We start from the raw sequence: 57,487 nt of genomic DNA on the forward strand, positions 1-57,487 counted from the left end.
CAACTCATGAAATTAACGATATTGAGCATTTAATTGATAAAGCGGTCTTGCTACAGCACGGGAAGGTAGAACGTGAATTCTACTGTGAAGAAGTTCGCGAGCAAGAAGGTAAGTCCATTACGGACGTAATGAGAGAGGTGTACATAAAATGAGAGCTTTTGTAAAGCTATTGAATTTTGAAATGAACCGATTTGCCAAAATATATATTGGACTCATGTTGCTGACAGTCGCCTTGCAACTTGTAGCAGTCACCCTCGGTGCTATTCATTGGCTGGATTCTGCGAATGAGGCAATGAGAGTGAATCAATGGACCCTTGAGCAATATCACAATGTGACTGGAAATATTCAGCTAAACAGTATGATGTATGCTCGCTATAATGGACTTCTATATTTCGGACCCATATTTTTGAGCATCACAGTGTTGCTGATATATAGCTGCTTCATTTGGTACCGCGACTGGAGAGGTAAAAATACGGTAGTATATCGCCTGCTCACGTTGCCCTCCAATCGGGCGAATTTGTATTTTGCCAAGCTGGTTACGATCTTGCTATTCGCATTTGGACTTGTCGCCCTGCAAATTATCCTTGTTCCACTGGAGCGTTTGATAGCACAGTCGATTCTCCCTGCTGAATTATATCGGAACATCTCGGTATTTGATTTTTTGAAGTATCCTACTGTGCTTAAAGTTTTGGTTCCGCCCTACTTTTCTGAGTTTGTACTATACTATGGACTGGGCATTATTGGCTTGATCGTCTTGTTCACAGTGATTCTAATCGAGCGGAGCTACAGACTGAAAGGGATTGGCTTTATCGTACTATATTTAGCGGTTCTGGCTGGACTAGCCTCAATACCATTTCTTATGGGTTATAGCAGTTACGATAGCTATTTCTATCCAGGTGAAATCATAGGCGCTTGTCTCGGATTAATAGTGATCATTGTTGGAGGTTCGCTTTGGTACAGCTTGTATCTATTGCGTAAGAAAATATCGGTATAATTGAAGGGGTATGGAGGTTAAGGAATGAGAAAATATATGGTTACCGCCGTTCTTTTAGTGTTTGCGGTTGTTACAATTGGGACGTATTATGTACAAGCTTCACAAGAGACACCACCTAATTATAAGCTGACGACGGTTAAAGGGGATGCTTCCCTCGTTGAAGGTATAGCGGTATACGGAAACTACGTGATTAAGGATAGTACTTTTGGCATCAAACGAGCTTATATCACGACAAATGGTACAGATTATCCAGATGAAAAGTCGGCGATTAGCCAAAGCTTAAATCGAAGACCGATGAAAACGCAATTGGATCAGTGGATAGAAGAGCATCGTCAGTTCATGCGCGGTAAGACAAACACATCTGGTTTCTATGAGAATGAGGAAATGCTTGCTTATGTTAAAGCGACAGTAGATACGAAGCGATCAAATGATTCATCAGCGAAGAAATATGCAAAGCTTAGTATTTCTGTACTCAACAAGCAGAAGAACAATACGCTTGAAATCACATCCGATATCAATGTAGATCAAGATATTTCAGATATGTATGTACAAAATGTACAGCTTATTGATCAGCAGCTTGTTGCTATGGTGTTTATGAATCACAGTGCCAAAGGTTATGTTTCTGAACCGCAGATCCTCCGTGTCAATCTAGCCACAAAAGAGATTAAGAATGAGCCGCTCGCGTTACCAGGCGGTAAATCTGTAGCAGTAGACGGGGATACTCAATATGCATGGCTAGCCAATCAAAATCTGGAGCACACTGAGCAATGGATTTTAAGGATTAGTAGAGATAATCATAGAAAGGCATATCAAGTGGATGTTAAGACAGGTCAAATCTCTCCACTCACATTCCAAGGGCATGAAATGTTATTGAATAATATTATGTATGCCTATGGACAGAAAATTTATTTCCTGCAAAAGGCTGTATCGAGTAAGGAAAATATAGGATTCACTGTTATTTCTTACGATCTCGTGAGTAAAGAATATGAGACTATTCTGAAGAATACAACTATAGATTTAAGTGAAAACATTACCTATGCTTTTAAACAAGACCATCTCTATATTATGGGTTATAAGAATTTCAAAGGTAATCGTCTATATGTATTCAATTTGACAAGCGGTAACCTTGAGTACGAAGGAAAAGTAATATCAACAGAGGCCGCAAATCAGGCTGAAGATGAAGCTAACATGGATTTGAATTTTATCGATCTCGGTCAGTTCTAGCATTGTTTTTAGAATAAAAAATTAAATATAAAGAGACATAAAGAGATATGAAAAGGTGACAAAGGCCGGGCTAATGACTTTTAATAGTCAATCAGCTCGGCCTTTTAGTCGTGAAATTTATAACAGTCATTAAACACTATTTTTCGATTAAAATATATTGTAAAACGATAAACTATATGTTAGATTCAATTTTGAAAATAACTTTGTGAGGTGTGTTTTATGAAACTTGGATCAACGCTTTTTTTAAAGATAGCAGTTGTTCTTATTGGACTTCCAGTTCTTGCGTTGTGTATAATTTTCGTGCCTGCGATTTCGAATTATGCAGCAGAATTATACCCTGATCAAACCTATATTAAATATCTCTTGTACATTGATTTATATGCATCGGCGATACCTTTTTACTTTGCATTGTATCAAGCGATCAAACTGTTAGGGTATATTGACAACAACAACGCTTTCTCAGAATTATCTGTAAAGGTATTAAAAAATATCAGGAACTGTGCAATTGCAATCAGTGGAATTTATGTTGTGGGATTGCCACTTTTCTATCTCGTCGCGGAGAGAGATGATGCCCCGGGGTTCATTGTCATTGGGGTGGTTGTGATTTTTGCTTCCATGGTGATTGCAGTGTTTGCTGCGGTGCTCCAAAAGCTTTTGAAGGAAGCTATTGATATAAAATCAGAAAATGACTTAACAGTCTGAGGAGAAAACAATGGCGATTATTATTAATATTGACGTGATGCTGGCTAAAAGAAAAATGAGCGTGACCGAGCTTTCGGAGCGGGTTGGAATAACAATGGCTAACCTGTCTATATTGAAAAATGGAAAGGCGAAAGCGGTTCGATTATCAACATTAGAGGCGATCTGCAAAGCTTTAGATTGTCAGCCTGGCGATATTTTAGAATATAAAAGTGACGAGGAGACTTAAGAAATAAATGAATAGTAGAGGCGTGGCTCTTTTCTCAATCTTTATGAGAAGGGGGCCTTTTTGATGTGCAATAATTAGAGGTGAAAAATAATAGGGGATGTATTAATGATAAATAATAATTGTTATACAATCAAAAAATATTGAATTACGATAAATTATATGATAAATTGAATCCAGATTATTAACTTTGTGAGGTGCAGCTTATGAAACGAGAAACACTCTTTTTAAAGATGGTTGTAATTCTTATTGGACTTCCGGTTCTTGCTTTGTGTATTTTTTGGTTACCTACGATACCTAACAAAGCAGCTGGAGATTATCCGGTGTATTTGGTTTATCCCGTTCTTATAGGGGTGTATGTAACGGTGATAGCCTATTTTGTAGCTTTATATCAGGCGTTAAGACTTCTAAGCTTCATAGACAAGAACAAAGCGTTCTCAGAATTATCCATTAAGGCTTTAAAAAATATAATTTACTGTGCAATCATCATCAGTATCTTATATGCGGCGGGTATGCCACTTATTTACGAAATGGCACAGGAAGCTGATGCACCAGGCTTAATAGTACTCGGACTTGTCATGACTTGTGCTCCAATTGTAATTGCGGTCTTTGCTGCTGTTCTTCAAAAGCTTTTGAAAAATGCCATAGAAATAAAATCAGAAAATGACCTAACCGTCTGAGGAGAAAACAATGGCGATTATAGTGAATATTGATGTGATGTTAGCTAAAAGGAAAATGAGCGTTACAGAGCTTACTGAAAGGGTTGGCATTACAATGGCTAATCTTTCTATATTGAAAAATGGAAAAGCAAAAGCGATCCGATTATCGACGTTTGATGCGATTTGTAAAGCTTTAGAATGTCAGCCTGGAGATATTTTAGAATACCGAAAAGAGTAGCATGACTGGAAAGGAGAGAGCATCATTGAAATCAATAACGCAGCTTCTGCATTTTGGCTACCATCAGGCGATGAGTTGCATATTTCCTATTGCGATCTTTGGGACTTTAGCGCTCTCTAACGTAATAGATCTGCCTTACATTTACCGATATGATGCCATTCTTATTATATTGCTTACCGTTCAATATCTTATGTACCGTACTGGATTAGAGACGCTAGATGAAATTAAAGTCATTTGTGTATTTCACATTATTGGTTTATTGCTGGAAATTTATAAGATAAGAATGGGGTCATGGTCATATCCTGAACCCGGGCTAACCAAGGTGTTTGGAGTGCCACTGTATAGCGGGTTTATGTACGCGAGCGTAGCGAGCTATATGTGTCAAATTTGGCGTAGACTGAAGATGGATATGACCGGTTGGCCGGGACTTGCTGCTGCTGGGTCGCTCGGAGCAGCTATCTATCTGAACTTTTTCACGCATCACTTCATTCCTGATTTTCGCTGGTGGCTAAAGGGGCTTGTACTCATTGTTTTTTGGAAAACTTGGATCATTTATCGGGTACGAACCACTACTTATCGGATGCCCTTGACACTGGCATTTTTCTTAGTAGGTTTTTTCATCTGGTTAGCTGAGAACATCGCTACATTCTTTAATGCTTGGAAATATCCTGATCAGAATCAGGTATGGCATGTGGTTAGTGTCAGTAAGATCAGTTCATGGTTCCTTCTGGTTATTATTAGTGTCATTATAGTTGCTCAACTCAAGCATGTAAAAGCTAACCGTAAAGTGAAAGAGTAGCGTATCAGCTTCAAAAGAAATCGTAGAACATGGCATGAGAATAAATTAGTGATGAGGAGGCGATGAGATGAATTATACAGATTTAAAAGAATTGCAGGATGTGTTTTTCTTTGGTCTAATAGAGCCAGAGGTAAATCAACTAAGGCTATCTTTTTGTAAAAGCAAAGCTAGTGATATCACTGAGCCACTTATGGTTAACGAAAAGAGCTCTCCAATAATACAAGTGGATTTTCACTCCTATATTGCATATTCGGTTAGAAATGAATTCTTTACTTCTAGGGATGATTATGAGGAATTTGACGGAAAAACATTTAGGATTTATAAGAAATCAAGGTATCTTGATTTTATTTCTTATGGAATATTCGCATCAAAGGATTTTGTAAGACCGTATAAGCATTATGGGATCTGTTGTATTGACCATGTCGTTGATATTATTTCAACATCGGAGCCTATTGTAAGGGAAACTAAATAGAGTCGTATGAACTTGAGAGATGGAGGGGAAAAGATGAAAGAAGTAATAAGCATTACTAGGCTTACCACAATCGAAGAAGCTGAAATCCTAGATTTTAAATTTGCTGAACACTTTGGATGGTATCAACGCGGAGATTACTATCGTCAATGTCTAAAAGAGAATCAAACGAATAAAAGGGTAACCTTAATTGCGCATTACAATGATTCCGTAGCAGGATGTTGCCATTTACTCTATGAATCAAAATATCCTTTTTTTCGTGAGGATCACATCCCGGAAATTAACGATCTGAATATCTTTCCCGAGTATAGAAGAAAGCAGATTGCGAGCAAATTGTTTGATGAATTAGAACGTATTGCGGCTAAGGACTTTAGATTTATTGGGTTAGGGGTAGGCCTCTATAAGGATTACGGTAATGCGCAAAGAATGTATACTGCTCGCGGTTACATTTTAGACGGTAGAGGAATGATGTATAATAATGTTCCTGTCATACCAGGACAACCCGTCATGGTCGATGATGATCTATTACTTTATTTAACTAAAGATTTACAGAGCAAATTGTAAGTTATACTAATACAGTTTGGGTAACTGATAGCACACATTGTATATGCTTGTCTTTTTTAATGATTAGAGTTATTATGGATTTTCAAAGTCGTTAATGGAGGTGCTTAATGAAATATTCCCAAGCGACAGACTATGCGCTTCATGCAATGCTGTATCTGGTGACGGCAGCGTCCGATAAGCCCGTAGGTGTTCAATTGCTTGCTGAGAAGCTGGGTGTTTCACAAACCTATCTGTCCAAAATGATGACCAAGCTAGTGAAGGCTGGATTGATTCAATCTGCACCCGGCGCAAACGGTGGCTATCGTCTCAGAAGGAAGTCCGAAGAGATCTCTTTTCTGGATATTATCCATGCGATCGAAGGGACTGCATCTTTATTCGAATGTAGCCTGGATCACGGTAGCGAGTGCCTGATTCAACAGGTTGTGATTGACGCTGAAAGACAGATGGAGCAGTACTTGGAGAACAAGAAAATTGCAGATTTGGCGAAAACAATGAAGACGGAGTAATGATCCGTTCTTTTTTGGAAACAATTAAAGATAATATAAGTCCGTAATAACTTTAATATAAAGGAGAATGAAATATGACGGAATTCTGGGAATCAAGCTTTATCGAAAAACAAACGATGTGGGGATTTGAACCTGCAGACTCCGCAATCGCCACTAAAGACTTTTACCTTGAAAAGAACATTAAGGACATATTGGTACCGGGTATTGGATATGGTAGAAATGCAAAGGTTTTTGTTGAGAGTGGAATAAAAGTTACAGGTATTGAGATTTCACAAACCGCGATTGATTTGGCGAGAGAAAATGGGCTTGATATTAGCATTTATCATGGTTCAGTGACTGACATGCCTTTTGATAACAAACGTTATGAGGGTATATTTTGCCATGGTCTTATTCATTTGTTGAATAAAAGTGAAAGAGAAAAGTTCATTAAGGATTGCTACAACCAGCTAAAGCCAGGTGGTTATATGATTTTTACAACGGTTTCGAAAAAAGCTCCTATGTTTGGAAAAGGTACTCTATTGGATAAAAATTATTACGAGACAGATTATGGCGTAAAAATATTTTTTTATGATGCTGAATCCATTACACAAGAGTTTGAAACCTATGGACTAGTTGAGTTCTCTGAAATTGACGAGCCGCACAAGGACATGATCAATAAACCTTCAATCAATTTTTTAATGGTAAAATGTAAGAAAGATCTATAGTATAAATTTGGTATATCGGAGATAATAGTTTTCAAAAGAAGGCAGGTGTTATATTGATGAGCAATATTATTGATTATTACTCTAGCTTTGATGAGTGGGGCAGGCTGGATAGAGAACCCTTAGAGTTCATTATTAATCTCCATTATATCAAGAAATATATGCCGTCAGCTGGAAAGGTGCTGGATAATGGCGCAGGACCCGGTAAATATGCGATGGAACTGGCTAAGCTCGGATATACAGTAACCCTTTCAGATATCACACCTAAATTAGTTGAAGTAGCAATGGAAAAGGCAGCTGAACTAGAATTAACTGAGCAATTTGACGGGTTTCATAACTTAAATGCTATTGATTTAGAAGGAATACCTAATGAGAATTATGATGTTTCATTGATGCTTGGTCCTTTGTATCATTTGCAGAAGGAAGAGGAACGAATTTCAGCTGTAAAAGAGTTGCATCGCGTGACCAAACAGGACGGTCTAGTATTTGTGGCTTTTCAAAGTCGAATGAGAATGACCATTAATTCCTTACAATCCCCGCAGCAGTGGAAACCGAACGACAATATGAACACCATTAATGAATTCTTTGAGAATGGAATCTTTAATCATAGTGACAAGGGCCGGTTTACAGGTGCTTATTATTTTAATATTGATGAGATTCAGCCTTTCATGGAAACGAATGGATTTGAATCTATAGAATTAATTGGATCATCAAGCATTGCAGCCATGTTAACTGCTGAACAGCAGCAGTATTGGACTCACCAAGAGGGGGAAGAGAGCTTGATTAACTTTCTCATATCTAAAGCAAATGATCCCTCAATCTTAGGTATATCATCACATTTGTTATACATCGGTAAAAGAAAATAAAAAAAGAGCGTCAGTTTCTTAACTGACGCTCTTAATTTTATAAATGACTGATTACTTTACAAATGTAGTGTGTAGCGGTTCGCTTTACTCAACCCGCGGATCGTTTCGATTTCCTCTGAAGTTAGAGGGGGAGACTTAACAGCCGTTACATTATTCTTCAATTGCTCCATGTTACTCGCTCCTGGGATAATAACTGCCACAGATGGATGATCTAATGGATAATGCAGTGCCGTTTGTGCTAGGGTTCGAGAGTCACTCTTTTGTTGCGAAAGCTGATCATGCAATTGTAGAAGCTCATCACTACTGTAATCTAAGTACTTTTTCTCTGCTTTGCTGCGGCCATTTTCGGAAAGAATGCCACCCGCCAAAGGACCTCGGGCAATTAGACTGATTCCATGCCCGGCCAGCAGAGGGAGAATTTCTTCCTCAGGCCGTCGATCTAAGATGCTGTATTGGCTCATTACACTGACTATGTTTGATCTTTTTACATATTCTCTAATGACATTAGGACGAATAGAAGAGATTCCATAATATCGAATTAGACCCTCTTGTTTAAGTTCTTCAAAGGCTTCAATGGTCTCATCCATCGGATCATCAATCGTTCCGCCATGCAGCTGATACAGATCGATATAATCTGTTTGGAGGCGTCTTAAACTGTCTTTGACTGCAGATTTGATATAGGATTTCGATGCATCCCAGCTCCAGCCTTCTTGACCTGGAATTCTGCGGTTGCCCACTTTTGTACTTAATATTACCTCTTCGCGGCGGTGACGAATCGCCTTACCAATGATCTCTTCATTACGACCCTCATCATACAGATCGGCTGTATCTAAAAAGTTAATGCCTTGATCGAGCGCTTCATGGACGATGGAAATGGCCTTTGCCTCGTCCGTACCTAAGGACATGCACCCGAGTCCTACTTCACTTACATACAAATCGGACTGACCCAAGCGATTTTTATTCATAGGTTATTCCTTTCTAATTCCGTTGATGATCATATTATAACGTTTTAATGCATTGAATTCGAATATTAATGGTTATTTCCTTTGACTTTATAACCTATAAGGATTATCGTCATAGCATATGTTATTTACTAGATGATGATGGATAGGGAGAGACTTGAACATATGGAACAAGCAATGTTTGCAGGTGGTTGTTTTTGGTGCATGGTTACACCGTTTGAGGAGTTACCAGGTATCCAAGGGATTGTATCGGGATATGCTGGAGGATTAACCGAGAACCCAACTTACGAAGAAGTCAAAACAGGAACAACAGGACATTACGAGGTGGTACAAATTACGTTTGATCCGGCGCTTTTTTCATACGAGAGGCTGCTTGAATTATATTGGCCTCAGATTGATCCCACGGATGATGGTGGACAATTTCAGGATAGAGGAACACAATACCGGACAGCCATTTTTTACTATAACGAAGAACAACGTTTAGCAGCCCTTGCCTCGAAGGAGCAGGTGGCTGTCAGTGGCAGATTCTCAGGACCCGTCGTGACGGAAATCCTTCCTGCGCCAACCTTTTATCGAGCGGAAGAGTATCATCAGGACTATCATCACAAGAACCCCAAGCATTATAAAGAGGATCGTGAGCAATCCGGACGGGATACCTTTATCGCTAAACACTGGTAATCACTTAAATAGTGTTTCTAAAGTAAAAAGAGCATCTTAAGTCGTTTGTGACTTACGGATGCTCTTTTTGCATCAATATACAAATTTTATATATTTTAAATTCTACATACTTTCTACACATTTATAGACTAAACTACTCTAAATCAAGCGAGAAAATCAAAATGGAGGGTTTAGAATGAAAAAAATCATACCCATAGTTGCTGTTACAATGCTACTAAGTGCAGTGTTAGCTGGCTGTCAATCGAGCGATAAAGCCAATTCTGGTTCAGATAAGCAAGCTGTTACTTCAACCCTGGATCAACCCTGGATAGCAACAAAAAACACTACACGTATTAACACTTCTGACCCTATAGAGGCAGCCGTTATAGTCTCTCAAACGTTATGGACGGCACAGACCAAGAACAATAGTCCTTCAAGTGTAGTATTAACGGATATGAGCAATTGGCAGATTGCCGCGGTCAGCGCGGATTTGATTCATCATCCGAACAATGGTCCTATTCTTTTTACAACGAAAGAGGGTGTCCCCGAGGCAACGTTAGCAGAGCTTAAGCGATTGAATCCTTTAGGCGCTGAAGGTAATAATGGTGTACAAGTAGTGCTCGTCGGACCCATGGCTTCCAATGTGGAACAACAATTAAAGACACTGGATCTGAAAGTAGACCGAATTGAAGGGGACGAGCCGGCAGCTGTAGCGCAAACCATTGATACTTATTATGCAAAAGCTTCCGGTGAGCTTCCAAAGTCAGTCATTGTAGGTTCTATGGATAGTCCTGAGTACACACTGCCTGCAGTGAACTGGATCGCCCATATGCCGGAGCCGCTTCTCTATGTAACAAAAGATGAAATTCCCGCCCCTACAGTTGATGCTTTGAAAGAGCGTGGTGGTTCGGCTACGATTTATATCTTAGGACCTGAAAAAGTTGTATCTACAGCAGTAGAAAAGCAATTACAGGAATTCGGCACAGTAACCCGTATAGCTGGAAAAGACATTTATGAGAATGCCATTGCTTTTGCTACTTTTAAGGATGCCAGCAACGGTTTCGGTTGGGGCATAACGACACCTGGACATAACTTGTCTTTGTTGACTACCGATTCAACGATGTTGGCGATCGCCGCTGCACCTTTTTCACATTTAGGGAAACACGCACCGCTTATTTTTACGGAAAAAGACGGGCTGCCAGATGCAGTGATGGAATATATGATGACCCTTCAACCCAAATTTCAAGATTCACCAGCAGAAGGACCCTATAACCATGCATGGATAACTGGAGACAGCAATGTAATAAAAGAAAATGCCCAAAGCGAAATCGATGATATGCTGGAAATTTCACCGGCTGCAGGAGGCAATCCGCATTCCGGTCACTAAGAGTACGACAGGCTGGCATCAATAGCGACGATGTCGGCTTGTTCTGTGTTATTTTGTATAATAAGAAGAACTAGGCCACGAAGAGGGTGAACGACTTGAATAAGCTTCAGGTATTGATCGTTGATGATGAATGGAACATGCGGAATTTAATACGGATTTATTTAACGAAAGAAGGAATGACGACTAAAGAAGCGTCAACGGGGCATGAGTCACTCGCTTTGTTGAAACAACAAAACTTTGATTTAATCCTTTTGGATGTGATGATGCCAGATATGGACGGATGGCAGGTTTGTAAAGCCGTCAGAGAGGTAAGTTCTGTCCCTATTCTAATGCTTACAGCCCGCTCGGAAACCAAGGACAAGGTACACGGCCTCGGCATAGGCGCGGATGACTATCTCACCAAACCATTTGAGCCAGAGGAATTAGTGGCAAGAATTTATTCTTTAGTAAGGCGTTCAATGCTAACATCGACCCAACAACCTTTAAAAAAGGTTCTGACCTATCCGGGGCTAGCGATTTACCCGGACGCTCGTGAGGTACATATTCTGGATACAGCTGTTGAATTCACACTCAAGGAATTTGATCTGCTAACAGCCTTGGCGCAAAATGCTCATCGTGTCTTTACGAGAGAAGAACTAGTGGAGCGTTTATGGGGCAATGATTATGAGGGGGAGAATCGTGTCATCGACACACATATTAAGAATATTCGCGAGAAACTACATAAGGCCGGACTGTCCTATAATCCTGTTCAAACGGTATGGGGCTTAGGCTATAAATTTGAGATCCCAGGTAATCACATATGAAGAACAATATTATCGGACTGAAGCTCGGGTCGGTCATCATGTCTGTTTTTTTAGTTGTTTTGCTTATTCTTGGGATCACAATAGACCGAATGTTTACCAGCTTTTATTACAACGAGATGCAAAAAGAAACGGAGGAGCTGACCTCACACTTTATCGGGATGGCTGAATCGCCGGATAGTTCAAACGAGCAGATGATGAGTACTTTTGCAGAGTTTTCGGACGTGAGTATATTTAATATTTCAAAAGACGGTAGTGTTATTCTACATTCGGGTGTTCATGACCGCGCAGATCGTTCATTCATCCATGCTTCGGATCTTAATCGGATTTTTGCCGGAAAAAGTGTGAGTTTTGAGTATAAAGATCCTACAGGCCATAGATATTTCATCACTGGAAAACCTATTTCAGAGGATCACACCATTCAGTCCGCACTTTATGTCATGTCCTCTACAGAGAACATGAAGCAATCATTGGCTTCAATTCGTAACCTACTGCTGCTCGCAGGAATCGGGGCTTTTATATTGGCATTAGGGATCACAGGAATAATTAGCTTGCTATTATCAAGGCCGCTGATCAAGATGCAGAAAGCGACTCGAAAAATCGCTGCCGGTGAATTGGAAACGAGACTTTCCATACGGAGCAACGATGAAATTGGATTTTTGGCAGGAGCGATTAACGACCTTGCTGTAGATCTGCAAAGATACCGGGATACGCGTCAGGAATTTCTAGCCAATATTTCTCATGAGCTTCGAACACCCATCACATATTTGAAAGGGTATACCAAGGTCATAAAGGGTGGACTTTATGAGACTGAAGGGGAAAGAGATCTGTATTTGGATATTATTCACGAGGAAGCGAATCGGCTTGAACATCTGGTAGAAGATTTATTTGAACTGGCAAAGATGGAGGAAGGTAAAGTCACGCTTACGTTGGAGTGGCTAGATCTTAAGTATATGGCAGAACAAGCGGTACGCAGAGTCGAGCTGAAAGCCAAAGAGAAGGGAATTCAGCTGAAGATTGCTTATCATGGAGATTCGTATAGGGTTCGTGGAGATGAAAAGCGGATGGAACAGATTATGATGAATCTTCTGGAGAATGCGATCCGTTATTCGGATGAAGGTGAGATTAAGGTCCATGTGAACGAGAAGGCTGACGAGGATGCTGTTGAATTTATTGTAGAAGATACCGGAATCGGGATTCCTGAGGAAGAACTCCCCTTTGTCTTTGAGCGATTCTACAGAGTTGAGAAATCACGCTCAAGGCAATATGGGGGTACAGGACTTGGACTATCCATTGTTAAAAAGCTTGTAGAATTACACGGCGGTAAGATTCGAATTACAAGTCAGCCTGGAGTTGGAACCCGTTGCGAGGTACAGTTGCCTAGATTAGCAGAAACCGAAAAGTAAGAACCAAAAGAGACTTTGCGTATTTACGCGAAGTCTCTTTTTACATGCAATCAACTAAGCGATTCTGTTGGCTCAAGCTCTTTAAGCGCCCATTCGCAAAACTGTATAGAGCTCTCCATATCCAGCACACGCTTCTGAATGAGTAAATAACGTCCAAAAGTCGTTGCTTTTAATTCGCGAGTCTCACCTCGTTCATCACGTAAAACTTCGTTGGCTTTCAGCAAGACCTTGTAGCGCTCTAGTTCGCTTTTACAAAACTCTGCACGTTTTTGCAGAAGGTCCTTTGCCTCCTCAGGTTTGGAGAGCCATAAGCTATACAGCTTGAAATGCAGCTCGTCCCGAAGAACTGGAGGCTCCGCTGGGGTTTCCACCCATTTCCGCAATTGCTCAAGTCCTGCTTCCGTAATGGAGTATTCCTTTTTATCCGGCTTATCCGATTGCTGAATGAGCTGATATGAAATGAAACCTTGCTGCTCCATGCTCATTAGAAGCGGATAGATTTGACTATGTCCGGCTCGCCATAACGGTTTGATATTTTGTGTTAGTTCATATCCAGACAACGAGTTAGCACTAAGTAAAGTCAGAAGACCATAAGACAGTGTATTCATTACTCTGAAGCCCTCCAGTTATTATTATTCCGTTAATATTGTGATTTTTGGGCATATGTCATGATTGACATATCGTCTATACGATTATAACATTGTTTAAGTTAAATTATATATGTAAAAGTAGACATATAAAAAAGATAAGGAGGGGTAGCATGGATGTTAAACAAGAAAGTAAAATTCATTTTTGGCCTATAATGATTGCCATATTCTTTGGAAATTTCGTCTCTGTCTTAAGTACAACGACCATCAACATAGCTGTTCCTCTTTTAATGAATCATTTTCATTCGAACCTGAACACTATGCAATGGATGGTTACAGGTTTTATGCTAGCAACAGGAGTGACTGCACCACTTGCCGGATATCTGGGTGGCAGATTCAGCTATAAGCGACTGTATCTGTTCGCTTTGATGGGATTCACCATGTTCTCCTTACTCTGTGCAATAGCTTGGAATCCAACCTCTCTGATTGTATTTCGAATGCTTCAAGGCTCTTGCAGCGGATTGATTATGGCTTGTACCATGACGATTATTTTCCAAGTGATTCCGTCTGAACGCAGACCTTTCGCTGTTAGCCTGTGGTCACTGTCCGCGATGGTTGCCCCAGCCATTGGTCCGACATTTAGCGGATGGTTACTTCAGTATGCAAGCTGGCACTGGTTATTCTTAATTAACATTCCCATTGGGATCATTGCTATTATTCTGACTGTAGCGTTAATTCCATACTATCGAATGAATGTTCCGAAGTCCTTTGATATTCCTGGATTTCTTACCGTAGTACTGGGGAGTTTATCATTGCTAACTGCATTTAGCCAAGGCAACAGCTGGGGGTGGAGTTCATGGAAGACCTTATCCTTAATACTTGTGGGTATCGTTCTTCTAGTTTACTTTGTCTTGCACGAGCTGAAGGCGGAAGTACCACTGCTGAATCTGCGCGTCTTCCGAAATCGCCGCTTTACTGCCATGCTTAGTATCTATAGCCTGGTGACGATAGCGATGTATGCTGGAACTTACTTAACACCATTGTTCTTGCAAACAGTAGAAGGAGCAACAACGCTTAAAACGGGGCTTATCTTATTGCCATCTTCGATTCTTCTGGCTTTACTTAGTCCAATCGTGGGTAAGATGTATCCAAAGTTTGGGCCTGTGAAGTTAATTTCTGCTGGTATTTTATTTATTTTCATCGGTTTATTCATGATGAGTCGGCTGCATACGAACGTTTCTTACAGCTTCATTATGTGGGCGATGGTCGTTCGGAATCTAGGCATTGGATTAGCCAACGTCCCAAGCAGCACAGCCTCTATGGAGGAAATTCCAGTCGAATGGTCAGGTCACGCCACATCAATCAACAACTGGGTTCGGAATGTCTTAAGCTCTCTCGGTATTGCGGTTTTCACCTCTATTTTGTCAACAAGATCCTTGCTTCACTCTAAGGAGTTAATTAACTCAGGTGCAGGTAATACTGATTCGATAAGATTACTATCGTTCACGATGGGTGTGAATGATGTATTCGTAGTCGGCTCAATCATCGTGTTGTTTGGATTACCGCTTATGTTATTATTGCGCAAGAAACGAAGTGTGATCTCCGTTCAAAGCACAGGATAACCTTCGTGTCCTATTAGATTAGAAAAGCAGACCAAGGGTTTAGCCTTGATCTGCTTTTTTATATGTTAAGTTAGTGCATCATGTCGCCCATTCCACCCATGCTGCCCACAATTTCCGGATTGATCATCCCAAAGATCATCGCGATATGCGCTACAACCAAGAACCCGCTGATGAGTATGAAATGAAGCTTCATTTTCTCTTCTTCAGTCCGTTTACGAGCGATCAGACCAAGATCTAACAAAGCTAACGGTAATAAGAAGAGCACTCCACTCAAATAGAAACCTACGGCTACCACATCCACCCACGTATGCCACTCGCCATTTACTGACAAAGGGATGAATGCAGTAGGGAACAAGTAGAGAAATACCCCTGTGAAGTACAATCCGGCTAGAATGCTGCAGATTTTGTTGAAGGTTCGTAACGAGCCTTTTAGATTCTTGGTGAATAAGATAATAAACTCTGTAACGGTGATCGTCTCAGCAAAAATCACGGGGATCGCCATGAATAAAATCAAGTTCCATGGCTGATTGTCCGCTAGCAAAGACATATAATGCGTCATGTTCATAAAATACTCCTCCGTTATATAAAAATAACTTTCGTACTGATCGTATTCGAGAAGTATGTGGAAAGTATGTAGAAACGAATGTATTATAAATACATCCATTAATTACAATCGAGGGGAGCAAGACGAGCGTGGGAAGAGGACTACGAAGTATTTTATTTGATTTGGATGGGACATTAACGGACCCAAAAGTAGGCATTACAAAAAGCGTAGAATACGCATTGAACAAATTTGATATTCAGATCGAGCATTTGGATATGCTTCTTCCTTACATAGGTCCACCTCTTTACGATTCATTTATTGAACTGCATCAGTTCTCAGAGGAACAAGCGCGTCAAGCGGTTATTTTCTACCGTGAGCGTTACAGCACCGTTGGGCTATTTGAGAATATGGTGATTGATGGTATACCGCAATTGCTGGAAGGTCTTAAGATTAATGGATTTTCATTGTATGTAGCCACCTCCAAGCCTACTGTTTTTGCAGAACAAATTCTTGAACGTTACAAACTAGATCATTATTTTGAGCATATCGGTGGTAGTAATCTAGACGGAACCCGATCTAAAAAGAAAGAAGTGATACAGTACGTCCTCGATCAGAATGCTATTCATCCAGAGGAAGCTGTGATGATTGGAGACCGCGAGCATGATATCATCGGAGCTAAAGGCTGTGGAGTGGAATCGATCGGTGTGACGTTTGGTTATGGGCCTAAAGAAGAACTGGAGCATGCCGGGGCAGATCATATCGCTTATCAAGTAGAAGAAATTGCGGATATCATCCAACATATATCATTAAGAGAGCGGTGTGCAAAATGAACCAACCTCGTCATTCAATCTTGGAGGGCACAACAATCAAGCTAGTTCCTATGGATGAAAGTCATGTAGAAGGGCTAGCGAGAGTATTAAGAAATCCGAATATCTGGGAATTTACTTGGCGAAAAATAACGTCGGACGAGCAGGTGCGGGATTTAATTACAACCGCATTCGCGAATCAAACCAATGGATCGCAAATTCCCTTTGTTATTATTGAACAAGCTTCTGGACAAATCGTCGGTACTACTCGAATCATGCATCCGGATATGGTTCATCGTAATGCTGAAATCGGATGTACGTGGATCTCGCCGGAATATTGGAGAACTAGTGTAAATACTGAGGCTAAATCATTACTGCTTCACTATTGCTTTGAAGAGCTTAAGCTGGTTCGTGTAGAGTTTACAGTGGTGGCGAGTAACTTGAGGTCACAAAGAGCAGTGGAACGATTAGGGGCTGTAAGAGAAGGAGTTCTGCGCCAGCATAGAATCAGATCTGACGGTTCGATTCATGATAATGTGGTCTTTAGTATTTTGGATAAAGAATGGCCATCGGTAAAAGAGAATCTACACTATTTATTAAATGAGAAGTACTCATAATTCTATAAAAGAGCAAAGAGTCCCTCTCTTATCGAGAAGGACTCTTCTTCTATAGATCAGCCACAGGGCTGCTTATGGTTATTGTTTAGGACTTACAAGGATTTTCACTTGATTTTTTTCTTTCAGTAACGCTTCGAACCCGTGTTCAATCACTTCGTTCAACTTGATTCTCTTAGTAACCAGTTTGTCCGCAGGGAAGTAACCTTGTTCCATCAGGCTAATTACTGCTGGGAATACATCACGGTATCCGATGATACCAGTTAAATTACGTTCTTTAAGTACGATGTTGTTTGGAGTAATCGTAGCATCTTTTTCAAAAATACTGACGATCATGATTTGACCACTCAATTTAGTGGAATTAATTGCCTGTGTTAGGACGGGAGGGACACCTGTGACTTCAAAAGCAACATCCACGCCACCATCGGTACGTTTTTGAATTTCTTCAACCACATCATATTGCTTAGGATCGATTACTATACCGCCTAGTTCTTCAGCTTTACTCTTACGTTCTTCGGAAAGTTCTACGACATAAATTTCAGCAGCACCGGAAGCTTTCAACGCTTCAATCACAAGCAAACCGATTGGACCCGCGCCGAAGACTACAGCTTTGTCCCCAACCTTTAATTGACTGGAACGAACAGCATGGAGAGCAACTGCAGAGGGTTCTACTAAAGCGCCTTGCTCATAGGACAAGCTATCAGGGATTTTGTGTACCATATGTTGGTCTGCTGCGACGTATTCTGAGAATCCACCGCCACCACCAGCCAAACCTAGGAAGCCCATTTTTTCGCAAAGATTGTATTTACCTTGTCGACAAGCTGCACATTCACCACATGCAAAGACAGGCTCGACAACGACTCGATCACCAACATTAAACTTGCTAACGCCTTGACCTACTTCCACGATTTGTCCAGAGAATTCATGTCCCATTACGACTGGAGCTTTTTCACCAGTAAGGGGATGATCTGTACCTTGGGGAATGAAAATAGGGCCGGCTACATATTCGTGAAGATCGCTGCCACAAATCCCGCACCATTCAATTTTGATTTTCACTTTTCCTTCAAGGGCTGCTGGTTCTTCAATCGTTTCTAACCGTAGATCTTTGACGTTATGCCATCTTAATGCTTGCATATCATTCATCTCCTAGATTAATTAATTGATAATAAATAGTGTTTTTCTTCTGTGAAAGAGGAAACGTTTCCGAGAACAAATATGTCACATAATTTTCATATTGTCAAATTTAAATAATAAAAAATTAATATCGAAAATTAGTGAAAAATTTCACCTAAACGTAGTGTTTATAGGCATAAATTGATTACTTGTACTTACTATAAGTGCTTTTATTAGCACATTTATGTTACAATAAACACATTGGAAAAGCGGCTTGGATGAGCCGGATGGATATAATAATAGCTATGATAACGGAAACGATTCCGAAAATGAGGGGACTATCAACTTGGCTAATAAAAACAAAGTAACCATAGAGGATGTAGCGAAACGAGCGGGAGTAGGTATTGCTACCGTTTCAAGGGCGATCAATAATTCAGAGGGAATCAGTTCCAAGACTAAAGCATTAGTGCTGCAAGTGATTGAGGAAATGGGTTTTACACCTAATACTTCTGCACAAAGTCTGAAAATTCGCCAAACGAAGCAAATTGCTCTGGCTGTGCCTGATATTCGAAATGCTATTATTCCAGATATTGCTTGGTCCGTGGAGCAAGCCGCTAAACAGGACGGTTATCGCGTGATTCAGATTAATACTTCCGGAAATCCGCGGACAGAGCTTGAAACAATCCGTGAGATCAAGAAATTACATGTCGATGGCCTCATTATCATGCCCCTTGCTTATCCCAAAACTATGGTAGAGCTAATCAATAAATCGAGCGTTCCAGTCTCCATCATTAATTACGGGAAGCGGATCACAGAAAACGTAAAAGCCGATATCGTTAGCCTGTCACGGTTTGAAGGTCAGCTTATAATGGAGCATCTAATCAGTATTGGTCGAACTAGAATCGCATACGCAGGTGCGCAGAAAGATCTCATTGAGGATCGTTATCTCGCTTATCAACAAGCTTTAAATCAAGTGGATATTTCTTTGGTTTATTTTGGAGAAGATTTCTCCCTGCAAACTGGGGTACAAGCCGCAGATTATTTTTATAGCCTGACCCATATGCCAGATGCTATTTATGCAGTCAATGACATGGTCGCTATAGGAATCGTAAACCGATTTAAAGAATTAGGGGTTCATGTTCCTGAAGATGTGGCAGTGGTAGGAGTAGACAATAACTCATGGACAACTATTACAACTCCACAGATTAGTTCAGTTTCGATCATGGGAAATGAAGTAGCTCGATTAGCTACTCAGCTTCTTTTGCAACGGATCCAAGATAATGTTACGGGTGACTACCAAAGGGTGCAGCTTGATCCGCGTTTAATCGTGCGAGAGTCCAGCGTTTCGGTTAGACGAAATACAACAAGTTGATAATATACTCTAAATCCTGTTAGACTTAATGCTAAGTAAGCTGATGGGTTAATAAGAAATGAGGAGAATATTATGGCTAATATATATAAAAGCGTAACTGATTTGATTGGCAATACACCGTTATTGGAAATCTCGAAATATAGTAAATCTCAAAACGTTGAAGCAAAAATCCTTGCCAAGCTAGAGTCTTTTAATCCTGGAGGTAGCGTCAAGGATCGTATAGGTTATGCGATGATCAAAGATGCTGAGGATAAAGGCTTAATTCATAAAGATTCTGTAATTATAGAGCCAACAAGTGGCAATACCGGCATTGGCCTTGCAATGGCTGCAACCAGCCTTGGGTACCCGTTGATTATCGTTCTTCCGGATACATTCAGTATTGAACGCCGTAAGGTGATGGCTGCGCTTGGTGCTAAGCTTGTATTAACACCTGGAGCTGAAGGGATGAGCGGTGCTTTGAGAAAGGCGGAGGAATTGGCAGCGGAAATTCCACATGCATTCATTCCACAACAATTCAGCAACCCAGCTAACCCGGAAATTCACAGAACGACTACAGCGGAAGAAATTTGGCGAGATACTGATGGAAATGTAGATATTTTTATCGCAGGTGTTGGTTCTGGAGGCACCATATCAGGGGTTGGGGAAGCTTTGAAGGCTAAGAACCCTTTGGTACAAATCGTTGCTATTGAACCGTTTGATTCACCAGTATTATCTGGTGGCCGGCCTAGTGCGCATGGAATTCAAGGAATTGGGGCTAACTTCATTCCGGAGATTTACAATAAAGAGGTTGTTGATGAGATTTTTCAGGTGAAGAATAAAGACGCATTTAACGTAGCGCGTGAAATTGCCAAGACCGAGGGGTTACTGGTAGGGATCTCGTCTGGCGCCGCGGTATATACAGCTACACAAATTGCTAAACGTCCAGAAAATAAAGGGAAGACGATTGTGGTGATTTTGCCGGATACTGGTGAACGATATTTAACGACTACTCTGTTTGATTTTAACGAATAGATTGAACCAACTTATGACTTGAATGTAAGCCATCGGATGGGTGCAGATCCGGAGTATTTCAATTTCTAGCACTGAGGTTAATACCAACAAGGAGGCTCAGCAGAATGCTGAGTCTTTTTGTGCATTTTGTAATTAAAGAGTGATAAACTCAGCCCCTTATTTTACCAACGGCTATGGTACAATATAGCATAAATCGTAGTAGTTCTAAAAAAGGAGTATGAAACGTGTGAATGTGTTCAAAAAAGTTAGAAATAATTATGTGATTTGGCATGCAAATCGTATTCAGTTACTGGATCTTCCTTCAAGTCCTGTCGTTAGAAAGCAAGTGGTTTTCTCAGGTAGAGTTCAAAATGTAGGATTCCGCTTGGAAATATATACGATTGCTGAAAGAATGAGATTAACGGGTAGGGTACGAAATTTAAACGACGGAAGTGTAGAGCTAGAAGTGCAAGGAGAAGAGCAACAAATCTCTTTTTTAGTTCATTGCATGCAATCATTGAAACGGGCATCTGTAAAGAAAGTAACTATGAGTGATCTGCCTCTTAATGAGAGTGAGAAAGATTTTACGATAGTGAAATAAGTACATATGGATTAGTGGAATTCTGAAGTTATCTTCATTAACTGTAAAATTTACAGATTAGAAATAAATGGAACTATTGCTTAAGCCATCCGTAACCGATAAATAAAAGAGATTATGATAGCGCAGGAGGTACATATGAACTACAGAATGTTTAGAAAAATGCTTCTTACCACACTTGCCACACTGATGTTAAGTGTTTTGCTTCTTCCGGTTTTAACTTCAGCCAAGACTGCAGTACCAAAGCATACGGGATCATTTTATGTAAATGATTTTGCGAATGTGATCGACGAGAAAGCTGAGAATTACATGGTGAACTATGGGATTCGATTACATCAGGATACGGGTGCTCAAGTCGTAGTAGTGACAGTTGATTCTACAAATGGAGTTTCGATGGAAGAGTATGCCACTTCGTTATTCAATAGCTGGGGTGTAGGTTCCGCGGACAAGAATAACGGGCTTCTATTGCTGTTATCTATAAAAGATGATGATTACTGGGCGGTACAAGGAAAGGGTATTGAGGATACGTTGCCTAACAGTAAGATTAAAGAAATTCTTTCTCAATACCTTGAACCTGATTTTGCAGCAAAAACATATAGTAATGGCGCACGCAAGACGTATGGTGCTTTTATTCAGGCCATGGGTGGGACTTGGGTGGAAACTGTCGGCACGAAAAACTATGTATCCGATAATGCCGGTGTACTCAAAAAAGTGACAAAGGATTATCTGAACGAATCTAGCAATAGATATAAAACCACAACTGGCAGTGGCATTTATGTGGTTACTGTAAAGAATGCAGGAGATAAGACACTTCAGGATTATACCTACATGAAGTTTGCCTCCGTTGCAGCAGGCCCTAAGGATGTTATGCTCGTACTAGATATTGATGGAGACAACTATCATGTTCTTCAAGGGAAGGACATCGATAAGATTCTAACTAACGATGCGATTAGTAATATTTTGGATACCGTACTTGAGCCTCAATTTGTAAAAAAAGATTACGGGACAGGTGCTACGGCAACTGTCAATGCTTTGTACAGTTTTTTGCTAGCAAGAGCGGATCAGGTCGTTGGAACAACAGGGACGGCAGGAAATAATGGGGGCACAACTGGTTCAACTTCGCCCTCAACAACCACTTCAGCAAAGGAGGCTAGTGTTAGTGTAGGCAAAGGTCTCCTAATTTACTTATTGATATTTGCTCCGCTCATATTGTTCGGATATGGTCTTTCACGACGCAATAAATATATTGAAATGTACGGTTTGCCATTTAATCCGTATAGCCCAAGAAATATTCGGCGGTATGGGAATTGGTACGGTCAAGCGGATTACGGTTATGGTAGACGTTGGCACAGACGTTATAATAATCACTATAATAATCACCATCATCATCATCATAGAAACACACCATCAAATAACTCACAGTCAAGCTTCTGGGGAAACAGCGGTGGAGGCGGCTCTACTAGAGGTGGAGGAGCAGGACGATATTCCTCAAGCAACGAGAATCGTGGGGGCGGAGGTTCGAGTAGTGGCGGAGGTGCAGGTAGACATTCTTCTAGCTCTTCCAGCTCTTCCAGCAGCAGCTACTCTAACAATGATAGTGGCTCTTCCGGTGGAGGAGGTTATTCCGGCGGTGGTGGATCATCAGGTGGTGGAGGTAGCGCCAGCAGTGGTGGTGGAGCGGGTAGACACTAAATAAATCATGCAATTAATAAGAGGTGCAAAGGAGCTGTCTCACAAGTAGAAATTCTACTACTGAGACAGCTATTTTAATTGGAAGGAGGGAGCTTATGTACCCCACTCAGTTTCTAGTATAAAACCATCTGAATAATGAAGACACGACTAACAGGACCACAAGAACACTTGCCAATGTGAAAAAGATAACCTGGTTGAAGAAAGATGAGATAATACTTCCAAATGAAAGCAACCAAATCATTAAATTTATAGTGGAGTTGTAACCTTTTAATTTGATGCTTTGATTTCTTTCATCTTCTTCAGAAATTACCATTTCTTCAAGCGCATTCTCGTCTTTAAGCAGCTTTCTAAGCTGTATTATGTTCATTACACAGACGCCTTCAATACCAAAGAAAAATCCTGTGATATACGCATCAATAGAAGCAAAATCTGCCGTGGTATTTAGCAATTTAATAATATAGGTGCCTATTACAGCAAGTCCACCAATAACAGCGATAACTATTTTGGTACGTAAACGTTTTTGAATCCTCGCTTTATATTTTTGATTCATCATTTTCCTCCACCTCAGAGAAATCAAATACTTCCTCAATCGTTAATCCAAAATACTTAGCTATTTTATAAGCAAGGATTAAAGAAGCTGTGTATTTTTCATTCTCAATTGAAATAATGGTTAACCGAGTGACACGAACCGCTTTTGCTAATTCCTCTTGAGATATTTTTCGCTCTTTTCGCAATTCTCTTATTCTTGTTTTCATGTCCTGCTCCCATGTATTAAATAATATCGAAAATTGCTTTCATGATGAAAACCGAAAACGACAACGTCGTACTTTCTTATTATATCAATAAAAAAATTTATCACAATCAAAATAAGTATAGTTAACTATACAATCTATGTATAGTCTGCTATACTTATTTTGGGTTTATTAAGGAGGATTGTGCGATGCGGAAAATTGAACTGAAAGATGTAAAAAAGACATTCGGGCGTGTAAATGCTATTAATGGATTGAGCCTTTCCATACAGGCGGGAGATGTTTACGCCTTATTGGGACATAATGGAGCTGGGAAAACAACTACTCTTCGTTTCTTATTAGGACTTTTAGAGCCTGATGAGGGAGAGGTATCTGTATTTGGTTGTAATCCTAATTTAGAGGGTGACACTGTTCGTAAAATGTGTGGTGTTTTATCAGAAGACGTTGGGTTATATGAGCCTTTGAGTGTATATGATAACTTAAGTTATTTTGCTCAAATATATGGTATGAAACGTAGTGATTACGACAAACGAATAGACGAGCTATTGAGTGGTTTTGAAATACTAGATAAGAAGCATTTGCCTGTTAAGGGCTTTTCTACAGGGATGAAGAAGAAGGTTGCTTTAACTAGAGCCTTACTTCACAAACCCAAAATCCTTCTATTAGATGAGCCCACGAATGGACTAGATCCAGTAAGCATTGATCATTTAAGAGTAATGCTGCATGATTTAGCACAGAAGTACGGGACCACCATTATTTTGACCACACACAATTTAGAAGAGGTAAAAAAGATCTGTAATAAGATCACAATAATGCGACATGGGAAAAACGTATATACTAACACAATGGCAGCATTGAAAGAGCAAGCCAATAGTAAAGTCCGTATTATCTGCAACCAAGATTTGTCCGCTGATTTGGAACGTCTTCATAAGGCGTTGTCTAGTCTTGAAATAAATATTGAATACAAGGTACAGCAAAACACGATTATCGTTGAACTAACAGAAAATATTGCGATTTCGAAGTTGATTAAAGTGTTAGCTACATTAGAGATAGATGTGAAGAATATTGAAACAAAGGGATTTGACCTCGAAGAGCTGTATATGCAGGTAGAAAATGGTGAGAAACCAAATGAATGAAATAGAAACCGTCTTTAGGATGCAGATAAAAGAGTATTTCAAGGATAAAGGTGCTCTGATCTTTCATTTATGTGCTGTAGTTCTCATAGGGATCGTTGCTCCTGTGCTTCGAATGAACGATACTGTTTTGTTGAGCGGATCAATCTTATTTCCACTTACTCTGTTAAAGCAATGGACAGCCAACAGCTTTGCGGGTGAGAAAGAAATGAAAACGATAGAAACATTATTATCCTCACCAATTAAGAGCAGAAGCCTATTTTATGGAAAATGTATGTTTTGCATCGTTAGCAGTGGAGTTTGTTATTTATCAATATTCGTTTTAATGCTATTAGTGAAGGGTTTCACAAATGAGCCTTTTCAAATCAATTTTTGGGAATGGGTAGGTATGTTGATTCTATTTTTTCATATTTTATTAGCCGTCACTTTAATAGGAGTAGATCGATCCAGTACTTCTGACGATATCCAGAAGGCGAATAGTAAGCTAAGCATAGTTTTTTATCCGATTTATATTTATATTGTTATTCTTTTTAATTTATTTACTCAGCATTTGATGGTGGCTACTTATTTACTATCAGCAGTATTTTTAGTCGTTTTGGTAGGGGTTAACTCTTATTTTATCTTTATAAAAGTTAAGAAAATGGATCGTTCGTATTTTTTGTAGAGTCATATAAGAAGGTAGGTGTTTTTGATGAAATCACAAATGTCTAGTGTTCTTCATCATGAATGGAAATATTTCGTAGCTTTAAAGCAATTTCGGTTTAGCATGCTTTTCTTAATCGTTGCACCAGCCATCTTTACGATGCTTGCCTATATTTATTTTGGCGAATTGAACTTTTATTATCCAATCATCATTATGGCTCTAGGTGTGCCTCGAATAACAGTAAATATGATCTCATATTCGATTGGAGGAGAAAAAGTATATAAAACCTTTGAATCTTTATTGTCAACGCCAATACGAACAGAGTCAATGTTCATTGGAAAGAGTATGATTGCAATCCTGATTTCACTAGTAATGCTGGTAGTGTCGTCATTGTTTACTTGGCTGACAGCAAACTTCATCCAATTTGTTTTTATGCATGAAACCAGCCTCATTTGGTTCTCAACAGCTCAAAGTATATTAATCTTTGATAATCTTCTGATTTGTATATTCATGATCTTTATAACTGGAATATTATCCATGGTAATGCAAAAGCCACGCCAAGGATTACATATTGCTTCAGCATTAAGCTTCTTGACGATGGTACCTTCTTTACTGGTTACATTTGGTGTAAAGCATCCATTAGAATGGTCAGCAGGGATTATGATTATTTTGCTGGGAATAAATCTATTCTTGATTTATTATGTGTTGCAGCGAATAAAGAGACCGCAAATAATGGCGAAATTATAAAGGAAAACTAACAAACAATCGCCGTATGATGAGAATCGTACGGCGATATTTTTGTGTATGCTTAGAAACTAATTATAACTAGTAATTTCCTTAACAGAAACTTTTTATGGAATTTATCGTCTATGATAAAGTTAGATCGTTATTTTCAAATTCCGAAATAGTCAGGGAGGAAAAAGAAGTGAGCACTTCATCATTACCTCAACGTTCCACCGTACGCAAAAAGAAACCAACCAAAAAACGTAAGAAACGGAGTTTTTTTCGTACACTATCTAAAGTGTTTTTATTTTGTTTAATTTTGTTGATTGCTGGAGGCGGCTGGTTTTACTTTGCACCTTCGGCTAAAAATCTGCGCTATTCAATCGCTGATACACTGATTACAACACAGCACCGCTACATGGCTAAATATATAATTGGCGAGGACGGATTAAAGGACAGAGTGACTGAATATAGCTCCCTATTTGAAGAGATGGGGGTCGAAAAGGACACACACACCATCACTCCTGAACCAGAAGTAAAAGAGAAACCACTAGTCGAGATAGAAAATGTATCAGGTACTGGGTATTCCGGATATGTCATGATCGTTAATGATCCTACAAAAGTCCGTTTGGGAATTCCAGATAAGGTAGGGTCAGGTGAGAAAGTAACTAGCATGGTGAAGCGCACAGGTGCTATTGCTGGAGTTAACGGTGGTGGATTTGCCGATCCTAACTGGAAAGGTAATGGATTTAAACCTATTGGTATTGTGATTTCACAAGGTAAGTTATATTACAACGGTCTCGGTGGCAAAAAATCCACCCAAATCGTAGGACTTGATAAACAAGGGAAAATGGTTGCTGGGAATTATTCTTTAGACGAGATTAGTAAAATGGGTGTTCAGGAGGCCGTTACTTTTAGCCCTCGTCTGATCGTTAATGGAAAAGGATTGATTAAGAACGCGGCTGAAGGGTGGGGGATTGCACCTAGAACAGCGATGGGTCAGCGTGCAGACGGAGCGATCATCTTTGTTGTCATCGATGGAAGACAACCTACTTATAGTATTGGAGCAAATCTATACGATGTGCAGCAAATCCTTCTTAAGCATGGAGCCGTGATTGCTGCCAATTTGGATGGAGGTTCTTCTACCGTGCTGGTAAAAGACAACGAGATTATGAACAAGCCATCCTCTCAATATGGGGAACGATATTTACCTACGGCTTTTCTAGTATTTGAGCACCCGGAGCAGGTTGATATGCCGAACATTTGGAAGGGACTTGACCCCTCCAAAATTGATGCTGCTAAGAAGCGTACACGCTAAAGCACGCTTAATACGTAAATATGATAAGGATTATCTTGGATTGCTATATGAAAATATGCTACGATATCACCTAGCATGAAACAGAATACAGAACTAACAGGTCTGGAACAGGGGGAATAGGAGTGACGTTGCAACAACTCCGCTACGCTATCGAAATTGCAAATAGTGGCTCCATGAATGAGGCGGCAAAGAAGCTTTTTGTCTCTCAACCGAGCCTGTCCAATGCCATTAAAGAGTTAGAAAGTGAACTGGGAATTACGATTTTTGAGCGGACCAACCGTGGGATCAGTATTTCCGTAGAGGGGATGGAATTCCTAGGTTATGCTCGCCAAATTATTGAACAGACGGAGCTTATGGAGAATCGTTATACTGGGAAAAAGCGTAGTCCGATCTATTTTTCCATCTCTACGCAGCACTACGCCTTTGTGGTTGACGCCTTTGTAAATCTCATGAAGCAGAATGACGTCTCGGAATACAATTTTAGCTTGAGAGAGACGCAAACCTACGAGATTATCGAGGATGTACGTACATTGCGCAGTGATTTAGGAATTCTTTATATTAACGAGAGTAACTATAAGCATATGAATAAACTGTTTAGTGACGGCAATCTGAAATTCACACCGCTTTTTAATACGGATCCGCATCTTTATGTTCGAACCGGACATCCGCTGGCTCGTAAGGAAGTTATTACTCAGGATGATATTGTACCGTTCCCTTATATCACTTTTGAACAGGGTGAGAACAATTCACTGCATTTCTCAGAGGAAATGTTAAGCTTTTCACAAATTGAGAAGAATATTAAGGTGAATGACCGAGCGACACTGACCAATTTATTAATGGGTACGGATTGCTATACGGTTGGCACAGGAATTCTGGCGTCTGATCTAAATGGTGATGGCCTGAAGACGATTCCTTTTGAGAGCAATGAAGTATTTACGGTTGGCTGGATAGCGCATAAAGATCGTAGACCGAGTGTAATGGCATCTAAGTATATCGAGATTTTGAATGACCTGGTTTCAGGAAGTTATTTTGATCTAAATCATTTTTTACTATAGCAGTAGGAGGATCGGTATGATTAGACCCGTAATTGGCACCCAGAGAAATGCTCCACCCTTTCGCTACGATATCGTTGGCAGCTTCTTACGCACGGATGAGATAAAAGCAGCCCGCCTCCAATATGACAATGGTGAAATCACGGGCAGTCAGCTTCATGAAATTGAGAATATTGAAATCGCCAAACTTCTGGAACAAGAAAAAGAAGTGGGTTTATTGGCGGTCACAGATGGGGAATTCCGCCGTTCCTGGTGGCATCTTGATTTTTTTGTAGGGATTAAAGGGACAGAAAAGATTAACTTGAATCAAGGAAGAGCGGAAGCGGCTCAGCGCGCGGAATCTTTTCGAATTGTGGACCGAATTGCCTTTGAAAATCATCCGATGATCGAGCAATTTATCGCTTTGAAGCAAATGGCTGGAGACCGAATTCCGAAAATGACGATACCTTCACCCGCTTTATTTCATTTTGTGGAGGAGTTTAACGGGAATGAGGTTTATCCGGATCAGGAAACGTTATTTCAAGATATTATTGCTGTTTACCGATCTGCAATCCAAGCGTTCTATGATGCTGGCTGCCGTTACCTCCAGTTAGACGATACAACTTGGGGAACGCTGTGTAGTGGCAGACATCGGGCGCATTTACGCAGCAGAGGTACAGATCCAGATCAATTAGCTAAGGATTATGTTAGGCTGATTAACGAGAGCATTGCCAATCGTCCACAGGACATGACAATTGCGCTTCACGTATGCCGAGGCAATTTTCGTTCTACATGGTTCGCTGCTGGTGGTTATGAGCCTGTGGCTGAAGAGCTTTTTTCGAATACTAAAGTGGATGCCTTTTTCTTGGAATATGATAATGAGCGGGCGGGTGATTTTGAGCCCTTACGCTTTATTAAAGATCAATTTGTAGTGTTGGGACTAGTAACTACGAAACATGGGGGTCTTGAGAGCAAAGAACAGCTCAAAGCGCGTATTGAAGAAGCGGCACAATATGTTGATATTGAGAAGCTTTGCCTAAGTACTCAATGTGGATTTGCTTCAACCGAGGAAGGGAATATTCTAACCGAAGAAGAGCAGTGGGATAAAATACGTCTCGTAATCGAAACCGCCCAAGAAATTTGGGTTTAAGTAAAAATACGTAAATCTGATGGCCTGCTATAGCGTAAGCTTATGGTAGGCCATAGTTTTTAGGAGTTACCAGCCCTTGATGATGAAGTGCTATAGTGAATGCAACAGAACAAGCACAGAGAATCAAGGAGGTCGGCCCCATGAGTACCATTCAAACAGGAACGCAAAGAACGGAAGTACCCTTCAGAGTTGATATAGTAGGTAGCTTCTTACGCCCGGAAACTATTAAGAGGGCTCGCGTTCAATTTCAAAACAATGAAATCACGGCAGACGAATTGCGCAAGGTTGAAGATACGGAGATTGCCAGAGTCGTGAAAAAGCAAAAAGATGTAGGTTTAAAAGGAGTAACGGACGGTGAATTCCGCCGTTCTTGGTGGCATTTAGACTTCATGTGGGGTCTGGAAGGCGTAGCTAAGAAAGTCAGCAAAGAAGGCTATTTATTCAATGGCATGGAGACAAGAGCGGAAACGGCAATCCTATCTGGCAAGATTCGCGGTACGAATCATCCAATGATCGCAGATTACAGACAACTGGCTAGCGTTGCCGGTAACGATGTAGTTGCGCGTCAAACGATTCCCTCTCCTGCACAATTTCTTGCTGAGCTTCAACGGAATCACCAGACCACTGTAGCTGTTTACGATAACCAAGATGAACTAGTTGCTGATATTGCCGCAGCATATCGTGAAGTGATTCGCGACTTCTATGAGGCGGGTTGTCGAAATCTTCAGTTGGACGATTGCACATGGGGGATGCTCTGTGACAAAGGATATTGGGAAGCGCGACAAAAAGAGGGTGTAAATGTTAACGAAATTGCTAAGTTGTATGCATTCGTAAATAATGAAGCGATTAAGGATCATCCTGCTGATATGGTCATTACCATGCATGTATGCCGTGGAAACTATGCTTCTACATGGGCAGCTTCCGGTGGATACGAGCCAATCGCAGAAGTGTTATTCGGAACTGTGGATGTTGATGGGTTCTATCTGGAGTTTGATACGGATCGGGCAGGTGATTTCGCACCATTAAGATTTATCAAGGATCAACAGGTTGTTCTAGGATTGTTCAGCTCGAAGACCGGTGAGCTTGAGAATAAAGAAGAAATCGTGGAGCGTATTAAAGAAGCGTCACAGTATGTTAACATCAATCAGCTATGTCTAAGCCCACAATGCGGTTTTGCTTCTACAGAAGAAGGAAACCATTTGACAGATCAGCAACAGTGGGACAAACTGCAATTTATTAAAGAGATTGCGGATGAAATTTGGCATTGATTTGATAAATAGTAGCAGGCTCCTGATCGATTCAGGGGCCTTTTTTATGAGTGTATTGTGACAGCTTAGAGGATTAACCTAGCAGCGCACTTTACTAGAGCTATTAATCAAGGGTATAATAAGTAACAATTGTTTTTAATTCATGTTGAAAGAGAGCGGGAACAATATGGGTCGTAAGTGGAATAATATTAAGGAAAAGAAAGCCTCCAAAGACGCCAACACAAGTCGCGTTTATGCTAAGTTTGGTGTTGAGATTTATGTAGCAGCCAAGAAAGGTGAACCCGATCCAGAAGCAAACCGGGCACTGAAGGTTGTATTAGAACGTGCAAAAACTTACAATGTACCAAAAGCGATTATCGACCGCGCAATGGATAAAGCCAAAGGCAGCGGTGATGAGAATTATGAAGACCTTCGTTACGAAGGGTTTGGACCTAACGGTTCGATGATTATCGTCGATGCGCTTACGAATAACGTTAATCGTACAGCACCTTTGATTCGTTCTACATTTAGTAAGAATGGCGGAAATATGGGTGTCAGCGGATCAGTAGCCTATATGTTTGACTCAACGGCTGTTATCGGTGTGGAAGGTAAAACCGCTGATGAAGTGATTGAGATGATGTTCGAAGCAGAGCTTGATGTACGTGATGTACTGGAAGAGGACGAAGCAGTTATCGTATATGCTGAGCCTGATCAGTTCCATGCCGTACAAGAAGTATTCAGAAATGCTGGAATTACCGAATTTACTGTAGCAGAATTAAACATGCTTCCACAGAACTATGTAACACTTCCTGAAGATGCACAAGCTCAATTTGAAAAACTGATTGATGCTTTAGAAGATTTGGAAGATGTGCAACAGGTGTATCATAACGTGGAGTTTGAAGACTAAGAATAATATCTAACAAGGCGATGGAGTTCGCCTCAACCGTCTCATGAGACTAATGACTCCTACCAGTGTGAGCTTCACTGGTAGGAGTCTGTTTTGTTGTTGGGACTGCTTTATACTGATTTTGGAGGCTGTCGTAATGAATCAATGGTCTGCACGATGGGTTGAATTCGCTAAGAAAAGAAGTCATTTTGCACTATGGAGTACGTTTATCAAATGGATTGTACTCGGAAGTGTGGTTGGACTTTTATCGGGAACTGCCTCGGCATTCTTTCTGAAAAGCTTAGATTATGTAACAGATGTACGTCTAGAGCATCCGTGGCTGCTTTATTTGCTGCCTCTTGGAGGAGTCCTTGTTAGTTTCTTATATATGCGTTATGGAAAAAACAGCGCTAAAGGAAATAATCTTATCATAGAACAAATTCAGGATGGTACAGAGACCATTCCTTTACGCATGGCACCCTTAGTATTGTTCGGAACACTGGTAACTCATTTGTTTGGTGGATCTGCCGGACGTGAGGGAACCGCAGTACAAATGGGAGGAAGCCTCGCGGAGTGGTTTGGGAAATTAATCAAAATCAGTCCGCTGGATCGCAAAATATTGTTAATGTGCGGGATTAGCGGAGGCTTTGGCTCTATTTTCGGAACACCACTAGCTGGAACCTTATTTGGTCTAGAAGTGGTAACGATTGGACTTATTAGCCAACAAGCGTTACTTCCATGTTTTGTGGCCAGCTTTGTTGGTGATCTGGTCACCACTCAATTGTGGGGCGTTCATCATACTCACTATGTAGTGAATGAGTTTCCTGCCTTAAGTGTAATGATTATTCTAAAAGTGGTATTGGCTTCTGTTATTTTTGGTCTTGTGAGTATGCTTTTCAGTGAACTGACTCATTTTCTAAAAAGAACCTTCACCGCCATGATTAGCAATCCGATGATAAAAGCAGCAGTAGGTGGTTTAATTATCATAGCGTTGGTATTCGTTGTAGGGTCACGCGACTATCTGGGACTTGGTATCCCTTTAATCAAGGATTCTTTTGAGGGAGATGTAACGCCGTTCGCTTTTTTATGGAAGCTGATTTTCACCGCTTTTACCCTGGGAACAGGATTTCAGGGTGGTGAAGTGACTCCGTTGTTTGCGATGGGAGCCACATTAGGCAATGCTTTGGCTGGAATATTACATGTGTATGGTCCCTTTTTAGCTGCGCTCGGATTCATTGCTGTTTTCTGCGGAGCTACGAGCACACCCATCGCATGCTTTTTAATGGGAATTGAGCTGTTCGGTTCGGAAGGTGCAATTTATATGTTCATCGCTTGTGTGGTGAGTTATTTATTCTCCGGACATTCGAGTATTTATACTTCTCAGCTTATCGGTGTATCAAAGAGTCAGCTCATTTCAATCCCTCAAGGGACTAGGATAAATGGTGTTAAAAAAAGAAAATGATTTTTCGGAAATATTTTTCATCTGTCAGAGGATGGTTAGTTCATGAGATGAGCTAACCTCCTTTTTTTGTTTCAAAAAACAAACCCTCCAATAAACCACCAGCCTTTACTTCATTTGATATAGTGTAAACCTAATATCTGAAATGAGGTGGGGATTATGATTTTGTCCGTGAAAAATCTCTATGTACGATACGGAGATAAAGTTGCTGTCCAGGATTTAAACTTTCATTTAGGTGAAGGAGAAGTAATTGGTTTGCTAGGAGCTAATGGTGCGGGTAAATCCTCGAGTATTGCTGCAATTCTAGGGATCGAGAAAAGCGAATTTCAAATGCTCGAAGTACTTGGGAAATCGCCATTCACAGAACGAAAAGAAGTGTTCCAAAACGTTGGCGTACAATTCCAAGATACGAATTTTCAAGATCGCCTAACCGTAGAAGAGGCTTGTATCCAATGGCGTGCTTTATACAAAAAACCACAAGCTATCGATCCTTTACTTATAACCTTTGGACTGCATGAAAAGAAAAAGCAGCTAGTAAGATCGCTATCTGGCGGTGAAAAGCAGCGATTAGCAGTTTTGTTAGCCCTCTTGCCTAATCCTCAGCTCGTTTTTTTAGATGAATTAACAACGGGGCTTGATACAAAAGCGCGTAAGATGTTATGGAAACAGCTTTTAACTATGAAAGAAAACGGACTATCGATTGTACTCACCTCTCATTACATGGACGAAGTAGAAGCTCTCTGCGATCAACTAATCATTTTAAGAGACGGTAAAACGGTCGCCTTTGGTTCCATTCAAGAAATTATTACACTTAGTGGACAACCAACATTAGAGGATGCCTATTTATATTTTGCAGGTGAGGAGGAATGGGTATGAAATTATTTTGGACGCTACTAAAAATAGAGGGCAAACTTGTTTGGAAAGGTATGGATATACTTATATTTGGGATCCTACTCCCGATCATTTTGGCGACTCTTTTTGGATATGTCATGAGTAAAGATGTGTCTGCCAGCGGAGCATCCATGTTTGAAATCTCTTACCCTGCAGTTATTTGTATTGGGGTACTCGCCACTGGCGTAATGGGTGTACCGCTTACCATTGCTGACTATCGTCATCGAGGAATTCTAAAAAGATTCCAAGTAACACCCGTATCCCCAGTACATATATTGTTTGCTCAAGTTGTTATTCAATTATCCTCAGCACTAGTTTCATTTATTGGCGTAACTACTGTATATACTTTATTATTTGATTATGAAATGAGAGGCTCATGGGGAGTCTTTCTGATAACTTATGCATTTGTTGTGTGTGCGATGTACAGTGTTGGGATTGCTATCGGCAGTGTCGTGCCTGATCAAAAGTCTGCAAATTTATGGAGTTCAGTGGTCTACTTCACAATGCTTCTATTCTCTGGCGCTACGATTCCATATGAAATTATGCCACGTTTTCTCCAATGGATAATGGATATTCTTCCGCTTTCACATGGTATTCATTTACTTAAACAAGTTTCGATTGGAGAGTCAATTCAGCACTTATTCTTTAGTATTATCATTCTTGTCTTATGTATATTGATTGGTTTGGGCAGCGCCATCAAATTCTTTAAATGGAAGTGAGGGAGGCGAAGGGATGTATAGCACCAAAGAAATAGCGAGTCTTGTTAACGTACATCCGAATACTGTTCGCATTTATGAAGAGTGGAAGTATATCTCTCCAGTGCCTCGTGCAGACAATGGATATCGATTATTTTCGGAGCTTCATTTATTTCAGCTTCAAGTAGCTAGAACCGCTTTTCATTGTGAGATTATTCAAGGTCATAGTCGAGCTAAAGCACGAGCTATTGCAGAAGCCAGTGGGAAGGGTGATTTCAAGCTGGCTTTTAAACTAGCCCAGGTCTATTTGGCTCATCTTGAACAAGAATACCGACTAGCTTTAGAAGCCATTCAATTGGTTGAACAATGGCTCAGTGGCAATGAGTCATTGTCTAATCAGACTTATAATCGAAATGAAGTCACACAATTATTGGAATTAACACCTGAAATCCTAAGGAACTGGGAAAGAAATGGCTTAATAACCGTTCCCAGACTACCAAATGGTTATCGCTTTTATACAGAACGAGAATTAAATAGAATGAAGATTATTCGTACATTGCGAGCAGCACACTATTCTATGAATGCTATTCTAAGATTAATAAATACAGCAGAACAATCAAAGGAACTAAGCATCAAAGAAATATTAGACACACCTGGAGAGTTCGAAGATATTGTCACAGTAACAGATCGTTTAATTTATTCTCTAGAAGAAGCGATACAAAAGGCAAAAGAAGTTATTCAACTGTTAGAGACTAAAAATAATTATGATTTCCCGCTCTAGGTTGACAAGTTTAGGCATGCGTTTTAAACTGTTACCAAACGAAGGGATGGTTTAACATGATTCATGTAGAAACTGTAAAGTTATATACCAGAGGCTGCTCCGAACAAACGGATACAAACGATGAAACGTTGTCCGGAGCTTAATCAAAAGCGTATTGCTTTTATATCATCGAATGATAGCTAGTCCGATTTAGCGTGAAATTTCATGCTTATTTGGTTATGCTATCTTTCGATGTTAATGATTAAGAGGCTGTAGACAATTTTCGTCTACAGCCTTTTGTGTTTATAATGCTCAGTTTCTAGACTGTCATTTATATGTTTGTGCCGTCTATTCGTGTACAGATAAGCAGAAGGCTTGTGCCCAAAGGGTGCAGTGTCTTCTGCTTTTTTTGCGTTCTTAATTAATTTCAGAAAAGAGGAAAAGGAAATGAGTTTACTTGAGGTTTCTAATTTGACACATGCTTTTGGCGATAAGGTCCTATACAAAAATGTCTCTATGGATTTGTACAAGGGAGAGCATGTAGGAGTGGTTGGACAGAACGGAACGGAACGGGTAAGAGTACGTTGATTAGCATCTTGACGGGGGAAGTGATCCCGGATGATGGAATGATAAAGTGGCAGCCCAATATTACAATCGGTCATCTCGATCAATATGCTGTCATGGATGGAAACTGTACGGTTCATAATTATTTAAAACAGGCGTTCTCAGAATTATACGAACTAGAACGAAAAATAAATGAGCTCTATGAAGAGTGCTCTGTAACCGGCAACGAAACGTTATTACAAAAGGCAGCAGACTACCAGGAACGATTAGAAGCGCTAGACTATTATTCGATGGAGAGCAATATCAGTAAGATGGTTATGGGTCTGGGGATCAACGCGATTGGAATCGACCGTCCCATCGAGCAGTTAAGCGGGGGGCAACGGACTAAAGTTATACTGGCCAAGCTTTTACTTGAACAACCTGATGTGCTATTACTCGACGAACCAACCAATTATCTAGATACCGAACATGTTAACTGGCTCGCTGAGTATTTGATTGCCTTTAATCAAGCGTTCATTGTTGTATCTCATAACTATGCCTTTCTCGATAAAATATCCACTAGCATTTGCGATATAGAGGGGGAAACGATAAAAAAATACCACGGTAAATACTCGGATTTTGTGAAGCAGAAGGAACATTTGCGAGAGAGTTATATCCGGCAATATCATGCACAGCAGAAAAAAATAGAAACTACAGAGCAATTCATTCGAAAAAACGGTGCGGGTGTTAATTCCAAAATAGCCCGTGGTCGCCAGAAACAGCTGGATAGGCTGGAACGAATCGCAGCTCCAACATTTGTATCCAAAGCGTCTATTCGCTTTAAAGAGCTCCCATGCACGTCACAAGTAGCGCTTAAAGTGGATCAATTAGTGGTTGGTTACGATAAACCTTTGTTGCCTAAATTGAAGTTCTCCATCCGTGGCGAACAAAAGCTGGTGATTACGGGGTTCAATGGAATCGGGAAATCAACATTGCTTAAAACATTGGTTGGTGAAATCAAAGGGATAACCGGTAGGTTTCAGTTTGCAGAACAAGTTAAAGTCGGTTACTTCGAGCAGGATTTAACTTGGGAAGATGATATGATGACACCTATTCAGGTGATTTCAGCTTATGATCCAAAACTGACTGTAAAGGAAATACGTCGTCATCTGGCACAGTGTGTGGTTAAAGATAACCTTGTAACACAGTCTATCCGTACGCTCAGCGGCGGAGAACAGTCTAAGGTTAAGTTGTGCCGATTACTGCTCTCACCATACAACTTCCTAATTATGGATGAGCCGACCAATCACTTAGATGCTGAAACGAAAGACGCATTGAAGAAAGCTCTAATTCAATTTAGCGGTACTGTTATTCTTGTTTCTCATGAAGAAGAGTTTTATCAAGGGTGGGTCGATCGTGTGCTTAACATAGGAGATGAAACCAGAAGTAAAGGAAGTAAGTACTAATGCAAACCATGAATGACAATTGGAAAAGAAAAATAACCCTATTTCTAACGGCTCAAACCATATCTTTATTTGGTTCCTCGCTGGTTCAATATGCGATTATTTGGTATATCACTCTAACTACCTCTTCAGGGGTGATGATGACGATATCAACCGTCTGCGGCTTTCTCCCGCAGATGGCGATATCGCTGTTTGCTGGGGTATGGATCGACCGTTATAGTCGTAAAAAAATGATCATGCTAGCGGATGGTATGATTGCGATCGCTACTCTTATCCTCGCTGTGATGTTTTTGATGGGCTATAAATATATTGGGTTGCTATATGTAATTTTGCTGATCCGAGCGGCAGGTACGGGGATACAGGTTCCTGCTGTGAACGCACTTATCCCTCAAATTGTTCCAAAAGATCAGCTTATGAAGGTGAATGGAGTAAATAGTAGTATTTCATCCTTGATGATGTTTCTAGCTCCAGCAGCAGGGGGCGTGATTCTATCGATTAGTACCATAGAAACTGCCTTTTTTATTGATGTGATTACTGCAATTATTGGAATTGGTATGATGTGTATAATCGTTATTCCAGTTCATGCTAAGTTGGAGGAGGTTCAGAAATCGAATGTACAAGATATTAAGGAAGGATTTAAGTACCTAAAGGATCATGTCTTTATTAAGCAATTACTAATCTATTTATTTGTCGTAATGATACTGATCAGTCCAGCAGCCTTCTTAACCCCTCTAATGGTGAGTCGATCCTTTGGTTCAGAAGTATGGAGATTGACCGCAAGTGAGATGACTTTTAGCGTAGGGGCGTTAGTTGGAGGGCTTCTGATAGCGTCATGGGGCGGCTTTAAGTCTCGTATGCATACCAACATTATAGCATGTGCTCTCTACGGTTTGCTGATGGTTGGACTTGGCTTCGCTCCTATGTTTGCAATGTATTTATTGTTTAATTTGTTGATAGGCGTAACGATGCCTTGCTTTAACGCTCCTTTGACAGTGATGTTGCAGCAGAATGTGGAGCCGAAGATGCAAGGTAGGGTGTTTAGTCTTGTTCAAGTGACGAACTCATGTGCTTTGCCACTCGGGATGGCGCTGTTTGGTCCGCTAGCTGATAGAGTCCAAGTGGAGAATATTCTTTTATTCGCTGGTTTTGCAGTGATTATGTGCGCCTTCTATGCAGTGATTAAACTTCTTGCCTTAGCAAAGAACTACGATTAACATGAAGATATTCCAAATAAATACAATCATAGAGCAGAGGGATCTTAGTTTAGTAATTTGTGAAGGGGGTTAGGTATGTATATCCATACATCTTCTTTAACGCAGTTCCATCAAGGATTAGAGCCAAATGATTCATCACTCGAGCTATTCCTTAATCAGCATTTAGATCGTTATGATAAGTTAGAGCCTCACATCCATGCTTTTGTATCGGAAGAGAAAAGAACAGATAGAATCATGAGTGAAGTAGCGCAGCTAAGACAAACCTATCATGAGCTCCCAAAACCATCATTATACGGAGTTCCAGTAGGAGTTAAGGATCTAATTCATATAGACGGTTTGCCCACTCGTGCCGGTTCAAATCTTCCTCCACAGGAATTAACACGTTCAGAAGGTAGTTTTATTAAAAAGCTGCGGCAAAAAGGAGTATGGTTCACAGGCAAAACGGTGACCGAAGAGTTCGCATATGCCGGGCATCTCCCAACTCGTAATCCTCATCATTTGGATCATACACCAGGCGGCTCTAGTGCAGGGTCTGCAGCGGCAGTTGCCACAGGTATGTGTCCATTTGCGATAGGTACACAAAGTTTGCGTTCTGTTATGGCTCCTGCTTCTTTCTGTGGTGTTGTTGGATTTAAGCCAAGCTATGGACGTATCCCTTTGGATGGTGTTCAGTTGATGTCCCCTTCATTTGATACGATGGGATTTTTCACACAGGATATGGTTAGCATGGAGTGGGTCTCTTCAGAACTCATCTCGGAATGGAGGCCTTTCGAAGCTAACCGTAAACCCGTGCTTGGTATTCCAGAAGGGGTATTCATGACTTTATTGGAAGAGGACGCTAAACATACTTTTTGGAGCCAGATTAAGAAGTTGGAAGAGGCAGGCTTCGTCATAAAAAATGTTAAGATGCCATGGGAAGATAGTTTCATCTATGGGGATGGAATGTTGAGGTTAGTACAAGGGGAAATGGCTCAAGTGCATGCCGTACGATTTGAAAAATACAAAGATTGCTATGGTACTGCGATGCGTGATGGTATTGAATCAGGTCAAACCATCAAAGAGGAGGAACTGGAGCGATATCGTAGAGGACAAATCAAATTGAGATATGATCTACTGGATGTTCAAAAGACAGAGGGGATTGATATTTGGGTCTCGCCCGCTCAAGCAGGAACTGCTCCATTGTGGGGAACACGGACAGGATGGGCTGGAATGACCGCCATATGGTCATACGCAGGAGCGCCAACTGTGAGCATTCCTTCAGCCACTATTCGCAACATGCCTTTAGGATTTCAATGTATTGGGGCTTACGGGCAGGATGAAAAGCTTATATATTGGAGTAGACTTGTATCACTAGCACTGGGGTGAGCCAATTTGGGCTACAGATGGGGCAAGTTCGAGGTTAGATAACAGAGTGGGTCTTCAATACAATTGAAGATCTACTTTTTTTGTATAAAGTGAGAGTTTTTCTGATAGGGATCGTCTATACAGTATCGTGCTTCAAGGAGGCTTAAGGGTGAAGGGACATGTACCGAAAGTTGAAAAAGAGGATGAGAGGCAATGGATTCAAAATGTTCTGCATGGACATAAAGAAGATTATTCGTTTCTTGTGAATCGATATAAGAATAAAATTTATGGACTTTTGAGAGGGATGGGAGCCGATCACCAAGATGCTCAAGACATCACTCAGGAGACGTTTATTAAAGCTTATCGTAAGCTGGCCTCACATGATTTAGATAAAAACTTTGCGGCTTGGCTGTATACCATCGCGACTAATTTATTGAAGGATCTTTGGAAAAAAACTCGTCCTACAGCAAGCCTACCAGACGATCTTGTTGAACTTTCCCTTTCAAATAATCCAGAGGAAGAATTCATTCGATCAGAGTATCGCACAGAGCTGCTTCACCTAATGCAGAAGCTGCCGCCTAATTATCGGATGGCTTTGCTGCTTCGTTACACCAATGATTTAAGCTATGAAGAAATGTGTACGCTCTTAGAGGTCCCTATAAGTAAAATTCAAAATGACCTTTATCGTGCGAAACATCGATTGAAGCAAATCATGACACTCCAGGAGGTGAAGAGCGATGAAGTGCTTAAGCCCATATGAGATCGAGCAATACATCCTAAGTACACCTACCTCCCGACCTTTTGAAAATGTAGATCATATCGCTGCTTGTACCCATTGCAACTTAATCTATCATATGCTATTGGAAGAACAAGAGGAGTGGTCGCAAGCGTTGTTTGAGGAGAAACTGCCAGAGTCTTTTACGGATCAAGTTATGGCTTCAATAGAATCAGTAGTACTAGAGAAAGTAACGGTACCTGACATAAAGCGAAAGAATCCGAAGATTCTTAAGTTACTTAGATTAGCCATGGCAGCAGCTTTGCTACTGGTTGTTCTGAGTGCCGTGATTTTATATTCTGTACCCACATTGGCAGAGACTTTACGTTCTCTTTTTGTGAAAGATAATGTTGACATTGGCCTTTTGCGAGCGCAAGAATTTGGGTTGGTAGATCATCCTAATATAAAAGTGAAGGATAAAGGCTATACGATTAAAATTGACGAAGCCGTAGCAGATCCTACTCGTGTGATTGTCGCTCTACAGTTGTTCGGACCGGATGGTAAACATGACAGACATCGCTTGGGTTTTGGTGAAGGTAATAAGATTGAAGTTAAAGATGATCATGGAAAAGTCGTTGGAGAATTATACGATATGGGATTTACCAACGATTTTTACTATATGATCGCTAATTTTTCGGAGCCATTGCAAGCCGATCAAATTACAGTCGAAGGTCATATAACTGAGTTGGGAAGCAAGGGAAGAAATATTCCTATTTTACAAGGAGATTGGAATTTCAGTTTTTCGATGGATATGACAAAAGCGAATCAACAAACAACCTCAGCTCCCCTAACGGGTAGCTATACTTCTCCGGACGGTTTAACAGTGACTTTGAAAAGACTAACTCATATGGTTCAAGGTGTTCGTTTTGAATTTGACACTCAATTAAGTGAAGAGGCATTGAGTCGTTCTCCAGGTGAATTATGGAAGCAGCAGGGGCTGAAGTTCCATTTTGAAGATAGCACGGGAGAAGAGATTCACAGTGTTAATGCGAGGAAATTACCGAGTAAGGATAGTGTAATGTCACGATCTTCGGCACCCGGTGATAAACCTGGATTAATGCATTGGAGCTATACATTTAAATATTTACCCCAGGATACGCCATATACTTTTGTGTTCGATGGATATTTTGTTCCTGAGAAGGATGGTTCGAGCGTGCAATTTGAGCCTTCTAAGTTGAAGGAACATCCGATTCCCTTTGATTTTGATGGAGATGAGCTCATGTTAAATGATTTTACTGTGGAGTCGCCACCCAATACCAATGGATCTGCGAAGGAAGGTTCGCTACATTTTAGCGGAAGATTGAGAAATGAATTTATGAACAGTGAGTGGATATTTAAAGACCTTGAGGGTAAAGAGTATCCCCTGTCAGGGCGAGGAGGATATTCTACTGATGGGTCCGGATGGAAAGATGGTTATATCGTAATCGTTGAATCACAGTCAAATAACAAAAAGAATTTTTTTCAGTTCCGTGCTGCTGGCCTTACTAAAATCCCTAATCAGCTTCAATTAATACGTACAGTAGTTAACCGTTTGTACACCAATGTCGATTGGACCGTTCCTATCATGGAAGTTAGCAAAAAATAATAAAATCAATCTTTATGCTTCCAAATTGTACAAGCAAGAACTAGAGAATTCGCATCTCATATACTATCACAATCGAAAAGAGGTGGTAGTTTATGACTGCTGCAGAGAAGAGAAAAATTCAAAGAGCTTTAAATGCTTTGCGTAAGCAGAGAGTGATTCTGAAAGAAAGTCTTAGAAGAATTGAAGCATTACTTTGCAGGTTGCCTATTGGCAGTCGTGAAAGATTTGAATTGTTAGCAGTAAGAGACTCAATTGTCGAAGCGCTTCGACTGAATGCAATTGCTATAAGAAACTTAAAAGATGTTTCTTGTGCATGTTAAGTCCGCAAGATGCTATAGAAGCGGGTGTCGTTCATTTAAGGACGACACCCGTTTTTCTTGGTGTAGTTTGTCTTTGAAATCCGTTATGATACTATAAGCTTAATGTGCCATAAACGTATAAAAGAGAGGGATACATACATGATCAACAAACTATATTACAATTCTACATATCTGACTGACTGGCAAACCCGTATTACGGAAACGATAGAACGAGAAGATGGGCTCTATGTTACTTTGGAGGAAACTGCTTTTTATCCGCATGGCGGTGGGCAACCCTGTGATCTAGGGACTATACAGGATATCCCTGTACTTGATGTAATCAGTGAGGAAGATCTTGTCCTACATAAGCTGGAACGTCTGCCTGATGATTTAGCTGTCAATTGTCAGATCGATTGGACGAGAAGATTCGACCATATGCAGCAGCATAGTGGGCAACATTTGCTGTCAGCAGTCTGTCTTGATCTTTTACAGTTTATGACTCTAAGCTTTCATTTAGGTGAAGATTATTGCACCATCGACATAGAAGCTTCAGAACTGTCGCCTAACCAGCTTCATTCCATTGAGTGGGAGGTTAATCGGCAGATTTACCGGAACCATTCCATTCTTAGCTATTTTGTAACAGGGGAAGAAGCTTCCCTGCTTAAACTGGTCAAACAGCCAAAAGTGACGGAGAACATCCGGATTGTAGAGATCAAAGATGTTGAATATAACTCTTGCGGAGGTACGCATGTATCTTCAACTGGTGAAATTGGTATGATTAAGCTTCTGAAAGCGGAGAAACAAAAAGGGAATACGCGGATTTATTTTAAATGTGGATACCGTGCTTTGAAGGAATTTAATAACAGTCTGCAAATCCTTGGAGCACTATCTTCCAAGTTCAATACGGGAAAAGATGGAATTATCGATCGAATTGAAAAGTGGGAGAATGAACAAAAGCAGCTGCAAGCGGAAATTACACTACTAAAAGATAAGAATGATGATTATATCGAACAGGAGCTTTTAGCACAACAAGAAGGAAAACTGATCGCAAAAGTATTCGAGGATAAATCACTGAAAGATTTACAAAGTTTAGCTAACAAGCTTACTGCGAAATGTGATGTTCCAGTTTTATTGGCTAGTTCTGCTGAGAATAAGGTTGTGTTTGCGCAGAACGGCAGTGCAGAGATCTCCTGTGGAGCTTTTTTCAAAACGCATCTTAGTACCTACAATGGAAAAGGCGGAGGCAGCGATAAATTAGCGCAAGCTGGATTCCCAACTTGGGAGGACGCTTTGGCGTTTTATGAGTTTGCTAGAAGTTAAGATTACAATATAAAAGACAGATGACCTGACTGCGGTAGTCTCCGTGGATCAGGTCTTTTTTGCATGATGAAAGGGAAGAATAAGAAACTTTTTCCAAAAAATGTCGTCTAATTACATATGACTATAAAGTCGAGGGAGAAGAATAGAAATGAATAAATGGAAGGTTACGCTAGGAATCATAGCTGTTTTGATTTTTAGTACGGGGTTTGGATCTGTATCTGCGCAAGCAGAAAGCCAAATTCAATTCAACTTTAAAGAAATCGGAATCAGCAGTAAACAGGTCATCACAGAGAATACAACTTTTGTGCCTCTGAAATCACTCGCAGATGCTATGGGGTACACATTATCCTGGGATCAACAAACCAAAACGGCCAAACTTGTTCGTCCTGAAAGGGAGGTTATTTTCACAACTGGTACTGTAAAGTCAAAAGTAAATGAAGCAGTGGTGAATTTAACGAAATCCCCACGTATTATTAAAGGTTCAGTGTATGTGCCATTGGTCTCAGCGGTCAGTGCACTTGGAGGTAAAACGGGGCTTAATAAAACGGATGGGGTTATCCAGATCGTAGATGAAGCTAGATTGGTTTCTGCTTCTGTAGATGGTAGATCCTATTGGATATCTCAGAAAAACGGAGATTTGTATTACCGTGCTACCTCAGCTGGGAAACCGGTAATTATTGGTCGACTACCGTTCAAGGAATCAGCCTACAACTACGCTTTTGAGGTCAAGAAAATTGTCAATGGCACGGATCTTCTCCGGTTAACAGACAATCACTATGCCATGTTCACCGATTTCAATAGCAGCTATCAAGTATTGGTCAAAGCAGGCACTATTCTCAAACAAATGAATTATCAATATATGAATTCTGCTTATCCACATGCGCCGCAAGTGCCTTCTACTCAGTTGTATATGACAGATGGGAAGAACGTGCAGTATATTACTAAGGATGGCGATCTAGGGAAGTTATTTGAGATGGAGAAGCTAACCGGGGCAACAGGAGATTTCATCGTGGAATATGCATCGGAGGATGTGGCGCTCATACGTTTATTAGATACGACACACTTATATTTGGTTTATAGCAGCTCTGGGGAAATCATCAATCTCAGCGAACAACTGATAACAAGTGAGGATCGTAAGGAATGGGATAGAGTGAATGATGGCAGAGATCCATATGTTTTGACCAGAATGTTAGTATTGAAGGGTCGCAAAGGGAATGTGCTGACATTTACCTATACTCCAATCCTTGAGGAAAAAGCAAAAACAGTGACATTTACACTTCAATCCAAATAATTGCAGTTACTTTTATGTAACGAGAAAAAAGAGCGATGTTATGAATCGCTCTTTTTGTGTTCGGGATTATTTCAGCATCATCGTACTTCCACCCTTAATCTGAACAGGTTGATCATTTACAGATACCCAGACATCAATAGCAGAGTTGTTACGGATGATCTTTTTGTCAGCACTCATTTTCAGTGAATACAGCGCAGTGACATAATCATAAATCTCTATATTGGTTGCGTACCAAACATCCGGATGTCCACCAGCTTGTTGGCAAAAGTTCTCGATAAGCTCCCAATTGTTCTGCTCAGCAAATTCATAACTATGACCCCAAACATAACAGAGTCTTAGTTTTTGGGATGGACCCTCCGTTGTAAATCGCTCCCATACGTGATGGAGATCTTCATTATGTTGGCATGTTGGATGCCATTCCATGAAATTCAGAGGCATATCAAACTGTTTGGTAGAGTGGACAGTACGACTGTATTCAATCCCAACAGACTGAAGTGGCGCTATGATTTCTTGAGAGTATGTACCGTAAGGATAGGACATTCCACGTACCGGATAATCCACTAGTTTCTCAAGTCGCTTACGGTCTTCAAACAGCTCATCGATCACCATAGGTAAAGGAAGACGTTCTAGATGTGGATGAGTAACAGAATGGGCAGACACCTCGTGGTTTCTGAGTGAATGTTTAACATCAGCAGAAGATAAAAATCCGGGTGCGTTTATCATAGCGCTATTTAGATGGAAAGTACCTTTAATCCCATATTGATCAAAAATCTCCGCCAAGCGAATATCGTGTTTTTGTCCATCATCATAGCTCATAGTAAGCGCCTTGGGCAATCCGCCCGGGAATAAATTAAATTGAAGCTTCATGAATTCACACTCCTATTCATATGTTCATTTCGAAAATTACCTCATCCAATTATAGACCTTATAATCGGATTCCCGTCTTAACAATGAAAGTGTTTGCAGAAAGAAATAAACTGATAAGAAGAGGGGCTGCCTGTCTGACTTTCTCTATGTTGTAAAACTATTATATGTGATAGACAGAAGAAACTCACTCTCATATTTTAGCACTAAGTTACTGATTGCCCCAATCTTTTTAATCAGTAGAAGGAAGTAGGCAGCTATCAGGCTGTCAGTGGTAAAAGCTAGTGATGCGCGCGCATTATACAATAATGCGGAGCTTATAGTATTCGATGAACCTACATCTGCTATTGATCCAAAAGTCAAGATAAAGTGGCTATTTTATTTCACATCGGTTGGGCTCGGCTAAGAATGTGGATACGGTCTATGTTATGTATAATAGAGAGATCGCTGAAGTAGGGGACTATCAAGATTTAGTGCTTCACAAAGGGATTAATGCAAACATGTACGCTTTACAATCATCTTGGTATAAGTGGAGAGGAGAAAGACATCATGACTGAGAAAGAAAAAATGTTAGCCGGGAAGCTATATAAAGCATTTGGAGAGGAATTGCTAGGGGAACGTCAGCATGCTAAAGAGATTTTGTTTGAATTTAATGCTTTACGACCTAGCGAAATTGATCAACGAAATGCATTAATAAAACCATTATTGGGACGTACAGGAGCTAAGTTTTTCATAGAACCGCCATTTCGTTGTGATTACGGCTATAATATCTCAATTGGTGAGAACTTTTATTCGAATTACAACTTTACAGTCTTGGATTGCAACACAGTAACGATAGGGGATAATGTGTTGATCGGGCCTAATGTAAGTATATTTGCAGCAGGTCATCCCGCTCATTATGAACTGAGAGTTGAGGAATATGAGTATGCTTACCCCGTTACTATCGGAAATAATGTATGGATCGGCGGTGGAGCAATTATAAATCCCGGGGTCACTATCGGAGATAATACCATCATCGGATCGGGCAGTGCTGTTACTAAAGATATCCCTGCAAATGTGATTGCAGTGGGTAACCCTTGCAGAGTCATACGGGAGATAACTGAAGATGATAAGGGTCAATATGATCATAAATAAGAAGTTAATCATACTGCCATGTAAGCTATCCTTTTCTTATCTTCGCTGCATATATGATTTGCCCTGTGTGTTACCCTCATGTCCAAAAAGTTAAAACTGACGTTGCATAAATGTGTTAGTTCAGTTGTATGATATAATTGTTGAAAAAAAGGCATAGGGAGAACTATATGACTACAATCATTGATAAAATCGCTTGGATTCATATCGAGAACGGACAAGTTTTATGTACACGTTCCAAAGGGAAAGATACCTATTATTTGCCTGGAGGAAAAAGAGAAGCGGGGGAAACAGACGAGGAGACGCTTTTGCGCGAAATTGAGGAAGAAATCTCTGTTCAGATTAAGGATGATACCGTCTCTTATTTTGGAACCTTTGAAGCAGAGGCTCATGGCAAAGCAGAAGGTGTTACAGTAAAAATGACCTGTTATATTGCGGATTATGAAGGGACATTAACGCCAGCGTCCGAAATCGAGGAATTGACTTGGTTAAGCTATAAAGATCGAAATCGTGTATCTGTAGTTACCCAAATTATTTTTGATCAATTGCATGAGAAGAATTTGCTCTTATAAATCAACTAGAGAAAAGTTTTTGAAGTCCGTTTTAAGCCCGTACGAAGGCTTGAGACGGTCTTTTTATTTCTATGAGCAACAGCAGCCGCTTGGGCAATAACAACGTTTCTTCTCATTTAGGACAGATGTCCTTTTTTAAACCCTTGAATTGCTTTTTAATATGTAAGAGATCGAAGTTGAGGAGAGAGAGAAATGAGAGGGATTATATTTGCATTTTTAGCGGGGGCTTGTATTACGTTACAGGGTGTATCAAATGCTCGAATTAGTCAAGATATCGGGACTTGGCAGGCGGCGACAATTACACAGTTAACGGGGTTTATCATGTCCTTCCTAATTCTTTTGTTCGTTAGAGATGGGAAATGGGGAGGAATAAAGCAAGTAAAACCCTTATATTTGATCGGCGGCGCTTTTGCAGCTGTAATTATTTTCAGTGAAGTAACGGCCATTCAGCAAATCGGTGTTACATTTACAATATCCTCGTTGTTGATTGCTCAGCTATGTCTGACCTTCTTGATTGATATTAAAGGCTGGTTTGGAATGGAAAAACGAAAGATGAGATTACCGCAGTTCATCGGCATCGGGTTGATGATATCTGGCGTTGTGATACTAAAATTCTAACAACCTTGAGTATAGTCGATAAATGGAGGAATTAAGTTATGGTTATTGGGTTGATATTAGCGCTTATTGCGGGATCACTCGTGAGTCTGCAAAATATATTTAATACGAAAGTTAACGAAAAGGTTGGTTCTTGGGCAACGACAACTTTAGTGTTAGGGATGGGATTCTTAGCTTCATTTATTATGAGTCTTATCGTTGAGGGAAACCGTATATTTACTTTGAGAAATATGGAGCCTTGGTATTGGATCAGTGGTTTGATCGGAGTCGGGGTGGTATTATGCCTTGTGCAAGGTACTAAACGACTGGGCCCAACGTATGCGATTTCGATCGTATTGATCTCTCAGCTTGGGTTCGCACTACTCTGGGATTCACTAGGCTGGTTAGGGCTTGAAAAGGTTCCTTTTACTTGGAAACAGTTGCTTGGAGTACTGGTTATTATTGGGGGTATCCTCGTATTTAAGCTAGGTGGCGAACGGGAGACGCAGAAGGCAGCTTGATTTATTCTCAGACTCATGTCTGTCAATATAAAAGTGATGGCAGTCACACGAGGCTGGAACTAATTCAAATTATACTTTGGGAAAGTACTCGCTCAAATATAAATAAGGAGTGGATCATCCTATGTTCATACAATTGAACTCCCAAACTATTGAAAAGTTAGAAAAAAACCTTGGTGAACGACTCGGATATTTTAAATTATTTTTCGACACAGAGGGTTGTGGTTGTAATGGTGTGATCGTAATTCAGATCATTAGTGAACCCCATCCTACAGATATTGAAGTTCAGAAAGAGCCTTTTACTTTTTTTGTTGACCGACAGCAGGAATCTTTATTTGATGAACAGATGCGGCTTGAAGCAGATGAGAATTACCCGTCGTTCAGATTAAGAAGTGATTCGAGTCTGTTAGGAAGTAATATTCGAGTAAAAGATATTCGATAGGCGGGTCGGAGCAGTTGAATGTAGAGTGTGTAGAGTGGCTGATGAAGCGATTCTGCACACTTTTTTTATTGCTTACTATGTCACGTCGTGATATAGTCACGTTGAGACATATTTAATTGTGACGTATAAATGCTGTTACGTAATAAGGGAGCTGGGCATGTTGAACCCTGAGAAAGTGTTAAAAAAATATGTACCCATGACTGAAACAGCTTTCTATATTCTTTTATCCTTAGATGAACCACGTCATGGATATGGAATAGTGAAGCATGTAGAGAAAATCACGAAAGCACGCCTTTTGTTAGGCTCAGGTACTGTTTATGGCACGTTAACGAAGATGCAAAAAGATGGGATGATTACTGTTTTTGCTGATGAAGAGAGAAAAACGGTTTATGAAAGAACAGACTTAGGGATGCTAATTCTTGCTACTGAGATCAAAAGGCTTAAAGAGCTGCATGAGAATGCTATAAAATATGGGGGTGATGTAGATGATCATCAAAATATTTAAACCCTTTTGGAGTTATGATGTTCAGAAAACCGAAGATTGGTTGGCTTCTATGGCGCAAAAAGGTTATGAACTTATCCGAATCAACCGTTTAACTAGATATTTTTACTTTCAACAGGTTGAATCGAACGTAGCTAACTATCGGATCGTATTTGATAAAGTTCGAAATCCATCCCTTTCTAAAGGATTATTAAATTTTGGATGGACGAAGGTGTTACAGAGCGGCAAATGGGTTGTGACGATGAATAGGCTGCCTTTAGAACAGATAAGAACATTTCCTGATCGAGAAGGGATCGTAAAGCATAACAAGAAGATCATGTATATTTTTACGGGGATATTGATTTATTTAATGGTTGCATTCCTCAATGTAATTTTAATAAGTGCAATAGCAATGAGTGTATCCAAATTTAATCATTTTAATGTTTTCAGTGGACCGTATGGTTTTATTCCCGCTACTGCATTGGGGCTTAGCGTGATCTTGTGTATTTTCACAGTGTATTCGTTGATCACATTAAACAAGACTAACAAAAGAATAACAGAAGAATTCTTACAGCCAAGCAAGTCAAATGGTCAAGTGACACCCCTTCAGCAAATCATACTAAGTAAAAATGAAGAAAAGCGTTTGAAAAATTCAGGTCAACTTGTAATGAAGTGGAAGCCTGGATGGATGTATGCGCCAGATCGGCTTGAGGCATGGCTAGAGGGAATGGAAGAAAAGGGATATAATCTGTACAAAGTTGGCAAAACAGGTGCTGCCTTTTATTTTATAAAAGGGAAACCTCGTAAGGTGTGTTATTGTGCGGACTTACAAAATACTGCAGACACCAATTACTTCAACATTCACATGGAATCTGGCTGGGCATGTCTGTATAAATCGAGTTCATGGACTCAAAGATGGGTTGTATGGGGCCAAGAATATGTACCGGGTGAAGCAAAACCGCAAATATACAGCGATAAGTTAAATCAACTGAAACTAGCTAGACGTATAGCCTTAACTTATTCTGCTATGTTCTTGCCCCTTATAATTGTATATACGTATACCATAGTAATTAACATTAAATTATTGACTTACTCAAATCTGGATCGATTGCAGCTCATAAATTTGATTTTGTTCGCCATATTAATTCTCATGTTTGGCTCGTATGTAAGTCGAACTTGGCTATATTACAACCGTCTTCGTAAACATCATCTATAGTATCGTGGAGGTGTATGATACAACAGAACATTTATGACAACCCTGAGTTTTTTCAAATGTATAAGAACTTAAGGGAATCAAGAATTACATACAATGACTTTATTGAACAACCTGCAATAAGAGGGTTACTTCCAGACCTACAGGATTTAAACGTTCTCGACCTTGGCTGCGGTTTTGGTGAAATGGCAAACTATATGATTGATAACAAAGCGTCACACGTAACAGGAGTAGATATATCAGAGAAAATGTTAGCTATGGCAGGGAAGCGACCTGAGATCCTTTATATACAGGGTTCTATGGAGGAAATCAATTTTAATAGTAATGAATTTGATTTGGTAGTAAGTTCGTTAGCTTTTCATTATATTGAGGATTACAAAGCACTCATTAGTAGGATTTCAGAATGGATTAAACCCTATGGGCATCTGGTATTTTCAACAGAGCATCCGGTTGTTTTATCAAATAAGAGCCAAAGTGGGTGGGTTAAAGATCCTGATCATAATATCCTACATTGGCCTATTGATAATTATGGAGAAGAAGGTCTCAGAAGCCAGTTTTGGGGAATTGACGGCGTCATAAAATATCACAGGAAACTTTCAACATTACTTAATACGTTGATCCAAAATGGACTAACTGTTGAAGAAATTGTTGAACCCGAATCCATAGCTGAGGGACTAGAAAAGATGCCCAAATTATTAAATGAGAGAAGGAGACCTTCATTTCTATTAATTAAGGCTAGGAAAACGCTTATCCATGGAAAGTAATCTTCAGTTATTAATGAACTTTACCATCCGATTGAGGACGATTCCTTTATACTTATGTATACAGATCTACAAGGAAACTAAGGGGAGTGTTTGTATGCATGAAATACCTCATGAGGATTATTATAAAGTGAAGCCGCTACTTCAAGGAGAGCATATCCATCCCGAAATTCTCTCTGTGATTGAAGGCAATAATCCAGGTTGGATCTTTGTGGATCAAATTACAGCACCAAAGAGTGCGTTAGTATGGAGTCAGGGGATTGAAGGGTTTTATCTTATCGGCGATCACACCAATCAAGCCTTTATCCATGCATTGGATGGTTATGTAACGAGTTATATAGTACCTAGAATGAAGGAACTCGGGATGGAACATTTCGAAGTTTCTGGTCAACATGAGGAATGGAATCTTGAATTGATATTTCCTTCTAGGAAGCTATATCCTTTTGAACAGATGGTGTTCAAGTTACTTCACAAGCCGCCTACGACGCAGACTAATGGGATTAGAACTATAAATCTTAAAATGCTGGATTGGGAAAACTTAGATCTAAAGAATATAGAATTTGTACATGAAAATATTGATTTATTCTGGTCATCGAAAGAAGACTTTGCGGAAAAAGGCTACGGATATGCTGCAGTTGAGGGATCTGAAATTATGGGGGTGTGTTATTCTAGTTTTGTTACACAGGATACACACGCAATTGGAATTGAAACCCTTCCTAAATATCAGAAACAAGGAGTGGGGACACATTTAGCAACGCTAGTAGTTGAAGATGTGCTTGCCAATGGCTTTATTCCTTACTGGGATTGTTCACTGGATAATGAAGCTTCGAAAAAATCGGCACTACGACTAGGTTTTCAGCAGATACATCAATATAAGTGTAGTGCTTTTTCGATATGATCATTTATGAGACGTCAACTCTTCGGAGCAGACGTCTTTATTATATTTACTGTGAAGTTGTAAATACTTTAATATGATATGTAATTTGGTATAACTCGATAATTATGAGAGAATGATCATCGGAACGAGTTGAACTTTTGAATATATTATTAGGTTAGGATGATCTTCCATGAAAATTATGCTTGTCGAGGACGATAGAACAATTGCGTCAGGGCTCGAATACTCATTACAACAGGATCACTTTGAAACCGTCCTATGTTATGATGCCACTACTGCAAAAGCGGTGTTATCTGAGCAGTTGTCAGAGCTCACCTTATGCATATTTGACCTCTCACTTCCGGATGGAAGCGGTTATGAATTATGCAAACTCGTGAAAGCGCAAAGTGATATACCTGTAATTTTTTTAACGGCGATTGATGATGAGGTCAATGTGGTGATGGGACTCGATATGGGGGCAGATGATTACATAACCAAGCCTTTTCGGATTCGGGAGCTGCTTTCGCGGATTAAATCGGTGTTAAGGAGATATAACAAGCAAGCACAGACCCAATCCATGATTGAATTAGACAATATACGTATTAACACACTGGAAGGTAAGGTTTATAAGAACAGCGATGAAGTGCTACTGACCGCATTAGAATATCGGTTGCTACTGATCTTTGCTAATCATGTGGGGCAAGTTCTCTCGCGAAATCAATTGCTAGAGCGGATCTGGGATGTAGCTGGAGAATTCGTGAACGATAATACATTGTCTGTTTACATAAAAAGACTTAGGGAAAAGTTAGAAGATAACCCCCAAGAACCTACACTGATCAAAACAGTGCGTGGGTTGGGTTATAAGGTTGGTGATTAGGTGCTTCGTAATAAAGAAATCAGATGGTTATTGTTGACGATGTGCTTGATCAGTCTTGTGGCCGCAGCCGTAGCAGCATTTATATCACTGGAGGCGTTGGGAATCACAGCTGTGACTTCGGCTTTGCTGATAGGCTGCAGTTTAGTATTTACTCGCTGGAGATACGGTGAAATTGAAAAGCTCTCTGGATATCTGCGTCAAATCAGTAGTGGGAATTATACGCTTGATGTTCGTGATAATCAGGAAGGTGAGCTTAGTATCCTGAAGAATGACATTTACAAAGTGACGTTAATGTTATCCGAGCAGAGCGCGCAATTACAAGAAGATAAACTGAAACTCACGAATGCGATTTCGGATATCTCTCATCAGCTCAAAACCCCGCTTACCTCCATGACTGTGATGGCCGATTTATTAAGTGACCCGGAGCTGCATGTGGAGAAAAGAATGGAATTCACACGGAAGATTACTGTTCAACTCGAACGAATTGGATGGTTAGTTTCCTCATTATTAAAGTTCTCCAAGATCGATGCTGGAACTATTCATTTTAAAAAAGATCAAGTTCAAGTGAAGAAGCTAGTTCAAAAATCTTTGGAGCCCATGTTAATTCCAATGGATATTAAAGAACAACGGATCCTGATTGATGGAGAAGATAGCATCACATATGCGGGCGATCTCAATTGGACAACTGAGGCGATCATTAATATTCTGAAAAACTGTGTAGAGCACACACCTGCTGGGGGAGAAATTTCGATTTCTTTTGCAGAAAATGCACTGTTTACGGAAATTATCATTACAGATAACGGCAAAGGAATCCCAAAGGCAGAGCTCCCCTATATCTTCAAACGATTCTATAAAGGTAAGAATGCAAGCGAAGATAGTATAGGGATAGGACTTGCCCTAGCACAAAGCATTATCACAGGCCAAAACGGAACGATCGATGTGAAGAGTGAAGTAGGAAAAGGTACACAATTTCAGATTAAATTTTATAAGCAAGTTATTTAGCACTTATGGCTTAGTGACTAGAATGTCACTTTAGAGTCACTGGATAGTCATTGTAGACAGATATACTGATCTCATCAACAAATGGAGGTCTAACAATGGACATTTTAAAGATTGAACATCTGTCTAAAACATATGGAAAAGGCGAAACAGCGGTAAAAGCACTGGATGATGTATCTTTTTCGATTAAAAAAGGGGAATTCGTAGCGATTATCGGGCCTTCAGGCTCCGGGAAATCGACCATTCTGCACTTATTAGGCGGAGTGGATAGACCGACAAGCGGCAAAGTATTCGTAGATAACACGGATATTTATGAATTGAATGAAACACAGCTGGCGATTTTTAGACGCAGACAAATTGGGCTGATTTATCAATTCTATAATCTTATACCGGTGCTAACGGTCGAAGAGAACATCACACTCCCTTTACTGCTTGATCAGCACAAGGTAGATAAGAAACAATTTGCGGATACCGTAAAGGCGTTAAATTTGGAAAATCGCTTAAACCATCTCCCGAATCAGCTCTCAGGTGGGCAACAACAGCGGGTTTCGATAGGCAGAGCGTTAATTAGTAATCCTGCAATCATGTTAGCGGATGAGCCAACCGGTAATCTGGATAGTAAGAACAGTGGTGAAATTATAGATTTATTAAAAATGTTTAATAAAACCTATAATCAAACACTGATTGTCATTACTCATGATGAACGGATTGCATTACAAGCGGATAGAGTAATTACCATTGAAGATGGAAGGATCGCCAAAGATGAGGTGATTCGTCCGTGAATATCGTAAATAAATTAACACTTAGACATTTGAAGCAGAATAAGCGAAGAACATTAGTTACTATCATTGGAGTCATCATTTCTGTGGCTATGGTGACGGCGGTGGCAACACTTGGTTTTTCATTTATGGAATTAATGAGGAAGCAGAGTATCTCGACTAATGGAGAATGGCATGTCCAATACAGAAATGTTACTAAAGCTCAGCTTAAAGCGATAGAAGCGGATGATGCAACGAAAACACTTGTCATCTCAAATGATCGTGGGTATGCCCCTTTAGAGGGGGGACAGAATGAGAACAAGCCCTATTGGTATATCAAGGAATATAATGCAGCTGGTTTTAAACAATTTCCGGTTGAGCTTCTGGAAGGAAGACTCCCGAAGACTAACTATGAAGTAGTCATTTCTGAGGAAATCGCAAAAAATGCTAAAGTAACATACAAGATAGGTGAAGCTCTAACGCTCGATGTCGGAGAGCGAGTTACTAGGGATGATAAAAATAGTGGTCAACCCTTATCCCAAAACGAACGATTACGGACTGAAGATGACACCCTGAATGAAGAGATCATTCATAAAAAACCAATGAACTACACAATTGTGGGAGTGATAAAGCGCCCCACTTGGGAACCAACATGGTCTCCGGGTTATACTGCCCTAAGTTATGTGGATGAAAGCTTGATTGGAGCAGCCGAAAAAACTACAGCTACAGTTGTATTAAATAAGGTGGATAGCTCCATATACAAGCATGCAGAGGAATTGGCAAAAGAAAACAATATAGAGTCGATTTCTTATAATAATAGTCTGCTGCGTTATTATGGTGTGACGAATAGCGATGGTTTACGTAATACACTTCTTTCATTGTCAGTCATCGTTATGACTGTAATTATCATTGGCTCTGTTTCTTTAATCTATAATGCATTCGCGATTTCTGTCTCGGAACGTGCACGCCATTTAGGAATGCTCTCCAGCGTAGGTGCTACAAAGAGGCAGAAGCAGAATTCGGTGTTTTTTGAAGGAATGATCATCGGTTTAATTAGCATCCCTATTGGAATCCTTTGCGGAATTGCAGGAATTGGGATCACCTTTATGTTTATTAATTCGATGATTCAAGATGTACTGGGGATAACGGAAAAATTAACATTGGTTGTTACACCTCTGTCCCTATTCACCGCTTGTGTAGTTTCGATACTTACGATTTTTATATCCACTTATCTTCCAGCCAGAAAAGCTTCCAAGATTTCGGCGATTGATGCGATCAGACAAACAACCGATGTTAAGCTCTCAGGTAAAGCAGTGAAAACTTCCAAGTTCGTTCGCAAGCTGTTTGGAATCGAAGCAGAAATTGGTTTGAAGAATTTAAAGAGAAATAAACGCAGGTACCAAGCAACCGTGTTCTCACTTGTCATTAGTATTGTTCTGTTTTTATCCGTATCTTCGTTCACTACTAATATGAGAAAGTCGGTAGAACTCTCACAGGATGGTTTGAACTACGATATTCAAGTTTATATGGGGACTGAGGACGCTCAAAAAGTAGATCGGTTGACGAAATCGATATCTGCCTTACCTAATATAACGGAATATAATGTGATCAGGGAACTAAGCTTGAGTTCATGGATTGATGAAAAAGATATGGCAAAAGAATTGCAAGAGATCGTGGAGAAGGATAGCAGTATTTTAAAGAATGGGAAATATCCTTACTACATTCAGATCCATGCCCTAAATGAACAGAGTTTGAGAACCTATGCAGAATCGGTCGGTGTAAGTTATGA

General features: G+C 40.2%; 63 protein-coding genes, 1 pseudogene and 1 riboswitch (2 of these 65 only partly in view). Of the genes and pseudogenes, 57 read left to right on the top strand and 7 right to left on the bottom strand.

All coding sequences use genetic code 11. The features are described 5' to 3' along the window. From R50345_RS13920 to R50345_RS13980, 13 genes are all read left to right on the top strand, one after another. Window positions 1-152: the 3' end of an ATP-binding cassette domain-containing protein gene (locus R50345_RS13920; RefSeq protein WP_042127447.1), read on the top strand. It extends 535 nt beyond the left edge of the window; only the last 152 of its 687 coding nucleotides appear in the window; its start codon lies off the left edge, out of view; the stop codon is at window positions 150-152. After that, entirely contained in the window at window positions 149-994 is an 846-nt protein-coding gene (locus tag R50345_RS13925; RefSeq protein WP_042127449.1) for a hypothetical protein, read from the top strand. Before R50345_RS13920 ends, R50345_RS13925 begins: the two co-directional genes overlap by 4 nt. Before the next feature lie 24 nt (window positions 995-1,018). Continuing rightward, window positions 1,019-2,218, top strand: a complete 1,200-nt coding sequence (locus tag R50345_RS13930) for a hypothetical protein (RefSeq protein WP_042127452.1) — start codon at window positions 1,019-1,021, stop codon at window positions 2,216-2,218. A gap of 219 nt (window positions 2,219-2,437) precedes the next feature. Beyond that, the gene (locus tag R50345_RS13935) at window positions 2,438-2,920 is read left to right on the top strand and encodes a DUF2975 domain-containing protein (RefSeq protein WP_042127455.1); all 483 of its coding nucleotides are present in this window, start codon (window positions 2,438-2,440) and stop codon (window positions 2,918-2,920) included. A 10-nt stretch (window positions 2,921-2,930) separates the two neighbouring features. Then, complete coding sequence (locus R50345_RS13940; protein WP_042127458.1) at window positions 2,931-3,146, top strand: helix-turn-helix domain-containing protein; 216 nt, start codon at window positions 2,931-2,933, stop codon at window positions 3,144-3,146. 203 nt (window positions 3,147-3,349) lie between these two features. Next, window positions 3,350-3,823 carry a DUF2975 domain-containing protein gene (locus R50345_RS13945; RefSeq protein WP_042127460.1) on the top strand — a complete coding sequence of 158 codons (474 nt, stop codon included), beginning with the start codon at window positions 3,350-3,352 and terminating at the stop codon, window positions 3,821-3,823. Window positions 3,824-3,833: 10 nt separating this feature from the next. After that, window positions 3,834-4,040: a helix-turn-helix domain-containing protein gene (locus tag R50345_RS13950; RefSeq protein WP_042127462.1), complete on the top strand. Its 207-nt coding sequence runs from the start codon at window positions 3,834-3,836 to the stop codon at window positions 4,038-4,040. Window position 4,041: 1 nt separating this feature from the next. After that, entirely contained in the window at window positions 4,042-4,839 is a 798-nt protein-coding gene (locus tag R50345_RS13955) for a DUF817 domain-containing protein (RefSeq protein ID WP_042127464.1), read from the top strand. Between the two features lie 67 nt (window positions 4,840-4,906). Next, window positions 4,907-5,311: a hypothetical protein gene (locus tag R50345_RS13960; RefSeq protein ID WP_042127466.1), complete on the top strand. Its 405-nt coding sequence runs from the start codon at window positions 4,907-4,909 to the stop codon at window positions 5,309-5,311. A gap of 33 nt (window positions 5,312-5,344) precedes the next feature. Further along, window positions 5,345-5,872, top strand: coding sequence for a GNAT family N-acetyltransferase (locus R50345_RS13965; protein WP_042127468.1), 528 nt, complete (start codon window positions 5,345-5,347; stop codon window positions 5,870-5,872). Window positions 5,873-5,979: 107 nt separating this feature from the next. Beyond that, the gene (locus R50345_RS13970; RefSeq protein ID WP_042127470.1) at window positions 5,980-6,378 is read left to right on the top strand and encodes an RrF2 family transcriptional regulator; all 399 of its coding nucleotides are present in this window, start codon (window positions 5,980-5,982) and stop codon (window positions 6,376-6,378) included. A gap of 74 nt (window positions 6,379-6,452) precedes the next feature. Beyond that, on the top strand, window positions 6,453-7,082 hold the full coding sequence (locus R50345_RS13975; RefSeq protein ID WP_042127472.1) for a class I SAM-dependent methyltransferase: 630 nt from the start codon (window positions 6,453-6,455) through the stop codon (window positions 7,080-7,082). 56 nt (window positions 7,083-7,138) lie between these two features. Next, window positions 7,139-7,945 carry a class I SAM-dependent methyltransferase gene (locus R50345_RS13980; RefSeq protein WP_042127474.1) on the top strand — a complete coding sequence of 269 codons (807 nt, stop codon included), beginning with the start codon at window positions 7,139-7,141 and terminating at the stop codon, window positions 7,943-7,945. A 56-nt stretch (window positions 7,946-8,001) separates the two neighbouring features. On the opposite strand, the gene R50345_RS13985 is transcribed toward R50345_RS13980, so the two are convergent. Then, the gene (locus R50345_RS13985) at window positions 8,002-8,910 is read right to left on the bottom strand and encodes an aldo/keto reductase (protein WP_042127476.1); all 909 of its coding nucleotides are present in this window, start codon (window positions 8,908-8,910) and stop codon (window positions 8,002-8,004) included. Between the two features lie 162 nt (window positions 8,911-9,072). On the opposite strand from R50345_RS13985, the gene msrA reads away from it, so the two are divergent. From msrA to R50345_RS14005, 4 genes are all read left to right on the top strand, one after another. Next, a complete protein-coding gene (msrA, locus tag R50345_RS13990; RefSeq protein ID WP_042127479.1) occupies window positions 9,073-9,585 on the top strand; it encodes a peptide-methionine (S)-S-oxide reductase MsrA in 513 nt (170 codons plus the stop codon). A 175-nt stretch (window positions 9,586-9,760) separates the two neighbouring features. Then, window positions 9,761-10,951 carry an ArsR family transcriptional regulator gene (locus tag R50345_RS13995; protein ID WP_042127481.1) on the top strand — a complete coding sequence of 397 codons (1,191 nt, stop codon included), beginning with the start codon at window positions 9,761-9,763 and terminating at the stop codon, window positions 10,949-10,951. A 95-nt stretch (window positions 10,952-11,046) separates the two neighbouring features. Next, the gene (locus R50345_RS14000; RefSeq protein ID WP_197069784.1) at window positions 11,047-11,754 is read left to right on the top strand and encodes a response regulator transcription factor; all 708 of its coding nucleotides are present in this window, start codon (window positions 11,047-11,049) and stop codon (window positions 11,752-11,754) included. Next, window positions 11,751-13,157 (top strand): sensor histidine kinase, encoded by a 1,407-nt coding sequence (locus R50345_RS14005; protein ID WP_042127483.1) that lies wholly within the window; start codon window positions 11,751-11,753, stop codon window positions 13,155-13,157. Before R50345_RS14000 ends, R50345_RS14005 begins: the two co-directional genes overlap by 4 nt. A gap of 50 nt (window positions 13,158-13,207) precedes the next feature. Here R50345_RS14005 and R50345_RS14010 read toward each other — a convergent pair whose 3' ends face one another. Then, window positions 13,208-13,765, bottom strand: coding sequence for a PadR family transcriptional regulator (locus tag R50345_RS14010; RefSeq protein ID WP_042127485.1), 558 nt, complete (start codon window positions 13,763-13,765; stop codon window positions 13,208-13,210). A gap of 152 nt (window positions 13,766-13,917) precedes the next feature. Here R50345_RS14010 and R50345_RS14015 point away from each other — a divergent pair, with 152 nt between their 5' ends. Beyond that, window positions 13,918-15,366, top strand: a complete 1,449-nt coding sequence (locus tag R50345_RS14015; protein WP_042127486.1) for an MDR family MFS transporter — start codon at window positions 13,918-13,920, stop codon at window positions 15,364-15,366. 70 nt (window positions 15,367-15,436) lie between these two features. Here R50345_RS14015 and R50345_RS14020 read toward each other — a convergent pair whose 3' ends face one another. Next, a complete protein-coding gene (locus R50345_RS14020; RefSeq protein WP_042127487.1) occupies window positions 15,437-15,931 on the bottom strand; it encodes a DUF6803 family protein in 495 nt (164 codons plus the stop codon). Window positions 15,932-16,059: 128 nt separating this feature from the next. Here R50345_RS14020 and R50345_RS14025 point away from each other — a divergent pair, with 128 nt between their 5' ends. Further along, complete coding sequence (locus R50345_RS14025; protein WP_042127488.1) at window positions 16,060-16,740, top strand: HAD family hydrolase; 681 nt, start codon at window positions 16,060-16,062, stop codon at window positions 16,738-16,740. Then, window positions 16,737-17,333 (top strand): GNAT family N-acetyltransferase, encoded by a 597-nt coding sequence (locus tag R50345_RS14030; protein WP_042127490.1) that lies wholly within the window; start codon window positions 16,737-16,739, stop codon window positions 17,331-17,333. The genes R50345_RS14025 and R50345_RS14030 overlap by 4 nt, the downstream gene beginning before the upstream one ends. Before the next feature lie 78 nt (window positions 17,334-17,411). Here the strand turns inward: R50345_RS14030 and R50345_RS14035 are convergent, their stop codons facing one another. Continuing rightward, window positions 17,412-18,464 (bottom strand): 2,3-butanediol dehydrogenase, encoded by a 1,053-nt coding sequence (locus tag R50345_RS14035; protein ID WP_042127492.1) that lies wholly within the window; start codon window positions 18,462-18,464, stop codon window positions 17,412-17,414. A gap of 325 nt (window positions 18,465-18,789) precedes the next feature. Between R50345_RS14035 and R50345_RS14040 the strand changes: the two genes are divergently transcribed. From R50345_RS14040 to R50345_RS30305, 4 genes are all read left to right on the top strand, one after another. Further along, entirely contained in the window at window positions 18,790-19,815 is a 1,026-nt protein-coding gene (locus R50345_RS14040) for a LacI family DNA-binding transcriptional regulator (protein ID WP_042132164.1), read from the top strand. 72 nt (window positions 19,816-19,887) lie between these two features. Then, the gene (cysK, locus tag R50345_RS14045; protein WP_042127494.1) at window positions 19,888-20,826 is read left to right on the top strand and encodes a cysteine synthase A; all 939 of its coding nucleotides are present in this window, start codon (window positions 19,888-19,890) and stop codon (window positions 20,824-20,826) included. A 217-nt stretch (window positions 20,827-21,043) separates the two neighbouring features. Further along, on the top strand, window positions 21,044-21,406 hold the full coding sequence (locus R50345_RS14050) for an acylphosphatase (protein WP_231574198.1): 363 nt from the start codon (window positions 21,044-21,046) through the stop codon (window positions 21,404-21,406). Window positions 21,407-21,541: 135 nt separating this feature from the next. Then, window positions 21,542-23,095 (top strand): TPM domain-containing protein, encoded by a 1,554-nt coding sequence (locus R50345_RS30305; protein WP_052414596.1) that lies wholly within the window; start codon window positions 21,542-21,544, stop codon window positions 23,093-23,095. Between the two features lie 106 nt (window positions 23,096-23,201). Here R50345_RS30305 and R50345_RS14060 read toward each other — a convergent pair whose 3' ends face one another. Together R50345_RS14060 and R50345_RS14065 are read right to left on the bottom strand one after the other, a co-directional pair. Continuing rightward, window positions 23,202-23,648 (bottom strand): hypothetical protein, encoded by a 447-nt coding sequence (locus tag R50345_RS14060; protein ID WP_156114796.1) that lies wholly within the window; start codon window positions 23,646-23,648, stop codon window positions 23,202-23,204. Next, on the bottom strand, window positions 23,629-23,850 hold the full coding sequence (locus R50345_RS14065) for a helix-turn-helix transcriptional regulator (protein ID WP_042127498.1): 222 nt from the start codon (window positions 23,848-23,850) through the stop codon (window positions 23,629-23,631). Before R50345_RS14065 ends, R50345_RS14060 begins: the two co-directional genes overlap by 20 nt. A 185-nt stretch (window positions 23,851-24,035) precedes the next feature. Here R50345_RS14065 and R50345_RS14070 point away from each other — a divergent pair, with 185 nt between their 5' ends. The 20 genes and pseudogenes from R50345_RS14070 to R50345_RS14165 all read left to right on the top strand — a co-directional run bounded on the left by R50345_RS14070 (window position 24,036) and on the right by R50345_RS14165 (window position 45,614). Then, window positions 24,036-24,980 (top strand): ABC transporter ATP-binding protein, encoded by a 945-nt coding sequence (locus R50345_RS14070; protein ID WP_052414597.1) that lies wholly within the window; start codon window positions 24,036-24,038, stop codon window positions 24,978-24,980. After that, on the top strand, window positions 24,973-25,641 hold the full coding sequence (locus R50345_RS14075; protein ID WP_042127500.1) for an ABC transporter permease subunit: 669 nt from the start codon (window positions 24,973-24,975) through the stop codon (window positions 25,639-25,641). Before R50345_RS14070 ends, R50345_RS14075 begins: the two co-directional genes overlap by 8 nt. 24 nt (window positions 25,642-25,665) lie before the next feature. Next, on the top strand, window positions 25,666-26,367 hold the full coding sequence (locus R50345_RS14080) for an ABC-2 transporter permease (RefSeq protein WP_231574199.1): 702 nt from the start codon (window positions 25,666-25,668) through the stop codon (window positions 26,365-26,367). 178 nt (window positions 26,368-26,545) lie between these two features. Next, a complete protein-coding gene (locus R50345_RS14085; RefSeq protein ID WP_042127505.1) occupies window positions 26,546-27,661 on the top strand; it encodes a phosphodiester glycosidase family protein in 1,116 nt (371 codons plus the stop codon). A 122-nt stretch (window positions 27,662-27,783) separates the two neighbouring features. Beyond that, complete coding sequence (locus R50345_RS14090) at window positions 27,784-28,716, top strand: LysR family transcriptional regulator (protein WP_042127507.1); 933 nt, start codon at window positions 27,784-27,786, stop codon at window positions 28,714-28,716. 16 nt (window positions 28,717-28,732) lie between these two features. Then, window positions 28,733-29,842, top strand: a complete 1,110-nt coding sequence (locus R50345_RS14095; protein WP_042127509.1) for a 5-methyltetrahydropteroyltriglutamate--homocysteine S-methyltransferase — start codon at window positions 28,733-28,735, stop codon at window positions 29,840-29,842. A gap of 140 nt (window positions 29,843-29,982) precedes the next feature. Further along, window positions 29,983-31,110 carry a 5-methyltetrahydropteroyltriglutamate--homocysteine S-methyltransferase gene (locus tag R50345_RS14100; RefSeq protein ID WP_042127512.1) on the top strand — a complete coding sequence of 376 codons (1,128 nt, stop codon included), beginning with the start codon at window positions 29,983-29,985 and terminating at the stop codon, window positions 31,108-31,110. A gap of 166 nt (window positions 31,111-31,276) precedes the next feature. After that, the gene (locus R50345_RS14105; RefSeq protein ID WP_042127514.1) at window positions 31,277-31,996 is read left to right on the top strand and encodes a YebC/PmpR family DNA-binding transcriptional regulator; all 720 of its coding nucleotides are present in this window, start codon (window positions 31,277-31,279) and stop codon (window positions 31,994-31,996) included. Between the two features lie 7 nt (window positions 31,997-32,003). After that, window positions 32,004-32,065, top strand: a riboswitch (Fluoride riboswitch). A 67-nt stretch (window positions 32,066-32,132) separates the two neighbouring features. After that, entirely contained in the window at window positions 32,133-33,437 is a 1,305-nt protein-coding gene (locus R50345_RS14110) for a voltage-gated chloride channel family protein (protein ID WP_042127515.1), read from the top strand. 156 nt (window positions 33,438-33,593) lie between these two features. Next, a complete protein-coding gene (locus R50345_RS14115; RefSeq protein WP_042127517.1) occupies window positions 33,594-34,310 on the top strand; it encodes an ABC transporter ATP-binding protein in 717 nt (238 codons plus the stop codon). Beyond that, a complete protein-coding gene (locus R50345_RS14120; protein ID WP_042127519.1) occupies window positions 34,307-35,044 on the top strand; it encodes an ABC transporter permease in 738 nt (245 codons plus the stop codon). Before R50345_RS14115 ends, R50345_RS14120 begins: the two co-directional genes overlap by 4 nt. A 13-nt stretch (window positions 35,045-35,057) precedes the next feature. Further along, entirely contained in the window at window positions 35,058-35,801 is a 744-nt protein-coding gene (locus R50345_RS14125; protein ID WP_042127521.1) for a MerR family transcriptional regulator, read from the top strand. Between the two features lie 426 nt (window positions 35,802-36,227). Continuing rightward, window positions 36,228-37,789: pseudogene (locus R50345_RS14130) on the top strand (ABC-F family ATP-binding cassette domain-containing protein). Window positions 37,790-37,797: 8 nt separating this feature from the next. After that, a complete protein-coding gene (locus R50345_RS14135) occupies window positions 37,798-39,000 on the top strand; it encodes an MFS transporter (RefSeq protein ID WP_042132168.1) in 1,203 nt (400 codons plus the stop codon). A 75-nt stretch (window positions 39,001-39,075) separates the two neighbouring features. Then, entirely contained in the window at window positions 39,076-40,365 is a 1,290-nt protein-coding gene (locus tag R50345_RS14140; RefSeq protein ID WP_052414598.1) for an amidase, read from the top strand. 148 nt (window positions 40,366-40,513) lie between these two features. Beyond that, the gene (locus R50345_RS14145) at window positions 40,514-41,104 is read left to right on the top strand and encodes an RNA polymerase sigma factor (protein WP_042127523.1); all 591 of its coding nucleotides are present in this window, start codon (window positions 40,514-40,516) and stop codon (window positions 41,102-41,104) included. Then, the gene (locus R50345_RS14150) at window positions 41,082-42,704 is read left to right on the top strand and encodes a DUF4179 domain-containing protein (protein ID WP_052414599.1); all 1,623 of its coding nucleotides are present in this window, start codon (window positions 41,082-41,084) and stop codon (window positions 42,702-42,704) included. Before R50345_RS14145 ends, R50345_RS14150 begins: the two co-directional genes overlap by 23 nt. A 92-nt stretch (window positions 42,705-42,796) precedes the next feature. Then, the gene (locus R50345_RS14155) at window positions 42,797-43,024 is read left to right on the top strand and encodes a hypothetical protein (protein WP_042127526.1); all 228 of its coding nucleotides are present in this window, start codon (window positions 42,797-42,799) and stop codon (window positions 43,022-43,024) included. Between the two features lie 138 nt (window positions 43,025-43,162). Next, the gene (locus R50345_RS14160; protein WP_042127528.1) at window positions 43,163-44,323 is read left to right on the top strand and encodes an alanyl-tRNA editing protein; all 1,161 of its coding nucleotides are present in this window, start codon (window positions 43,163-43,165) and stop codon (window positions 44,321-44,323) included. A gap of 148 nt (window positions 44,324-44,471) precedes the next feature. Next, complete coding sequence (locus R50345_RS14165; protein ID WP_042127530.1) at window positions 44,472-45,614, top strand: copper amine oxidase N-terminal domain-containing protein; 1,143 nt, start codon at window positions 44,472-44,474, stop codon at window positions 45,612-45,614. Between the two features lie 66 nt (window positions 45,615-45,680). On the opposite strand, the gene R50345_RS14170 is transcribed toward R50345_RS14165, so the two are convergent. Continuing rightward, on the bottom strand, window positions 45,681-46,481 hold the full coding sequence (locus R50345_RS14170; protein ID WP_042127532.1) for a polysaccharide deacetylase family protein: 801 nt from the start codon (window positions 46,479-46,481) through the stop codon (window positions 45,681-45,683). Window positions 46,482-47,027: 546 nt separating this feature from the next. On the opposite strand from R50345_RS14170, the gene R50345_RS14175 reads away from it, so the two are divergent. The 13 genes from R50345_RS14175 to R50345_RS14235 all read left to right on the top strand — a co-directional run. Then, entirely contained in the window at window positions 47,028-47,612 is a 585-nt protein-coding gene (locus R50345_RS14175) for a sugar O-acetyltransferase (RefSeq protein WP_042127534.1), read from the top strand. A gap of 167 nt (window positions 47,613-47,779) precedes the next feature. Beyond that, window positions 47,780-48,181: an NUDIX hydrolase gene (locus tag R50345_RS14180; RefSeq protein ID WP_042127535.1), complete on the top strand. Its 402-nt coding sequence runs from the start codon at window positions 47,780-47,782 to the stop codon at window positions 48,179-48,181. 192 nt (window positions 48,182-48,373) lie between these two features. Beyond that, window positions 48,374-48,799: a DMT family transporter gene (locus tag R50345_RS14185; protein ID WP_042127536.1), complete on the top strand. Its 426-nt coding sequence runs from the start codon at window positions 48,374-48,376 to the stop codon at window positions 48,797-48,799. A gap of 38 nt (window positions 48,800-48,837) precedes the next feature. Further along, entirely contained in the window at window positions 48,838-49,296 is a 459-nt protein-coding gene (locus tag R50345_RS14190; protein WP_042127538.1) for a DMT family transporter, read from the top strand. Between the two features lie 121 nt (window positions 49,297-49,417). Next, window positions 49,418-49,735, top strand: coding sequence for an iron-sulfur cluster biosynthesis family protein (locus tag R50345_RS14195; RefSeq protein ID WP_042127540.1), 318 nt, complete (start codon window positions 49,418-49,420; stop codon window positions 49,733-49,735). A 157-nt stretch (window positions 49,736-49,892) separates the two neighbouring features. Next, entirely contained in the window at window positions 49,893-50,240 is a 348-nt protein-coding gene (locus R50345_RS14200) for a PadR family transcriptional regulator (protein ID WP_434059713.1), read from the top strand. After that, the gene (locus R50345_RS14205; RefSeq protein WP_042127543.1) at window positions 50,221-51,432 is read left to right on the top strand and encodes a DUF2812 domain-containing protein; all 1,212 of its coding nucleotides are present in this window, start codon (window positions 50,221-50,223) and stop codon (window positions 51,430-51,432) included. The genes R50345_RS14200 and R50345_RS14205 overlap by 20 nt, the downstream gene beginning before the upstream one ends. A gap of 17 nt (window positions 51,433-51,449) precedes the next feature. Continuing rightward, complete coding sequence (locus R50345_RS14210; protein WP_042132172.1) at window positions 51,450-52,193, top strand: class I SAM-dependent DNA methyltransferase; 744 nt, start codon at window positions 51,450-51,452, stop codon at window positions 52,191-52,193. Between the two features lie 94 nt (window positions 52,194-52,287). Next, window positions 52,288-53,088, top strand: coding sequence for a GNAT family N-acetyltransferase (locus R50345_RS14215; protein WP_042127544.1), 801 nt, complete (start codon window positions 52,288-52,290; stop codon window positions 53,086-53,088). A 169-nt stretch (window positions 53,089-53,257) separates the two neighbouring features. Continuing rightward, window positions 53,258-53,941 (top strand): response regulator transcription factor, encoded by a 684-nt coding sequence (locus R50345_RS14220; RefSeq protein WP_042127546.1) that lies wholly within the window; start codon window positions 53,258-53,260, stop codon window positions 53,939-53,941. Continuing rightward, a complete protein-coding gene (locus R50345_RS14225) occupies window positions 53,942-54,943 on the top strand; it encodes a sensor histidine kinase (RefSeq protein WP_042127547.1) in 1,002 nt (333 codons plus the stop codon). A gap of 95 nt (window positions 54,944-55,038) precedes the next feature. Next, window positions 55,039-55,722, top strand: coding sequence for an ABC transporter ATP-binding protein (locus tag R50345_RS14230; protein ID WP_042127549.1), 684 nt, complete (start codon window positions 55,039-55,041; stop codon window positions 55,720-55,722). Beyond that, window positions 55,719-57,487, top strand: partial view of an ABC transporter permease gene (locus R50345_RS14235; RefSeq protein WP_042127551.1) — the 5' portion only. Its footprint extends 835 nt past the window's final position; only the first 1,769 of its 2,604 coding nucleotides appear in the window; its start codon is at window positions 55,719-55,721; the stop codon falls past the right edge of the window. Before R50345_RS14230 ends, R50345_RS14235 begins: the two co-directional genes overlap by 4 nt.

Origin of the sequence: Paenibacillus sp. FSL R5-0345 (assembly GCF_000758585.1) — a bacterium.
Lineage (GTDB): Bacteria > Bacillota > Bacilli > Paenibacillales > Paenibacillaceae > Paenibacillus_AQ.

Excerpts from the sequence above, each read along its gene's own strand:
- R50345_RS13925 (WP_042127449.1), top strand. The coding sequence starts at position 149 with ATGAGAGCTTTTGTAAAGCTATTGAATTTTGAAATGAACCGATTTGCC.
- R50345_RS13930 (WP_042127452.1), top strand. The coding sequence starts at position 1,019 with ATGAGAAAATATATGGTTACCGCCGTTCTTTTAGTGTTTGCGGTTGTT.
- R50345_RS13935 (WP_042127455.1), top strand. The coding sequence starts at position 2,438 with ATGAAACTTGGATCAACGCTTTTTTTAAAGATAGCAGTTGTTCTTATT.
- R50345_RS13940 (WP_042127458.1), top strand. The coding sequence starts at position 2,931 with ATGGCGATTATTATTAATATTGACGTGATGCTGGCTAAAAGAAAAATG.
- R50345_RS13945 (WP_042127460.1), top strand. The coding sequence starts at position 3,350 with ATGAAACGAGAAACACTCTTTTTAAAGATGGTTGTAATTCTTATTGGA.
- R50345_RS13950 (WP_042127462.1), top strand. The coding sequence starts at position 3,834 with ATGGCGATTATAGTGAATATTGATGTGATGTTAGCTAAAAGGAAAATG.
- R50345_RS13955 (WP_042127464.1), top strand. The coding sequence starts at position 4,042 with ATGACTGGAAAGGAGAGAGCATCATTGAAATCAATAACGCAGCTTCTG.
- R50345_RS13960 (WP_042127466.1), top strand. The coding sequence starts at position 4,907 with ATGAATTATACAGATTTAAAAGAATTGCAGGATGTGTTTTTCTTTGGT.
- R50345_RS13965 (WP_042127468.1), top strand. The coding sequence starts at position 5,345 with ATGAAAGAAGTAATAAGCATTACTAGGCTTACCACAATCGAAGAAGCT.
- R50345_RS13970 (WP_042127470.1), top strand. The coding sequence starts at position 5,980 with ATGAAATATTCCCAAGCGACAGACTATGCGCTTCATGCAATGCTGTAT.
- R50345_RS13975 (WP_042127472.1), top strand. The coding sequence starts at position 6,453 with ATGACGGAATTCTGGGAATCAAGCTTTATCGAAAAACAAACGATGTGG.
- R50345_RS13980 (WP_042127474.1), top strand. The coding sequence starts at position 7,139 with ATGAGCAATATTATTGATTATTACTCTAGCTTTGATGAGTGGGGCAGG.
- R50345_RS13985 (WP_042127476.1), bottom strand. The coding sequence starts at position 8,910 with ATGAATAAAAATCGCTTGGGTCAGTCCGATTTGTATGTAAGTGAAGTA.
- msrA (WP_042127479.1), top strand. The coding sequence starts at position 9,073 with ATGGAACAAGCAATGTTTGCAGGTGGTTGTTTTTGGTGCATGGTTACA.
- R50345_RS13995 (WP_042127481.1), top strand. The coding sequence starts at position 9,761 with ATGAAAAAAATCATACCCATAGTTGCTGTTACAATGCTACTAAGTGCA.
- R50345_RS14005 (WP_042127483.1), top strand. The coding sequence starts at position 11,751 with ATGAAGAACAATATTATCGGACTGAAGCTCGGGTCGGTCATCATGTCT.
- R50345_RS14010 (WP_042127485.1), bottom strand. The coding sequence starts at position 13,765 with ATGAATACACTGTCTTATGGTCTTCTGACTTTACTTAGTGCTAACTCG.
- R50345_RS14015 (WP_042127486.1), top strand. The coding sequence starts at position 13,918 with ATGGATGTTAAACAAGAAAGTAAAATTCATTTTTGGCCTATAATGATT.
- R50345_RS14020 (WP_042127487.1), bottom strand. The coding sequence starts at position 15,931 with ATGAACATGACGCATTATATGTCTTTGCTAGCGGACAATCAGCCATGG.
- R50345_RS14030 (WP_042127490.1), top strand. The coding sequence starts at position 16,737 with ATGAACCAACCTCGTCATTCAATCTTGGAGGGCACAACAATCAAGCTA.
- R50345_RS14035 (WP_042127492.1), bottom strand. The coding sequence starts at position 18,464 with ATGCAAGCATTAAGATGGCATAACGTCAAAGATCTACGGTTAGAAACG.
- cysK (WP_042127494.1), top strand. The coding sequence starts at position 19,888 with ATGGCTAATATATATAAAAGCGTAACTGATTTGATTGGCAATACACCG.
- R50345_RS14050 (WP_231574198.1), top strand. The coding sequence starts at position 21,044 with ATGAAACGTGTGAATGTGTTCAAAAAAGTTAGAAATAATTATGTGATT.
- R50345_RS30305 (WP_052414596.1), top strand. The coding sequence starts at position 21,542 with ATGAACTACAGAATGTTTAGAAAAATGCTTCTTACCACACTTGCCACA.
- R50345_RS14060 (WP_156114796.1), bottom strand. The coding sequence starts at position 23,648 with ATGATGAATCAAAAATATAAAGCGAGGATTCAAAAACGTTTACGTACC.
- R50345_RS14065 (WP_042127498.1), bottom strand. The coding sequence starts at position 23,850 with ATGAAAACAAGAATAAGAGAATTGCGAAAAGAGCGAAAAATATCTCAA.
- R50345_RS14070 (WP_052414597.1), top strand. The coding sequence starts at position 24,036 with ATGCGGAAAATTGAACTGAAAGATGTAAAAAAGACATTCGGGCGTGTA.
- R50345_RS14075 (WP_042127500.1), top strand. The coding sequence starts at position 24,973 with ATGAATGAAATAGAAACCGTCTTTAGGATGCAGATAAAAGAGTATTTC.
- R50345_RS14095 (WP_042127509.1), top strand. The coding sequence starts at position 28,733 with ATGATTAGACCCGTAATTGGCACCCAGAGAAATGCTCCACCCTTTCGC.
- R50345_RS14100 (WP_042127512.1), top strand. The coding sequence starts at position 29,983 with ATGAGTACCATTCAAACAGGAACGCAAAGAACGGAAGTACCCTTCAGA.
- R50345_RS14105 (WP_042127514.1), top strand. The coding sequence starts at position 31,277 with ATGGGTCGTAAGTGGAATAATATTAAGGAAAAGAAAGCCTCCAAAGAC.
- R50345_RS14110 (WP_042127515.1), top strand. The coding sequence starts at position 32,133 with ATGAATCAATGGTCTGCACGATGGGTTGAATTCGCTAAGAAAAGAAGT.
- R50345_RS14115 (WP_042127517.1), top strand. The coding sequence starts at position 33,594 with ATGATTTTGTCCGTGAAAAATCTCTATGTACGATACGGAGATAAAGTT.
- R50345_RS14120 (WP_042127519.1), top strand. The coding sequence starts at position 34,307 with ATGAAATTATTTTGGACGCTACTAAAAATAGAGGGCAAACTTGTTTGG.
- R50345_RS14125 (WP_042127521.1), top strand. The coding sequence starts at position 35,058 with ATGTATAGCACCAAAGAAATAGCGAGTCTTGTTAACGTACATCCGAAT.
- R50345_RS14135 (WP_042132168.1), top strand. The coding sequence starts at position 37,798 with ATGAATGACAATTGGAAAAGAAAAATAACCCTATTTCTAACGGCTCAA.
- R50345_RS14140 (WP_052414598.1), top strand. The coding sequence starts at position 39,076 with ATGTATATCCATACATCTTCTTTAACGCAGTTCCATCAAGGATTAGAG.
- R50345_RS14150 (WP_052414599.1), top strand. The coding sequence starts at position 41,082 with ATGAAGTGCTTAAGCCCATATGAGATCGAGCAATACATCCTAAGTACA.
- R50345_RS14155 (WP_042127526.1), top strand. The coding sequence starts at position 42,797 with ATGACTGCTGCAGAGAAGAGAAAAATTCAAAGAGCTTTAAATGCTTTG.
- R50345_RS14160 (WP_042127528.1), top strand. The coding sequence starts at position 43,163 with ATGATCAACAAACTATATTACAATTCTACATATCTGACTGACTGGCAA.
- R50345_RS14165 (WP_042127530.1), top strand. The coding sequence starts at position 44,472 with ATGAATAAATGGAAGGTTACGCTAGGAATCATAGCTGTTTTGATTTTT.
- R50345_RS14170 (WP_042127532.1), bottom strand. The coding sequence starts at position 46,481 with ATGAAGCTTCAATTTAATTTATTCCCGGGCGGATTGCCCAAGGCGCTT.
- R50345_RS14175 (WP_042127534.1), top strand. The coding sequence starts at position 47,028 with ATGACTGAGAAAGAAAAAATGTTAGCCGGGAAGCTATATAAAGCATTT.
- R50345_RS14180 (WP_042127535.1), top strand. The coding sequence starts at position 47,780 with ATGACTACAATCATTGATAAAATCGCTTGGATTCATATCGAGAACGGA.
- R50345_RS14185 (WP_042127536.1), top strand. The coding sequence starts at position 48,374 with ATGAGAGGGATTATATTTGCATTTTTAGCGGGGGCTTGTATTACGTTA.
- R50345_RS14190 (WP_042127538.1), top strand. The coding sequence starts at position 48,838 with ATGGTTATTGGGTTGATATTAGCGCTTATTGCGGGATCACTCGTGAGT.
- R50345_RS14195 (WP_042127540.1), top strand. The coding sequence starts at position 49,418 with ATGTTCATACAATTGAACTCCCAAACTATTGAAAAGTTAGAAAAAAAC.
- R50345_RS14200 (WP_434059713.1), top strand. The coding sequence starts at position 49,893 with ATGTTGAACCCTGAGAAAGTGTTAAAAAAATATGTACCCATGACTGAA.
- R50345_RS14205 (WP_042127543.1), top strand. The coding sequence starts at position 50,221 with ATGATCATCAAAATATTTAAACCCTTTTGGAGTTATGATGTTCAGAAA.
- R50345_RS14215 (WP_042127544.1), top strand. The coding sequence starts at position 52,288 with ATGCATGAAATACCTCATGAGGATTATTATAAAGTGAAGCCGCTACTT.
- R50345_RS14220 (WP_042127546.1), top strand. The coding sequence starts at position 53,258 with ATGAAAATTATGCTTGTCGAGGACGATAGAACAATTGCGTCAGGGCTC.
- R50345_RS14230 (WP_042127549.1), top strand. The coding sequence starts at position 55,039 with ATGGACATTTTAAAGATTGAACATCTGTCTAAAACATATGGAAAAGGC.